The 57008-nt window shown below is 59.5% G+C and carries 55 protein-coding genes and 1 pseudogene (2 of these 56 cut by a window edge); 49 read left to right on the top strand and 7 right to left on the bottom strand.

The window, feature by feature from the left end; translation table 11 throughout:
- The 19 genes from B5M42_RS01260 to B5M42_RS01350 all read left to right on the top strand — a co-directional run.
- On the top strand, positions 1–94 hold the end of the coding sequence (locus B5M42_RS01260) for a hypothetical protein (RefSeq protein ID WP_134750478.1). The gene continues 122 nt to the left of window position 1, outside the view; the window shows 94 of its 216 coding nt (coding positions 123–216); the start codon falls outside the window, past its left edge; it ends in the stop codon at positions 92–94.
- Positions 95–261: 167 nt separating this feature from the next.
- Entirely contained in the window at positions 262–2550 is a 2289-nt protein-coding gene (locus tag B5M42_RS01265; protein ID WP_134750830.1) for a DEAD/DEAH box helicase, read from the top strand.
- Positions 2547–4187 (top strand): ribonuclease H-like domain-containing protein, encoded by a 1641-nt coding sequence (locus B5M42_RS01270; RefSeq protein WP_167689555.1) that lies wholly within the window; start codon positions 2547–2549, stop codon positions 4185–4187. The genes B5M42_RS01265 and B5M42_RS01270 overlap by 4 nt, the downstream gene beginning before the upstream one ends.
- Before the next feature lie 409 nt (positions 4188–4596).
- Positions 4597–5406, top strand: coding sequence for an Fpg/Nei family DNA glycosylase (locus tag B5M42_RS01275; protein WP_134749058.1), 810 nt, complete (start codon positions 4597–4599; stop codon positions 5404–5406).
- A gap of 13 nt (positions 5407–5419) precedes the next feature.
- Positions 5420–6277 carry a deoxyribonuclease IV gene (locus B5M42_RS01280; RefSeq protein WP_134749056.1) on the top strand — a complete coding sequence of 286 codons (858 nt, stop codon included), beginning with the start codon at positions 5420–5422 and terminating at the stop codon, positions 6275–6277.
- A 144-nt stretch (positions 6278–6421) separates the two neighbouring features.
- A complete protein-coding gene (locus B5M42_RS01285) occupies positions 6422–6757 on the top strand; it encodes a cyclic-phosphate processing receiver domain-containing protein (RefSeq protein ID WP_134749054.1) in 336 nt (111 codons plus the stop codon).
- Between the two features lie 37 nt (positions 6758–6794).
- Positions 6795–7565, top strand: a complete 771-nt coding sequence (locus tag B5M42_RS01290) for an ABC transporter ATP-binding protein (RefSeq protein ID WP_230632557.1) — start codon at positions 6795–6797, stop codon at positions 7563–7565.
- 23 nt (positions 7566–7588) lie between these two features.
- A complete protein-coding gene (locus B5M42_RS01295) occupies positions 7589–8620 on the top strand; it encodes an SAM-dependent methyltransferase (RefSeq protein WP_134749050.1) in 1032 nt (343 codons plus the stop codon).
- Positions 8621–8885: 265 nt separating this feature from the next.
- Entirely contained in the window at positions 8886–10025 is a 1140-nt protein-coding gene (locus tag B5M42_RS01300) for an AAA family ATPase (protein WP_134749048.1), read from the top strand.
- Positions 10026–10040: 15 nt separating this feature from the next.
- Complete coding sequence (locus tag B5M42_RS01305; protein WP_134749046.1) at positions 10041–10271, top strand: Flp1 family type IVb pilin; 231 nt, start codon at positions 10041–10043, stop codon at positions 10269–10271.
- A gap of 58 nt (positions 10272–10329) precedes the next feature.
- On the top strand, positions 10330–11271 hold the full coding sequence (locus tag B5M42_RS01310) for a hypothetical protein (protein ID WP_134749044.1): 942 nt from the start codon (positions 10330–10332) through the stop codon (positions 11269–11271).
- A 20-nt stretch (positions 11272–11291) separates the two neighbouring features.
- Positions 11292–13283, top strand: coding sequence for a hypothetical protein (locus B5M42_RS01315; RefSeq protein ID WP_134749042.1), 1992 nt, complete (start codon positions 11292–11294; stop codon positions 13281–13283).
- A gap of 45 nt (positions 13284–13328) precedes the next feature.
- Positions 13329–13937, top strand: a complete 609-nt coding sequence (locus tag B5M42_RS01320; RefSeq protein WP_134749040.1) for a TadE/TadG family type IV pilus assembly protein — start codon at positions 13329–13331, stop codon at positions 13935–13937.
- Between the two features lie 13 nt (positions 13938–13950).
- Complete coding sequence (locus B5M42_RS01325; RefSeq protein WP_134749038.1) at positions 13951–14463, top strand: A24 family peptidase; 513 nt, start codon at positions 13951–13953, stop codon at positions 14461–14463.
- A 146-nt stretch (positions 14464–14609) separates the two neighbouring features.
- The gene (locus B5M42_RS01330; RefSeq protein ID WP_134749036.1) at positions 14610–16172 is read left to right on the top strand and encodes an ABC-F family ATP-binding cassette domain-containing protein; all 1563 of its coding nucleotides are present in this window, start codon (positions 14610–14612) and stop codon (positions 16170–16172) included.
- 15 nt (positions 16173–16187) lie between these two features.
- Entirely contained in the window at positions 16188–16478 is a 291-nt protein-coding gene (locus B5M42_RS01335; protein WP_134749033.1) for a Dabb family protein, read from the top strand.
- Between the two features lie 122 nt (positions 16479–16600).
- Complete coding sequence (locus B5M42_RS01340) at positions 16601–17644, top strand: M42 family metallopeptidase (protein WP_134749107.1); 1044 nt, start codon at positions 16601–16603, stop codon at positions 17642–17644.
- Positions 17645–17686: 42 nt separating this feature from the next.
- The gene (locus tag B5M42_RS01345; protein ID WP_134749032.1) at positions 17687–19639 is read left to right on the top strand and encodes an ABC transporter ATP-binding protein; all 1953 of its coding nucleotides are present in this window, start codon (positions 17687–17689) and stop codon (positions 19637–19639) included.
- A gap of 45 nt (positions 19640–19684) precedes the next feature.
- The gene (locus B5M42_RS01350; RefSeq protein ID WP_134749030.1) at positions 19685–21298 is read left to right on the top strand and encodes an ABC-F family ATP-binding cassette domain-containing protein; all 1614 of its coding nucleotides are present in this window, start codon (positions 19685–19687) and stop codon (positions 21296–21298) included.
- A gap of 72 nt (positions 21299–21370) precedes the next feature.
- On the opposite strand, the gene B5M42_RS01355 is transcribed toward B5M42_RS01350, so the two are convergent.
- Entirely contained in the window at positions 21371–21580 is a 210-nt protein-coding gene (locus tag B5M42_RS01355; protein WP_167689553.1) for a hypothetical protein, read from the bottom strand.
- 76 nt (positions 21581–21656) lie between these two features.
- Between B5M42_RS01355 and B5M42_RS01360 the strand changes: the two genes are divergently transcribed.
- Genes B5M42_RS01360 through kapB form a run of 3 tightly spaced genes read left to right on the top strand, consistent with a single transcriptional unit; the run spans position 21657 to position 22930 of the window.
- Complete coding sequence (locus B5M42_RS01360; RefSeq protein ID WP_134749026.1) at positions 21657–22187, top strand: hypothetical protein; 531 nt, start codon at positions 21657–21659, stop codon at positions 22185–22187.
- 1 nt (position 22188) lies between these two features.
- Positions 22189–22521, top strand: coding sequence for a thioredoxin family protein (locus tag B5M42_RS01365; protein WP_134749024.1), 333 nt, complete (start codon positions 22189–22191; stop codon positions 22519–22521).
- A 16-nt stretch (positions 22522–22537) separates the two neighbouring features.
- Complete coding sequence (gene kapB, locus B5M42_RS01370; protein WP_134749022.1) at positions 22538–22930, top strand: sporulation phosphorelay system protein KapB; 393 nt, start codon at positions 22538–22540, stop codon at positions 22928–22930.
- 3 nt (positions 22931–22933) lie between these two features.
- Here the strand turns inward: kapB and B5M42_RS01375 are convergent, their stop codons facing one another.
- On the bottom strand, positions 22934–23155 hold the full coding sequence (locus B5M42_RS01375) for a hypothetical protein (protein WP_230632559.1): 222 nt from the start codon (positions 23153–23155) through the stop codon (positions 22934–22936).
- A 205-nt stretch (positions 23156–23360) separates the two neighbouring features.
- On the opposite strand from B5M42_RS01375, the gene B5M42_RS01380 reads away from it, so the two are divergent.
- The 17 genes and pseudogenes from B5M42_RS01380 (at position 23361) to B5M42_RS01460 (ending at position 37488) form a co-directional block, all read left to right on the top strand.
- Positions 23361–24434 carry a Gfo/Idh/MocA family protein gene (locus B5M42_RS01380; RefSeq protein ID WP_134749020.1) on the top strand — a complete coding sequence of 358 codons (1074 nt, stop codon included), beginning with the start codon at positions 23361–23363 and terminating at the stop codon, positions 24432–24434.
- A gap of 19 nt (positions 24435–24453) precedes the next feature.
- Positions 24454–25098 carry a trimeric intracellular cation channel family protein gene (locus B5M42_RS01385; RefSeq protein ID WP_230632561.1) on the top strand — a complete coding sequence of 215 codons (645 nt, stop codon included), beginning with the start codon at positions 24454–24456 and terminating at the stop codon, positions 25096–25098.
- Between the two features lie 30 nt (positions 25099–25128).
- On the top strand, positions 25129–25617 hold the full coding sequence (locus B5M42_RS01390) for a hypothetical protein (RefSeq protein ID WP_134749016.1): 489 nt from the start codon (positions 25129–25131) through the stop codon (positions 25615–25617).
- 377 nt (positions 25618–25994) lie between these two features.
- Positions 25995–26153, top strand: a complete 159-nt coding sequence (locus B5M42_RS01395) for a hypothetical protein (protein WP_167689551.1) — start codon at positions 25995–25997, stop codon at positions 26151–26153.
- Between the two features lie 37 nt (positions 26154–26190).
- Positions 26191–26907: a YhcN/YlaJ family sporulation lipoprotein gene (locus B5M42_RS01400; RefSeq protein ID WP_167689549.1), complete on the top strand. Its 717-nt coding sequence runs from the start codon at positions 26191–26193 to the stop codon at positions 26905–26907.
- A gap of 79 nt (positions 26908–26986) precedes the next feature.
- Entirely contained in the window at positions 26987–27319 is a 333-nt protein-coding gene (locus B5M42_RS01405) for a hypothetical protein (protein ID WP_134749012.1), read from the top strand.
- A 134-nt stretch (positions 27320–27453) separates the two neighbouring features.
- Positions 27454–27648: a hypothetical protein gene (locus B5M42_RS01410; RefSeq protein ID WP_134749010.1), complete on the top strand. Its 195-nt coding sequence runs from the start codon at positions 27454–27456 to the stop codon at positions 27646–27648.
- Entirely contained in the window at positions 27641–27847 is a 207-nt protein-coding gene (locus B5M42_RS01415) for a hypothetical protein (RefSeq protein WP_134749008.1), read from the top strand. The genes B5M42_RS01410 and B5M42_RS01415 overlap by 8 nt, the downstream gene beginning before the upstream one ends.
- A 103-nt stretch (positions 27848–27950) precedes the next feature.
- Positions 27951–28823, top strand: a complete 873-nt coding sequence (locus B5M42_RS01420; RefSeq protein ID WP_134749006.1) for an ATP-binding protein — start codon at positions 27951–27953, stop codon at positions 28821–28823.
- 2 nt (positions 28824–28825) lie between these two features.
- Positions 28826–30790, top strand: a complete 1965-nt coding sequence (locus B5M42_RS01425) for a nitric oxide reductase activation protein NorD (protein WP_134749004.1) — start codon at positions 28826–28828, stop codon at positions 30788–30790.
- A gap of 65 nt (positions 30791–30855) precedes the next feature.
- A complete protein-coding gene (gene purT, locus B5M42_RS01430) occupies positions 30856–32034 on the top strand; it encodes a formate-dependent phosphoribosylglycinamide formyltransferase (protein ID WP_134749002.1) in 1179 nt (392 codons plus the stop codon).
- Positions 32035–32057: 23 nt separating this feature from the next.
- Complete coding sequence (locus tag B5M42_RS01435) at positions 32058–32540, top strand: acyl-CoA thioesterase (RefSeq protein ID WP_134749000.1); 483 nt, start codon at positions 32058–32060, stop codon at positions 32538–32540.
- Positions 32541–32606: 66 nt separating this feature from the next.
- Positions 32607–33403 (top strand): annotated as a pseudogene (locus B5M42_RS01440) (TIGR00266 family protein).
- Between the two features lie 396 nt (positions 33404–33799).
- Positions 33800–34858 carry a sulfate/molybdate ABC transporter ATP-binding protein gene (locus B5M42_RS01445; protein WP_134748998.1) on the top strand — a complete coding sequence of 353 codons (1059 nt, stop codon included), beginning with the start codon at positions 33800–33802 and terminating at the stop codon, positions 34856–34858.
- Positions 34859–35165: 307 nt separating this feature from the next.
- A complete protein-coding gene (locus B5M42_RS01450) occupies positions 35166–35996 on the top strand; it encodes an alpha/beta hydrolase family protein (protein WP_134748996.1) in 831 nt (276 codons plus the stop codon).
- Positions 35997–36054: 58 nt separating this feature from the next.
- A complete protein-coding gene (locus tag B5M42_RS01455; RefSeq protein ID WP_134748994.1) occupies positions 36055–36258 on the top strand; it encodes a YezD family protein in 204 nt (67 codons plus the stop codon).
- A 276-nt stretch (positions 36259–36534) separates the two neighbouring features.
- A complete protein-coding gene (locus B5M42_RS01460) occupies positions 36535–37488 on the top strand; it encodes an alpha/beta hydrolase (RefSeq protein ID WP_134748992.1) in 954 nt (317 codons plus the stop codon).
- Between the two features lie 214 nt (positions 37489–37702).
- On the opposite strand, the gene B5M42_RS01465 is transcribed toward B5M42_RS01460, so the two are convergent.
- Positions 37703–38704 (bottom strand): electron transfer flavoprotein subunit alpha/FixB family protein, encoded by a 1002-nt coding sequence (locus tag B5M42_RS01465; RefSeq protein ID WP_134748990.1) that lies wholly within the window; start codon positions 38702–38704, stop codon positions 37703–37705.
- 281 nt (positions 38705–38985) lie between these two features.
- Positions 38986–39759, bottom strand: coding sequence for an electron transfer flavoprotein subunit beta/FixA family protein (locus B5M42_RS01470; protein WP_134748988.1), 774 nt, complete (start codon positions 39757–39759; stop codon positions 38986–38988).
- A gap of 237 nt (positions 39760–39996) precedes the next feature.
- Between B5M42_RS01470 and B5M42_RS01475 the strand changes: the two genes are divergently transcribed.
- From B5M42_RS01475 to B5M42_RS01505, 7 genes are all read left to right on the top strand, one after another.
- The gene (locus B5M42_RS01475; protein ID WP_134748986.1) at positions 39997–42066 is read left to right on the top strand and encodes a (Fe-S)-binding protein; all 2070 of its coding nucleotides are present in this window, start codon (positions 39997–39999) and stop codon (positions 42064–42066) included.
- Between the two features lie 9 nt (positions 42067–42075).
- The gene (locus tag B5M42_RS01480) at positions 42076–44664 is read left to right on the top strand and encodes a 3-hydroxyacyl-CoA dehydrogenase/enoyl-CoA hydratase family protein (protein ID WP_230632563.1); all 2589 of its coding nucleotides are present in this window, start codon (positions 42076–42078) and stop codon (positions 44662–44664) included.
- A 12-nt stretch (positions 44665–44676) separates the two neighbouring features.
- The gene (locus B5M42_RS01485; protein WP_134748984.1) at positions 44677–45909 is read left to right on the top strand and encodes an acetyl-CoA C-acyltransferase; all 1233 of its coding nucleotides are present in this window, start codon (positions 44677–44679) and stop codon (positions 45907–45909) included.
- Positions 45906–47684 (top strand): acyl-CoA dehydrogenase family protein, encoded by a 1779-nt coding sequence (locus tag B5M42_RS01490; protein ID WP_134748982.1) that lies wholly within the window; start codon positions 45906–45908, stop codon positions 47682–47684. Before B5M42_RS01485 ends, B5M42_RS01490 begins: the two co-directional genes overlap by 4 nt.
- A gap of 34 nt (positions 47685–47718) precedes the next feature.
- Entirely contained in the window at positions 47719–49407 is a 1689-nt protein-coding gene (locus B5M42_RS01495) for a long-chain-fatty-acid--CoA ligase (protein WP_134748980.1), read from the top strand.
- Positions 49408–49444: 37 nt separating this feature from the next.
- Positions 49445–50020: a PaaI family thioesterase gene (locus B5M42_RS01500; RefSeq protein ID WP_329959234.1), complete on the top strand. Its 576-nt coding sequence runs from the start codon at positions 49445–49447 to the stop codon at positions 50018–50020.
- Between the two features lie 214 nt (positions 50021–50234).
- The gene (locus B5M42_RS01505; protein WP_134748978.1) at positions 50235–50780 is read left to right on the top strand and encodes a chromate transporter; all 546 of its coding nucleotides are present in this window, start codon (positions 50235–50237) and stop codon (positions 50778–50780) included.
- Positions 50781–50849: 69 nt separating this feature from the next.
- Here the strand turns inward: B5M42_RS01505 and B5M42_RS01510 are convergent, their stop codons facing one another.
- Positions 50850–51725 carry a metallophosphoesterase gene (locus B5M42_RS01510; RefSeq protein ID WP_134748976.1) on the bottom strand — a complete coding sequence of 292 codons (876 nt, stop codon included), beginning with the start codon at positions 51723–51725 and terminating at the stop codon, positions 50850–50852.
- A gap of 163 nt (positions 51726–51888) precedes the next feature.
- Between B5M42_RS01510 and B5M42_RS01515 the strand changes: the two genes are divergently transcribed.
- Together B5M42_RS01515 and ytxJ are read left to right on the top strand one after the other, a co-directional pair.
- Positions 51889–53226, top strand: coding sequence for a 5'-deoxyadenosine deaminase (locus B5M42_RS01515; RefSeq protein WP_134748974.1), 1338 nt, complete (start codon positions 51889–51891; stop codon positions 53224–53226).
- Positions 53227–53317: 91 nt separating this feature from the next.
- Positions 53318–53659, top strand: coding sequence for a bacillithiol system redox-active protein YtxJ (ytxJ, locus tag B5M42_RS01520; protein ID WP_134748972.1), 342 nt, complete (start codon positions 53318–53320; stop codon positions 53657–53659).
- 56 nt (positions 53660–53715) lie between these two features.
- Here ytxJ and B5M42_RS01525 read toward each other — a convergent pair whose 3' ends face one another.
- A complete protein-coding gene (locus B5M42_RS01525) occupies positions 53716–55785 on the bottom strand; it encodes a putative bifunctional diguanylate cyclase/phosphodiesterase (protein WP_134748970.1) in 2070 nt (689 codons plus the stop codon).
- Positions 55786–55892: 107 nt separating this feature from the next.
- The gene (locus tag B5M42_RS01530; RefSeq protein WP_134748968.1) at positions 55893–56621 is read right to left on the bottom strand and encodes a YqjF family protein; all 729 of its coding nucleotides are present in this window, start codon (positions 56619–56621) and stop codon (positions 55893–55895) included.
- Positions 56622–56751: 130 nt separating this feature from the next.
- Here B5M42_RS01530 and B5M42_RS01535 point away from each other — a divergent pair, with 130 nt between their 5' ends.
- Positions 56752–57008 carry the beginning of a DMT family transporter gene (locus B5M42_RS01535; RefSeq protein ID WP_209280640.1) on the top strand. Its footprint extends 688 nt past the window's final position, so only the first 257 of its 945 coding nucleotides appear in the window; it begins with the start codon at positions 56752–56754; its stop codon lies beyond the right edge, outside the window.

Here is a 57008-nt window from a genome sequence, read left to right on the forward strand (position 1 = left end):
TGCCGATCTTGCACTTGATGTGCCGGCTTCGGTCGTCAGCGGTGAGCTTGACGGCATCCGTTACGATTACGACGATTCCTCCGATTTGCTGTAACGCCATTGTCAAAGTCTTTGGCCTATGCTTCCAGCCCGTGTGCGCGCAAGCGCGTATTGCGGAAAGGCATCGGCGGCGCAGTTCGCGAACTGCGTCTTTTTTTCGTTGCCGGGCGAACGTATATTCTGTACAATAAGAAGAAAGTACGCATGAAGGAGCGTCGAACGATGAACCCGTTAACCGGCAAACTGTCTTCGATGTCTGAAATGATCGAGTGGATTCGCCGTACGCCGGAAATCATGTCTCAGGTTACCTACTGGCACACCATCCCGCCGCGCGAAGCCAAGCTGGCTGCTTTTCCCGCCGGCCTGCACGAAAGCATTCGCGAAGCGCTGGCAAGCAAGGGGATTACCCGTTTATATACGCATCAGGCCCGATCCTTGGAGGAAGCGGTGAGCGGACGCCATGTGGTGACCGTCACGCCAACGGCATCCGGCAAAACGCTTTGCTATAACCTGCCCGTGCTGCAAAAGGTGCTGGAGCAGGACAGCGCCCGGGCGTTGTACCTGTTTCCGACAAAGGCGCTCGCGCAGGATCAGGTCGCCGAGCTGCATCAAGTGGTTGAAGCGATGGGGGCCGATATCAAATCTCATACCTATGATGGCGATACGCCGCCGGCTGTCCGTCAAGCGATCCGCAACGCCGGCCACATCGTGGTGACCAATCCCGATATGCTGCATTCGGCGATTTTGCCGCACCATACGAAATGGGTCAAGCTGTTTGAAAATCTGGCCTACATTGTCATCGACGAGGTTCATTCGTATCGCGGCGTGTTCGGCAGCCATGTGGCCAACGTGATTCGGCGTCTGAAGCGGATTTGCCGGTTTTACGGCTCCAATCCGCAATTTATTTGCGCGTCGGCGACGATCGATAACCCCAAGGAGCACGCGGAACGGCTGATCGGCGAGCAGGTGTCGTTGGTCGACGAGAACGGAGCGCCGTCGGGGGAGAAGCATTTTGTGTTTTACAATCCTCCCGTCGTTAACCGGCAGCTGGGCATTCGCCGCAGCTCCGTGCTGGAAACGCGCAAGCTGGCGGCCGCGCTGCTCAAGAACGGTATCCAAACGATTGTGTTCGCACGCAGCCGGGTTCGCGTGGAAATTTTGCTTACCTATTTGCAGGAGCTGGTGCGCAACGAGCTGGGCAGCAAATCGATTCGCGGCTATCGGGGCGGTTATTTGCCCAAGCTGCGCCGGGAAATTGAACGGGGCTTGCGCAGCGGGGAAATCCGCGGTGTCGTCAGCACGAACGCGCTGGAGCTGGGCATCGATATCGGCCAGCTGCAGGCCTGTGTATTGAATGGCTATCCCGGCACAATCGCCAGCACGTGGCAGCAGTCGGGGCGGGCCGGACGACGCCAGGAAAGCTCGCTGACGATTCTCGTCGCCAGCAGCAACCCGCTGGATCAATATTTGATCCAGAATCCGCGTTATTTTTTCGAGCGGCCGCCCGAGCAGGCGTTGATTCATCCGGATAATCTGATTATTCTTGTCGATCATGTGAAATGCGCGGCCTATGAGCTGCCCTTTGAGATGGACGAGAAGTTCGGCGAAGAGCCGCTGCGCGATATTTTGGAGTTTTTGACCGAGGAGCGCGTGCTGCATCAGGTTCAGGACCGTTGGTATTGGATGGAGCAGTCGTTCCCGGCCCACAACATCAGCTTGCGTTCGGCAGCGCAGGAAAACTTCGTTATTATCGATCTGACCAGCGGCAGCCGGGTCATTGGCGAATGCGACCGATTCAGCGCGCCGACGCTGATTCACGAGGAAGCGATATACATTCATGAAGGCGTGCAATTTCAGGTCGAGAAGCTCGATTATGAGGAAAAAAAGGCTTACGTCCGGCAGGTTGACGTTGATTATTTCACCGACGCCAGCATGGCCGTGCAGCTCAAGGTGCTGCATGTGCACCGCGAGGAGATGCTTGGCGGCTTGCAGCGTCAGTTGGGCGAGGTGACGGTGAACGCGCAACCGACGATTTTCAAAAAAATTCGCTTGCGCACGCACGAAAATATCGGCTCCGGACCGATTCATTTGCCGGAGGAGGAGCTGCACACAAGCTCGTATTGGTTCACGCTCAACGAGGAGATGACCGCGGGGCGTTCGGCCAACGATTTGCAGTTTGCGCTGCTCGGGCTTGCCAACGTGCTTGTGCGCATCGCGCCGCTGCATTTGATGTGCGATCCGTTTGATATCCGGGTCGTGCCGCAGGTGCGGGCGGTGCATAACAAGCAGCCGACGATCTTCTTCTACGACCGATACCCGGGCGGCGTAGGCTTGAGCGAGCGGCTGTATGACGTGCACGGCGCGCTGTTGCGCGAAGCGCGCGAGCTGATTGCCGGGTGCAGCTGCCTGAGCGGCTGCCCGGCGTGTGTAGGGCCGATCGAAGAGGTCGGGCTGCTCGGCAAGCAGCTCGCCACGGAGCTGCTCGGCCAACTCGAAGGCGGTGCGCGATGAGCCGCCTTCGGGAACGGCTTGTCCGCTTCCACAAATCGGAGGAAGCGGACAAGCCGCAACTTGCGCCGCCGCCGGACGACGGCGGCGAGTGGGCGCGCGTCGGCGCCGAGCTGTATACGAGCCCGTGGGGCTCGTTCGTGCGTCGGCGACGCGCGTATGGGCCGGACAGCCGGCACGGCCGGCATCGGCTGCGCGAGCTGGCCGATGTGGCGGCGGAGCTGTCCGCATTTGGCAGCGATGACGCGCCGGCGGTGCGCGCGGAATCGCTGTTGTTTTTCGACACCGAGACGACGGGGCTCGGTGTCGGGGCCGGCAACGTCCCCTTCATGGTGGGGATCGGCTATGTCGAGCTCGACACGTTTGTCGTCGAGCAGCTGCTGATGCGTAATCCGGCTGAAGAAGTCGCCATGCTGCGTTATTTGCAGGCGTTGATGGGCCGGTTTACGCATATGGTTTCCTACAATGGCCGAACGTTCGATTGGCCGATTGTGCAAAGCCGGTTCGTGCTGAACCGGCTGGAGCTGGACGACAGCGAGCTGGAGCAGCTTGACTTTTTGTATCCGTCGCGCAGCTTGTGGCGGTATGTGCTGCCTTCCTGCAGGCTCAGCAGCGTGGAGGAAGGGCGGCTCGGCTTTGAACGGCTGAACGACGTGCCGGGTTCGATGGCGCCTGCGCTCTATTTTCAATATTTGGCCGATAAGGACCCTGCTGTACTGGAGGGCGTATTCATCCATAACGAACACGATATTGTATCGATGGCTGCGCTGGCGATTCATTTGGGCAAATGGCTGGGCGGTCATTTTACGGGCAGCGGCGGAGAGGAACAGGTCTCCAATGAACTGGGCGGCATGGGCGCAGACGAGCTGTACCGCACGGGCGCTTGGCTGGACAAAATGGGGCGGTCCGAGCTGTCGCGGTACGTTCTGGATTACTTGTACAGCCGCTTGGGAGCAAATACAGATTCCCCAGCCGGTTGTGAAGAAGGTTTGATGCCAGTCTGCGAGACAGATGATCAAGCGGCGATTCACGCCAAAACGCTGCTGCTGCTCGCTGGATTCTACAAAAAGGCGGGAGCATACGAGCGGGCTGCTGCCCTATGGCAGCGGTATGTGCAAACGGGCGGCGGCGGACTTGGGATTGCGCTTGAGCCCTACATTGAGCTGTCCATGCATTATGAGCATCGCGAGAAACAGCTTCGCCTTGCGCTTCATTACGCGGACGAGGCTTGGCAGCGGCTGCAACGCCGCCGCACCTTGCAGCGGGGCGATCGGTCGAAGCTGGCGGAGGAAGAAGCGGCGCTACGCAAACGGCTGGAGCGGCTGAGGAAAAAGCTCGACAAGCTCGCTGTACGCAGCGGCAAACCGGCACGCAGACCGGCAGTCGGCGCCAGCAATGGGCAAATGCTTGACATATCCAATGGCGGTCCAGCGATTGACGATCGGCAAGGTGCGCCGCAGGGAACGCCGCTGCCAGCAAATCCGGCTGGGAAGCGGTCTAATCAAGCTGCCGATCCGCTTTGCGGCGACAACACCGCAGGAATCACCGTGCCGGACGAGCAGGCCGGGGGCGCGTCGCCAGCTCGAACGGCCAAACCGCGCCGCAGCAAGCCCGTTTACGCGATGGACAGCTTGATCTGAACCGCTGCCTGTTCGCTTGACAGCTCTACGACGCGGGCGGGTTACAGATGCGTCCTCGCTCTACGTCGCAGCAAGCTCGTTTACGCGATGGACAGCTTGATCTGAACCGCTGCCTGTTCGCTTGACAGCTCTACGACGCGGGGTGGGTTACAGATTCGTCCTTGCTCTACGTCGCAGCAAGCCTCGTTTGCACATTTGGACGCTGTTTGTTTCTTGGCATGCTGCACGATGCTGCTCGCTTTGCTTCGAACAACGGTAGTCACTCCTGAAACGCGATACCGGAACCACAAGACAGCAGTCAAACCCGTTCGCTGCCGCAGGGGTCGCTGCGACAGCCGCTTGGCCGGCTGTTGGTTTACATGTACGGGGAAGTGGACATACAAGGTAAAAACGGCAAGGAGTGTCCCGTATGCCCGAGCTTCCCGAGATGGAAACCTATCTTCACCAACTGGCGCCGCGGATCGGCGGCCGCACGATCAGCGACGTACTGATTACGCGTGAGAAGTCAATCAACGTCACGCCGGAGCAGTTTGCCCAAGCCGTCGCTGGCGCGCGGATCACAGCGCTGGAGCGGCGGGCCAAGCATTTACTGTTCCACCTTGACAGCGGTCCGGTGCTGCTGTTGCATTTGATGCTCGGCGGTTCGATATTTTACGGCACTGAAGCGCAGAAGCCGCAGCGGACCACACAGGTCGTGTTGCGTTTTGGCGAAACCGCCTTGTATTTTATCGGACTGCGGCTCGGCTATTTACATCTGCATACCCCGGAGGAAGCGGAGCGGCTGCTGGCCAAGCTTGGCCCTGAGCCATTGTCGCCGCAATTCACGTTTGAACGGTTCCAGTCCGTGCTGGCGGGCCGCAAAGCCAATTTGAAAGCGTCGCTCGTTGATCAAACGTTTCTGTCGGGCATCGGGAACTGCTATTCCGACGAAATTTGTTTTGCCGCAGCGCTGCTGCCGGCCCGTCGTTTGCCCGATCTTCATCCGGAGGAGACAAGCCGCTTGTACGCCTCCATTGGCACCGTATTGCGCGAAGCGACGCGCTGCGGCGGCTACATGGACATGCCGCTTTATGCGGGTGATACGCTGACCGGAGGCTTCGATCCGCTATGCCGCGTCTATGATCGTGAGGGTGAGCCGTGCCCGCGCTGCGGAGCCCCGATTGTCAAAGACGAGATCTCTTCGAAAAAAAGCTTTTATTGTTCGGCTTGTCAGCACTAGGGGGCCGATGACGATGTTTATCGGAGCCCATGTCAGCACAAAAGCGGGGTATTTGGGCGCAGCCAAAGCGGCACTGCAGGCCGGCGCCAGCGCTTTTCAATATTTTCCGATGAATCCGCGCGCCCTGCGGACGAAATCGCTTAACGAACGCGATGCGGCAGCATGCGCTGCTTTTTGCCGCGAACACGGATTGCTGTCGATCGGACATGCCCCGTATGCGCTTAATCCTGCCGCCGACGCGGAACAACGCGAGCTGATGCGGACTGTACTGATCAGCGCCCTGACGATTGCCGAAGCGTGCGGCTCGGTCGGGTTGGTGGTGCATTTTGGCAAATATCTTGGAAAAGACCCGTTACAAGGTTATAAAAATATAATACAATTGATCAATCAGGCGCTAGGCGGCTGGCAGGGCCGCTGTTTGCTGCTGTTGGAAAATCAAGCCGGCGAACGCGGCCATCTCGGCACGGCTATGGAGGAGTTCGTTCAGGTTCGCAAGCTGTGCGAGGAGCCGGAGCGCATCGGCTTTTGCTTTGATACGTGTCATGCGTTTGCCAGCGGGCTGTGGAGCGGCAACTGGCCAGAGCTTGCGGAACGCGGCGGGGCGCTTGGTTATTTTCAGCATGTCCACGCCGTTCATTTGAACGACTCGTTGTACGGGGCCGGTTCGCGTCGCGATCGCCATGCCGGAATCGGGACGGGTGAAGTGGGCGAGCGCGCATTTGCCGAGCTGCTGCATTCCGTTTATTTTCGCAGCATCCCGATTGTGATGGAAACAGCGCCGGGGACGGACGGCACGCATCGCGCGGAAATCGCGCGGGTCAAGGCGTTGGCAGAAGGCGTGGTGTTAACCTCCAAGCAGCCGGAACGTTAAGCGCAAGCTGTGGTTTGAACCGGCCCCCTAGGGGGAGTGCCGTCTGTATAACAGAGGTTAGGCCATACGTACCGCTGGTTGAGCGGAACGCCGCGTCGCGGCCGACGGCAAAGGCCAGATTAATCGGAGAGGGGCGCGGAGCCAATGATTCATGTTTTTTTGGACGATTTGCGTCCGTGTCCGCGCGGCTTTGTGTGGGCCAAAAACGTTGGGGAATGCCAACTGCTGCTGGCCGAATGCGAGGTCGACGTGCTATCGCTGGATCATGATTTGGGCGACCCGGCGGAATCCGGCATGGACGTTGTGCGCTGGCTGATCGCCGAGCGGCGGTTCCCGAAGCGGCTCTATTTGCATTCGTCAAGCAGGGAAGCGCGTATGCGCATGTACCAGATGCTGTATGCAGCCAAGCCCGAGACCATGCAGCTTCAGGCGACGCCTGTGCCCGAAGAGCTGCTGCGGGAGCTGGCCCGGGCCGAATAGCCGCAGGCTTTTTGCAGGAAAAAAGGAGAGGTGCAGCGTGATTCATTTATCGGATATTCATTTTATTCGCGGCGACCGGCATATTTTGCAGGATGTCGAGCTACATATTCAGGAAGGCGAGCATTGGGTGCTGCTTGGACGCAACGGCTCGGGCAAAACGACGCTGCTGGAGCTGATGAACGGCTATGAGTTCCCGTCCAGCGGCAAGGTGGAGGTGCTCGGTAACCGATACGGTCAATGCGATGTGCGCGAAGTGCGCAAGCGCATCGGTTATATCAGCCAATCGCTGATGGAAAAGCTGAATTTGTCCGATCCGGTGTGGGAGGTTGTGGCGACGGGCGAATACGCTTTTTTGCGTTTTTATCAGGAAATTCCGCAGGCGGTCAAAGACAAGGCGCTGAACATGCTGAATCAGGTGCGCATCGGCCACTTGGCCGGGCAGCCGCTGGGCACGTTGTCGCAAGGCGAACGCAAAAAGGTGATGCTGGCCCGCTCGCTGATGATGGCGCCGGCTATTTTGATTTTGGACGAGCCTGCGGCCGGTCTTGATTTGTACGAGCGCGAGCGCTTTTTGCAGGACGTTAACAATTTGAGCAAGCAACAAATGACCGTGGTGTATGTGACCCATCATTTGGAGGAAATTATCCCGTTATTTACGCACGTGGCGATTATCGAGCAAGGCCGGATTATTGCTGCCGGTCCCAAGGCCGAGGTGCTCACAACCGCGCATCTGCGCCAGGCTTTTGAAGTCGAGGTGCAATTGGAATGGTTTCAGGACCGTCCGTGGATGAAAGTGGTTCAATCTTGATTGGTGGAGAAAAGGAAGCAGCGATGATGACAAAAGCAACCTGTATCGGGACGGCGAATCGCGGATTTGCCCAATATGCGCAAGAGGAAATCCGGCGGCTGGTGCCTTCGGCGCGTTTTGTCGCGCTGGTGCCGACTGAAATATTTTTGTGTGAAGCGGAAGGGACGACAGAGGAGCTGCTGGGGGCAATCGGCCGGCAGGAACCGATGTTTTTGCGCCATGTGCAGCCGGTGGACCGGGTATGGGAGCTGACGCGCACGGACGACGACTTGCACGCGCTTCAACGCTGGTTGGCAGAAAGCAGAACGTTTGGTCAGGGCGAGCGTGTAGCCGTGCAAATGCGCAAGGACGAAAAAGCCAATGTGCCTTATACGCCGTTTGCTGTGAAGTCGGCGCTCGATGAAACGCTCAAGACGGTATACGGAGCCGAGCCGGTTGTTCAGCAAGCGCAGCGGATCGTGTCCGTATTTGCTTGCGGAGACAAGCTGTATGCGGGCCTTTCCACGCCTGCGGCGAACTTGTCCGACTGGTCGGGCGGCGCGATCCGCTTCCATAAGGAAGACGATCAAATATCGCGGGCCAAATTCAAGCTGCTGGAAGCCGAGCAGCGGTTTGCGCTCGATTTTGGCCGTTTCCGCCATGCGCTTGACGTCGGCGCAGCACCGGGCGGCTGGACTTCTTTTTTGCTGGAAAAAGGAATGAAGGTCACGGCCATTGATCCGGCTGCGATGCATCCGAGTCTGGTGCGCCACCCGCAGCTGACGATTCACCGCAAAAATGCTGCCGAGGTCAAGCTTAAAAGCGGCGAGTTCGATCTGCTTGTCTGTGACATGAGCTGGAGTCCGCGCCAGATGGGCCGGCTCGTGCTCGATTTGCTGGATGCGCTCAAGCCTGGCGGCACCGCGATCATCACGGTCAAGCTGATGCACAAAAAACCGTTTCAGACCGTGCGCGAGCTGCTGGAAACGTTTGAGAATCGGCTGCAACTGGTGCAGGCCAAGCAGCTTTTTCACAATCGTGAAGAACTGACCTTGTATTTGCAGAAGCTGTGGTAGAGGATCAACGGCCGAGAAAATAGTAAAAAAAGGTTGAATTTCCATTTTATTATGTTATACTTGAGGTAATTCAATCAAACAAGCGGAAGCACCGCTGAATCGGAACTGCATGTTCCGGCTCGGCGCGTGCTTTTTTTGTTTGCCAAGGAGGGAGATATGAAGCAGGAACAACGGACGCTGATCGCAACCGCAGCGGCGCTGCTGGCAGGTGTATGGCTTGCCGCCGCATTGTTAGTGGAATTTTATCACCAATAAGGAGGCTTGTATGGGCAAAATAGAGCTGCTGCTGCTCGACGAGGACGAGCTGTATGGAGAAAGATTGGCCCTGTGCGCGGAACGCCCTGAGTTCGCTGCCCGCGTGCGGGTGCGCCTCTTTACACGAATGGAACAGGTCGAGCTGTGGTTGGCCGGAGCGGGGAACCGCGGTCAAATAATGCTGGCGGTTTCCGACGAATTTTATCATTTGGCACGCAAGGTATGCGCCGATGTCCGTGCAGCGGTAATTAGCGAATCGTTTGCCGGCTGCGGTAGCGATGAGGGCTTGCTTGTGCTGTACAAGTTCAGGCCGTTGCATGAAATCGTCGGTGAGCTGCTTGCGTATTTTGAACAGGCTCCGGGAAAGGCCGTCGCCGTTCCTGTGCATCGGAGTCAAATATTGACGGTGTATTCAGCAGTCGGAGGCAGCGGGAAAACGACCACGGCGCTGCATGTGGCGCAATGGCTGGCTTTTCGCGGGCAGCGCGTGTTTTATCTCGGCTTCGAGCCTTCAGCTGCGATTGACCGTCAGCTGCACGGCGAACAGCCGTCCCGTTATACGGAGCTGATGCAGCTGGCTGCGCAAATGCCGCCAGGTCAATTAGCGGTACAACTGGAGCGCATGAAGTCGCATGCACCGCTGCTGGGCATCGACTTTATAGCGCCGTCGGCCGCTGTGAAAAGCTCGTTCGACGTCGGCGGGCAGGAGGTACGCTGCTTGTTGGAAGCGCTGCTCGCTTTGAACAGCTATGAATGCATCATCGTGGATACGGACAGCTCGCTGCACCCGCGCGTGCGGACGGCATTAGACATGAGCGACGCCGTCTGGTGGCTTGTGCTTGACGATTTCAGCTGTCTGCACAAAACCGGAACCTACCGCAAGCTGCTGCCGCCACTAAAAAATGTGCGTTTTGTCGTCAATCAGTTTATGGGCGAATGCTTTAACGAATTTGAGCGGCACGATGTGCCGATTAGCGGTATATTGCCCTATATGCCGCAGTGGAAAAACGCGGAGCCAACCGAAGCGAATTTCGCGGACAGTCCGTTTGCCCAGCGGGTTCACCAATTGTACGCAGCGATGATGTTCGAAGCGCTGGACAAATATGAAGGGCAGGGCGAATCGGTTCGACTTGGCCATGCAAAGGGATAGAAGGGAGCAAAGCCTATGGCGAAATATGCGACAGCCGTGCGTTTTTTTAAAGAAGAAGACGGTTTGGGAACGCTGGAAATGCTGTTGATTATTGCAGTGCTGGTAGCGATTGCGATTGTTTTTCGTAAATGGATTTTAGCGTGGTTTCAAAAGCTGCTTGGCGACGCCAACAGCGATCTGCAAAACAACGGCAGCGTGCCCGTGTGTGTGCCGGGACCGACCGTGAGCTGTGAACCGGCTCATTAAGACAGCTTGCCGTTTTTTCTGTAGCAAGGACGGACGTATCCTGCTGGAAACGGGACTTATGATGCCGATCTTATTGCTGCTGACGCTTGCCGTGGTGTTTGGCGGCTTGGGGATCTACAAGCAATGGGAGGCGGGAGCGTTGGCGCAAACTGCTGCCGAACGGCTGGCCTATGCGTGGAATAGCAGCGCTAAAGACCTGCTTGCCGGTCGTTTCGATCCGGCTGTGAGCGATGGCTTGTACTGGCGCTGGACAGATGATCTGGCAGATGATCCGTTCGGTCGCTCTCTGGGGACGGCACTAACTCTGCAGATGGAGCTGCCGGCAGCCACGCTGCCCACGCCTATGGCCTTGCCAGCGGCAAAGCTGGCTAGAGCAGCAATGCTCGTCGCACCTGCGGGCATGGCGGGGAACGTGCTATATCGAAACGCCGGCTTGCAGCAGCGGACCGTTGTCGTGAGCTTGCACACACGGTTTCCGCTCTCGAAAAACATCGATCAGCTTGTAGGACGCAATGATCTGTCCGGGCAAGGTACAGCGCATGTGGTGGACCCGGTAGAGCTGATCCGCTTGATCGATATGAACCGCACTTATGTTCCTCAGCTGCCGGCATCGCTGACGCTGGAGGCGGCCAAGCGTCTTTGGGTGGAGCCTGGCAAATCTTTGGCCGACGAAACGCCTTTCATTCGTTCTGAGGCGCAAGCCGCCGCTTATTTGCGAAAGCTCGTTGCGGGCGAGCAGCGTGTGCTGACCGTTTCCGGCGATCAACGCCGCGTTGCTGATGCGTTTGACGCGCAAGCGGGAATCGCGCACATGGCTTTTTACACCTTTAGCGAAAAGCAGCTGCGCAGCGTGCAGCTGGTCAAAGACGCATCGCTCCTGCAAAGCGGCCAAGCAATCAATGGAATCGTCTGGCATTTTTTTCATCCCGTTCAGCTTCCCTCCGCTGCGCTTCGCCGGGATTTGGCAGCAGTCGGCATCGCCGTCGTGATTCATCCATAACCGTTAAAAGGGGTGATGCGTTGAAATTGTTGCGCGCTCAGCATGGAACGATAACTGTCTATATGCTGATCTTGATCATCCCGCTATTGATGATAGCCGGTCTGTTGATCGACTTGGCGAGAATCAGGCTGGCAACAAATGAAAGTGAAACCGCGCTCAAGGCCGGCTTGCGTTCGGTGATGGCCGGATATGACCGCAGCTTGCAAACCTTCGGGCTCTGGGGGATGACCGCCAGCGCAAATTCGGCGCAGCAAGAGCTAAGCGCAATCATGTCCGCCAACCTGTCCGGGAGCGTGCAAGGCGGTCTGCCTTTGATCGACACTTCGCTGGAGAACGGCCGCGCCCGCCTAACGCCGGTATACTCGCTGGCGAGTCAGCTTATCTTGCGCCGGCAGCTGCTGGAAGCGGTGAAGTGGCAAGCGCCGCTGTCGTTTGAGCGCTATGTGGGCAGTGCGCTGCGGCCGGTTGAAGCTTCGGCTCCGCTGGCTGACGGGGTCAAGCTAGGGCGCGCCATCAAGGCGCTGGACAAGCTGCTTGATCAGCGGAACGCAGCAGGGGACGAAGCATGGGCAAGTCTGGAGGCGCTCTATAAGCTGTGGCAAGACGATGTTGCTGCGCTGCAGCAGCAGTCGGCACTGCTTCAACAAGCCGCTGATGAGCCGGAGGAGCGTGAAGCGCTGTACGTGCTGCATGCCCGGGCGCGAAGCCTGCTGTCGCAAAGCTCCGGACGTCAGCAGGAGCAATTGCGAGCAGCTGCCGAGCTGACGATGCGCGCACAGCTGGCAAACGAGCGCCTGCAGACTGCGCTTGCGGATGCCCGCAAGCAGTTGCTTCCTTCCTTGCTGCCGGTGGAAGGAGTGCTGGATGCCGTCCCGCTTTACGGAGCCTTTGATTTACGTGAGGCTGAAGATGCGCTCGCATCGCTTGTCACCAGGCTTGCAGCGGTTGGCACTTACTGGGACGGGCTATCCCCGGACCGGCTTGAGCAGGCCGGACAACGATTGGCTGCACTAACGATGGAAGGAACGCGCTGGCATGAAGTCAATTCCCAGGCTGATCGTGCGCGCCAGCAGCTGCTCAAGGCTGCCGATGCCCGCCGGCGGCAAGTAAAAGCAAGCATCCAAGCCGATTTCATGCAAGTCGATTCACTTGCGGAACCGCCCGGCTGTGCCGCTGGGAAGGACGGCTTTAATGACGCGTACCGTCATCTGCAGATGAGCGGTCCGGCAGAGGAGCAAGGACTCTATCAAAAATACCGCAGCTTGAACGGGCAAGATTCAGACATCGGCGGTCTTGCCGCCTTTGAATGGAATCAGCCGGAAGCGTTTAGTCTCGGTGCGCTGCAATTGCTGGATTCGCTGCTGGCTGCAGCGGCAGAGGAGCTACGCGATGATATCTGGATTCATGAATATGTGCTGACGGTATTTAGCAGCCGTACCGCAAAGAGCGATTTTTCGAACCGCCGTTTGGTTGGACAGGAAGCGGAGTATGTGCTGTACGGGTTTTCCGGCTGCGGAGCAAATCTGTCTGCTGCGTATGTCGAAATGTTTTCGCTGCGTCTGGCCGTGCGTACCGTCGAGGCTTTGCTGCAGCCGGACCCGGCCGATCTGCAGCTCGGTTCGCCGATGCTGGTGTTGCTCGCTGCAAGCGCAGAAGGCGCGAAGCAAGCCGCAGCCGATATGAAGCTGCTTATTGATGGACAAGCTGTTCCTTTTTTCGAAAACAAGCCATTCCATGTAATCCAACTGAGCTATAACGATTACTTGCGGATTTTTTTACTCGTGCATAGCAGCCAAACAAAAACGTTGGCACGCATTCAAGCGCTGCTGGAGCTGAATACAGGGCTGGATCTGCGGCAAGCATCCGCCTGCTTCGAGAGCACAGCGCAAAGCAGCATCCGCCTATGGTTTGTACCTGCTTTCGCGCAACTGCCGTTTGGCTCCCGGCTGCTGGGCTGCGAGCTTCGCAATCAGAGGTGCGTCATTTCCAGCACAGCCATTTGGTCGTATTGATATCGCAAGCTTGATCGCCAGATAAAGAGAGGAGGCGTCTGCAGGATGCTGCGATTTTGCGCCCGAAGGGACGGCGGTATTGTATTGGAGGCTGCGCTGCTGCTGCCGCTTGCGCTCGCGTTCTTGCTGGCGATGATCGAGCTGATTCATGTGAGCCGGACTGAGCTGGCGCTGCGTTCCGCTACAAACGAGGCGGTTAAATCGCTTGCCGCTCAGTTGCATCCGCTGGCGCTGCTGCACCAAGCCCAAGCGCAGCAGAACCCTGCTCCATCAGTTGCCGAAGCCCAGCGCCGTATAAGAGAAGCCAGAGCGTTGGCACTGCAGCCTGGTGTTTTTGCCGCCGGCTATGAAGCCTATGTGTCGGACGAACTGCTTGATCTGTGGCGCATAGAGCTGGCTCAGCAGGACAGCGATCAGCTTTTGCCGCAAAATCTGACTGATTTGACCACATTGGTGTATGCATACTGCAATCCTAGGCTAATCCGCGCCAGCCAGTTTCATGTCATCGGCTATCAACTGCCGGATTTATCGGAAAACAAAGCCCCGTACCTGATGATTGAAGCGGAGGTGCAATTCGATTTGCGAATTCCATTTTTTAGCCGCACGTGGATGCTTAAAAAAAGAGCGATGGAACGCGCCTGGACGGGTGTGTAGAGAGGAGGAGGGTTTGGTTATTTTGTTTGCGGCCGTTGTTATCGTAGCTTTTATTACCGATGTGCGTAAAATGATCATTCCGAATGAATTGACGGCATTTGCTGCTTTGTCCGGCGTTTCCTGGCACTTGATCAGCGAAGGGTGGCCGGGACTTTGGTTTGCGGGAATGGGGCTGGCAACCGGCTTCGCGCTGCTGGTGGGCTTGTATGCGGCCGGCGCTTTGGGCGCGGGCGACGTAAAGCTGTTTGCCGGTATCGGGGCAATGATGGGCACCGTATTTGTATTCCAGTGTGTACTTTATTCCTTGTTGCTTGCCGGCTTGATCGGGCTGCTGATTGCGCTGTTTCGGAAAATGACGCTGCAGCTTGCTTGTACAATGACCTATTGGGCAATTTCGTTTTGCTTGCGCGAAAACAGGCTGCGGTTGCGCGATTTCAGGCAAATGAGCAGCATTCGCTTCCCGTTCATGTACGCCGTGCTGCCCGGCGCTGCGGTCGCTTTATGGTATCACCCGCTGCCCGTGTAAGCGATGGCATCCGCAGTCCGGCGGTCTGGCCTGATTTTTATCCAGCAGCGTCATTTTTTTATTTCCCGTCCGCTGGCGCAAGTGGTATAATAAGACGTCGCGAAAAGGCGATTAACTTCGTAGAGACGGGAGTTTGGATTGACGATATGAGTCTGTTGACAGTCGAAGACGTCAGCCATAGTTTTGGCGGGCGGGTATTGTTTAAAAATGTTTCGTTTCGTTTGCTGGCCGGTGAGCGTGTCGGTCTTGTAGGCGCTAACGGTGTAGGCAAATCTACGCTAATGAATATATTGACCGGACAGGTGCTCAAGGATGATGGGAAAGTCGAATGGACGCCGCGCGTTCACTACGGCTATCTCGACCAGCACTCCAAGCTGACGCCGGGCAAGACGGTGCGCGACGTGCTGCGCGACGCATTTTTGCCGCTGTATGAGCAAGAGCAGGAAATGCTCGCGATTACGGAAAAAATGAGCGAGGCTTCCCCCGAGGAGCTGGAGCTTTTGCTGGAACAGATGGGAGAAATTCAGGAGCGTCTGGATGCGAGCGGCTTTTATTTGCTCGATGTCAAGGTTGAGGAGATGGCCAATGGTCTGGGCCTGAACGCGATCGGTCTGGAGCGCGATGTCGCGACGCTGAGCGGCGGTCAGCGCACCAAGGTGCTACTGGCCAAGCTGCTGCTGGAAAAGCCGACCGTGCTGCTGCTGGACGAGCCGACGAACTATCTGGATGTTGAGCACATCGAATGGTTGAAAAACTATTTGCAGGAATATCCGTTTGCCTTCATGCTCATTTCCCATGATACGGAGTTCATGAACCAGGTGGTCAATGTCATTTACCATCTGGAATTTTCCAAGCTGACCCGGTATACGGCGAATTATGAGAAATTTTTGCAGATGGCTGAAATCAACAAAAACCAGCATATCGATGCTTATGAAAAGCAGCAGGAATATATCAAGCAGCAGGAGGATTTCATCCAGCGCAACAAAGCGCGGTATTCGACCTCAGGACGGGCGAAAAGCCGCCAGAAGCAGCTGGAGCGCATCGATCGGATCGATCGTCCGGAGACAGCGGCCAAGCCGACGTTTGTGTTCAAGGAATCGCGAGCTAGCGGACGGATTGTTTTTGAAGCGGAAAAAATGGAAATCGGCTATGACCGGCCGCTGCTGCCGCAGATGAGCGTTTCCATTGAACGCGGCGAGAAAATTGCCATTGTCGGCTGCAACGGCGTGGGCAAATCGACGCTGCTCAAAACGATTTTGGGCAAAATCCAGCCTTACAGCGGCAAAACGTACCGCGGCGACTTTTTGTTCCCCGCTTATTTTGAGCAGGAGGTCAAAGCCGGCAATATTACGCCGATTGACGACGTATGGAACGAATATTCGCATATGAACCAGCATGAGGTACGCGCGGCGCTGGCCCGCTGCGGCTTGACCAACGAGCATATTACACGGCCGCTGAGCATGCTGAGCGGCGGCGAGCAAGCGAAGGTGCGGCTGTGCAAGCTGCTGATGCGGGAAAGCAACTGGCTGCTGTTTGACGAGCCGACGAACCATTTGGACGTTGTCGCCAAAGAAGAGCTGCAGCGCGCCTTGAAGGAGTACAAGGGCACCGTGCTGCTCGTATGTCACGAGCCGGATTTTTATGAGGGCTGGGTGACCAAGGTATGGGATGTCGAGTCCTGGTCGACGAATCAGAAGGTACGGCAATAGAAGGAGGAACGGGTTTTGCTGACACATATTGTGTTGTTCAAGCTCAAGGACCGCAGTCCAGAAGCGATTGAGGTTACGCGCAAGGTGCTTGCCGATATGGAGGGCAAGATTGAGGTGCTGCGGCATATCGAGGTTGGAACGGATGTGCTGCATGCCGCACGTTCCTACGATATCGCGCTGATTACGAAGTTCGACTCGCTGGAGGATTTGCATGTTTATGATACGCATCCGGTGCACGAGCAGGTTAAAGCGCATATGAAAACGGTGCTGGACGGGAGTTCCGTTTGCGTCGATTTTGAAAGTTAATCGTTTGAAAAACGTATGAAAACAGTGTAGTATCCTTATTTAAGAGGCTGCACTGTTTTTGCCTGTTCAGGCGGATTCCCGCATGGGGACGCCTTGCGGGCTGAAGGGAGGGGCCGTTTTTGATGATCGCGATCGATCAGGCTTACGTGATGGAAATGCTCGATTTGCTGCTGCGGACGCCAAGCCCGACCGGCTATACGCACGAGATCATGCGCAAGCTGGAGGAGCAGCTCGCACAGCTCGGGTATGTCATGGCGTATACGAACAAGGGCTGCGGCGTTGTCACGATTCCCGGCGCGGACGCCAGCCGGGTTGTCGGCATTTCCGCGCATGTCGATACGCTGGGCGCGATGGTTCGTTCGATCAAAGCCGACGGCCGGCTGCGAATGACGCCTCTCGGCGGCTATATGATGGGCTCTGTGGAAAACGAATATTGCCGTATCCATACGCGCGATGGTGGCGAATACGAAGGGACGATTTTGCCGACGCATCCGTCTGTGCACGTGTACGACGATGCGCGCGAGCAAAAGCGCGAAGAAGCGAACATGGAGGTGCGCATCGACGAGTCTGTACGCTCCAAAGCGGATGCCGAGGCGCTGGGCATCCGCGTCGGCGATTTCATATCGTTTGATCCACGCGTCCGCTTGCTGCCGAACGGCTATGTCAAATCGCGACATCTGGACGATAAAGCCGCTGTCGCCGCTGTGCTTGGACTGCTTGCAGGGCTACGCGAAGCGCAGGCCGAGCCCATTTGTACGGTCAAGCTGTTTTTCTCGACGTATGAAGAGGTGGGGCATGGCTCGGCATATATCCCGGAGGACATTCAAGAGCTGCTGGCCGTCGACATGGGCGCGCTCGGCGACGATTTGAGCGGCAATGAGGAAGGCGTCTCGATCTGCGCCAAGGACTCCTCCGGACCTTACGATTACGGCATGACTTCGCAGCTGATCCGACTGGCCGAGCGCGAGGGCATCCGCTACGCCGTCGACATTTATCCGCGATACGGCTCGGACGCATCGGCCGCATTGCGCGGCGGACGCGATATTCGCGCAGCGCTGCTTGGGCCAGGCGTTCATGCTTCACACGGCATGGAGCGCACGCATATTGACGCCGTCATGGGAACCGCGCGCCTGCTGGCCGCTTATATTACGCATGCGGAGGAATGAAAAAACGGCCTGCACAAGAGGCGGCCGGGAGGATAACGGCATATGAATATTTTAAGCGTACAAAACATTTCCAAAAGCTACGGCGACAAGGTTTTGTTCGACGATATTTCGTTCACGCTGAACGAAAAGGAGCGTATCGGGCTGATCGGCGTAAACGGCACCGGCAAATCGACCCTGCTGCAGCTGCTGGCAGGGCTGGAGACCCCGGATCGAGGCAAGCTGGTGCACGCGAACCATTTCCGCGTGGAATATTTGCCGCAAAACCCGGAGTTCGAACCGGACTCTACGGTGCTGGAGCAAGTATTCCACGGCAGCTCGCCGCTCATGCAGGCGCTGCGCGACCATGAGCGGGCGCTGGCCGAGCTGGAGGCGGAGCCGTCCAGCTCGGAGAAGCAGGCGCGGCTGTTCAAGGTCCAGCAGCGCATGGACAGTCTCGGCGCGTGGGAAGCCGGCACCGTCGCCAAAACGGTGCTCACGCGGCTCGGCATCGCCGAGTTCGACAAGCCCGTCGGCCAGCTGTCCGGCGGGCAGCGCAAGCGCGTCGCGATGGCGCGCGTGCTAATCCAGCCCGCGGATCTGCTTATCCTCGACGAGCCGACGAACCACATCGACAATGAAACCGCGATGTGGCTGGAGGAATTCCTCAGCAAGTGGAAGGGCGCCTTGCTGCTGGTCACGCACGACCGCTATTTCCTGGAGCGCGTGACAAACCGCATGCTGGAGCTGGACCGCGGCAAGCTGTACAGCTATGAAGGCAACTACGAAGCGTTTCTGGAGAAGAAAGCCGAGCGCATGGAATCGGAAGCGGCCAGCGAAGACAAGCGGCAAAACCTGTTGCGGCGCGAGCTGGCTTGGCTGCGACGCGGAGCCAAGGCGCGCACGACCAAGCAAAAAGCGCGAGTGCAGCGCGCCGAGGAGCTGCGCGACCGCAAGCTCGACGGCCCGGCCGACAAGCTCGACATGGCGCTGGCGGGCAGCCGGCTCGGTAAAAAGGTGCTGGAGCTGGAGCATGTCAGCAAAAGCTACGGCGACCGCGCGCTGATCCGCGATTTCAGCTACATCGTCATGCCAGGCGACCGGCTGGGCATTATCGGTCCGAACGGCAGCGGCAAATCGACGCTGCTGAACCTGCTCGCCGGGCGTCTTCAGCCCGACAGCGGCACCATCGAAACCGGCCAAACGGTCAAGCTGGCCTATTATACCCAGGAAAACGTCGAGATGGACGGCAAAATGCGCGTGATCGAATACATCAAGGAAGTCGCGGAGCAAATCCGCACCGCTGACGGCGAGCTGATTTCCGCTGCGCAAATGCTGGAACGGTTCCTGTTCTCGCCAGCATTGCAATGGACGCCGATCGAACGGCTGTCCGGCGGCGAACGGCGGCGTCTTTACCTCTTGCGCACGCTGATGGGCGAACCGAACGTGCTGCTGCTTGACGAGCCGACCAACGATCTCGACCTGCAAACGCTGACGATTCTCGAAGACTATCTGGAATATTTTCCGGGCGCCGTCATTACCGTATCCCACGACCGCTACTTTCTTGACCGTACGGCCGAGCATTTGTTTGCGTTTGAAGGCAGCGGGGCGCTGACGCCGTATTTCGGCAACTACTCCGACTATCTGGAGGAGAAGCGTCAGCAGGAGGAAGCGGAGCAGCAGCGCAAGGCTGCGTTGAAGCCAGCGGTATCCGCAGCTCAGCAGCAAGCGGCCGGAGGAAGCGGCTCAAGCCAGTCCCAAAGCCAGCCGTCCGCGCGTCCCAAAAAGCTCACCTTCAAGGAGCAGAAAGAATGGGACGAAATCGAAGGCCGCATCGGCGCGCTGGAGGAACGAATAGCCGGGCTCAAGGCGCAGATCGAAAGCGCGGGCAGCGATTTTGACAAGGTGCGGACTTTGTATGAAGAGGAGCAAGCGACGCAAGCCGAGCTCGACGGGGCCGTGGAGCGGTGGTCGTATTTATCCGAATTGGTAGAAGAGATTGAAAGAAGTAAATTATGATATAATAGGTAACAGACTACTTACAAAGGCAGGTATTTTCCCTCTATGATTACCGTATCCAATGTGACGCTTCGCTACGGCAAACGTGCGCTTTTCGAAGACGTCAACATCAAATTCACGCCGGGCAACTGCTACGGCCTGATCGGCGCCAACGGCGCCGGCAAATCGACGTTTCTGAAAATTTTGGCCGGCGAAATCGAGCCGAACAAAGGCGATGTCAGCATTCCGCCTACTGAGCGTATGGCCGTGCTCAAACAGAACCATTTTGAATTCGACGACTTCGAAGTGCTCAAAACCGTCATCATGGGGCATGCCCGCTTGTACAAAATTATGGAGGAGAAGGACGCGCTATACGCCAAAGCCGATTTCTCCGAAGAAGACGGCATGAGAGCAGCCGAACTGGAGGGCGATTTCCAGGAGCTGGACGGCTGGCAGGCCGAATCCGACGCAGCCGAGCTTTTGATTGGTCTTGGCATTCCGACCTCGCTGCACGACACCAAGATGAGAGATCTCGACGGCAACGAAAAGGTCCGTGTGCTGCTTGCGCAAGCCTTGTTCGGCAACCCGAACATTCTGCTGCTTGACGAGCCAACCAACCATTTGAATTTGGAATCGATCCGCTGGTTGGAGCATTTTCTGTCGCGCTTTGAAGGCACCGTCATCGTCGTATCCCATGACCGGCACTTCCTGAACCAAGTGTGTACGCACATCGCCGACATCGACTTCGGCAAAATTCAGTTGTACGTCGGCAACTACGACTTCTGGTACGAATCGAGCCAACTGGCGCTCAAGCTGACACGCGACGCGAACAAAAAAACCGAAGAAAAGCGCAAGGAGCTGGAAGCGTTTATTGCCCGTTTTAGCGCCAACGCCTCGAAATCGAAGCAAGCCACCTCGCGGAAAAAGCAGCTTGAAAAGCTTACGCTGGAGGACATCCGTCCGTCGAACCGTAAATATCCGTTTATTCATTTCAAACCGGAGCGCGAAGCCGGCAAGCAGCTGCTTGCAGTTGAAGGACTGTCCAAGTCCGTTGAAGGCGTGCAGGTGCTAAACAATCTGACGTTCACGGTCAACAAAGGCGACAAAATCGCTTTCGTCGGTCCGGACGGCTTGGCAAAAACGACGCTGTTCAAAATCGTCATGGGCGAGCTGGAAGCCGACCAAGGCTCGTATTCGTGGGGCGTAACGACCACGCAGGCCTATTTTCCAAAGGATAGCCAGGAATATTTCGACGTGGATCTTAACCTTGTCGACTGGCTGCGCCAATATTCCAAGGATCAGGATGAATCGTTCCTGCGCGGCTTCCTTGGCCGCATGTTGTTCTCCGGCGAAGAAGCGCTGAAAAAAGCAAATGTGCTCTCCGGGGGCGAAAAGGTGCGCTGTATGTTCTCCAAAATGATGCTCACCGGCGCTAACGTGCTGATTCTCGACGAGCCGACGAACCATCTCGACCTCGAATCGATCACGGCGCTGAACAACGGACTGGTTGATTTTGACGGTACGATTTTGTTCGTCTCGCACGACCATCAGTTCATTCAAACGATTGCCAATCGGGTCATGGAAATTACGCCAAACGGCCTCATCGACAAAATGATGACGTACGACGAATATCTGGACAGCGAAGATGTAAAAAGACAACGCGAGCAGCTATACGTATAAGCGGCTGCACGCATGCAAAAGGCGCCCGGGATCGCAATATCGTCCGCTGGGCGCCTTTGGTTTGCTTAAAATTTAGCTTCCGCCTGTCCGGCGGCGCTGATTGTTGACTTTCTTGGTCATTTGGCTTTTCATCGACTGGTTGCCGCCGCCGCCGTGCTTAAGATTCGCTTTTTGTGCGGCTTGCTCGGCTTGCTTCTGCGCCAGCTTTTGCTTGATCGCATCGGCCAGGCTGACCTTCTTAGGCCCTTGCTCTTCAGGTTGATCAACAGGCTTGTCTGACAATCGGAACACCTTCTTTACGTAATATGATTATAGTATAATCGAATCGAAGCAAAGAGGAAAGAAGGGGACGACCCGAATGTTCGATCCGACGATTTATGATAATATGAAGGTCGTGCTGGAGGGCGCTGTGTACGATCTGGACATGGAGGGCGCCATCCTTGTGACACAGCGCTGCGACCGGATCGACCTGAGCTCGATGTCGCGCCATTACGCGATTGAATTTGCTTGCGGGCCGGAGCAGCCAAGCCGCGCACGCATCGAACTGTACGCGCATCTGAACGATTTGGCTGCGGAGATTATGGAACATCCGGGTGCCGCGCCGGGCTGCACGATGGAGGTGCGGTTTACGACGCCGGTGCGCGAGCCGCAGCGCGAATGTCCGGACATCGCCCGCAGGCTGCAGCTCATTTGGGGCAACCGCCCGTCGATCGAGCAGCGGCTTTCGTTTGCATACGCCGAAGCGCAAGCGTTGACGCCGGCATCGTATGTGAACGATATCCGCTTGCAGTTTGGCCGCAAGGTCGATGAAAGCCACATCGGCGATTTGCCGGAGCTGCTCGATTGCGCGGCGCAAAGCCTGCTGATGCTCGACAGGCGGGAGGGCTGACATGCGCGAATGGACGCAACGCGAGCTGCTGGAGCGCACGGAGCAGACGGAACATGACGGCAGCAGCTTTGCCGTATTTATTTATACGCCGCTGTGCGGCACCTGCAAGGTGGCCGAGCGTATGCTGCAGGTGATCGAAGCGATGCGGCCGAACTTGCCGCTGTTCAAAGGCAACATCAATTTCATGCCCGAGCTGGCCGCGACGTGGCAAATTCGCAGCGTGCCTTGCATTGCAGCCGTACGCGGCGGAAATCCCCAGGCGCTGATCTACAGCGTGCAATCGGTGGACGCATTGGATTTGCGGCTGTCGGAATTTTTAAAAATAAAGGAATAAAGGAGTGGACGCGGACATGAATCAATGGCAGGCGGGAGAGCTGGTAACGGCAGCCTACAAAACAGGAGTGTACATCGGTGAGATTGTGGAGATGACCAGTCCGATGAAAGCGGCGGTCAAGGTGCTTGCGGTGGCCGAGCATCCGACGCAAGGCGATTTGCATCAGCCAATGGACGGAGCTGTGTCGTTTTTTCATCAGCGACGGGCGCTAAGTCATCAGGAAATCGCATTGATGCCGGTCGGCTCGATCAAATCGTACAGCGGTACGGTGCCGGACTATCGGGAATCATTGAAAAGAGCGCTTGCCGCGCAAATCGCGGAGCTGTCGAATATGCAGAGATGGTCTGAGCGCTCTCTTCAAGAGCTGGAGCAGCTAAGCAAGGAGTACTTCCCGAGCGAATCGCCATAGGCTTCAGGAAACTTCCAGATACAGCTTGGTGCCGTCGTGGTATTTAAAAATGGCGACGTCGCCGATAATTTCGATCAGCGTAATCATTTTGAGCTTTTTGCGAAATTCGAAATTCAGTTCTTGTTCGCGCAGCTTGGCGTGCAGCATTTGCAGGTGAGACGATTTTTGCGAGTAGTTGAGCACGGGGATTATTTTATCCTTGAATTTAATGGTTATCATTTGCATGACCCATCCCTCCTTCAACTTGATTCTCTTATATAGTAACCGCAAAATGTTAGATTTGATTGACTGATCTATTAAGAAAGTGTCAGGAAATTTCGCTTTTTGTCGTAAAAGGAGGAAGCAAAGACGGTTGCGGCCTATGAAGTCGAAGCATATAATAAGAGAGGTTGAAAGCTACTACTTATTTTCGATGGGGGTTTTCCTAATTATGACTTCGCAAAAGCCAATCAGAATCGGCATTATCGGTGCCGGCAATATCGGAAATGTACATATGGAAGTTTTGAAGCAGGTCAAGGAAGCCGAGGTCACAGCCGTCACGGACGTGTATTTGCCGCTGGCCGAGCAACGAGCGAAGGAACATGGAATCGCCCGCGTGTATGAAGATGCGCACAAGCTGATCGCTGATTCCGAGCTGGACGCCGTCGTCGTTGCGGTTTCCAACGAATGGCACGCGCCGCTTGCTGTTGAAGCGCTGGAGGCCGGTAAGCACGTCATGCTGGAAAAACCGATGGCGATCAATCTCGAATCCGCCAAGCAAATCGTCGAAGCCGAACGCAAGGCCGGCAAGGTGCTGATGATTCCGCACCAGTTGCGCTGGGAGGCGCTGAGCCTGCTGATCAAGCAGCAGGTGGAGAAGGGCGCGCTTGGCAATATTTATCACGCCAAAGCGAGCTGGGTCCGCCGCAAGGGCATCCCGGGCTGGGGCACCTGGTTTACGCAGATGGATAAGTCGGGCGGCGGACCGCTGATCGATCTCGGCGTGCATATGCTCGACTTGTCCCTCTATCTGATGGGCAACGCCAAACCGATTTCGGTGTACGGAGCTACTTACGCCGAGTTCGGGCCACGCCGCAAGGGCATCGGCACGTGGGGAACGCCCAACTGGACGGGCAAATATGATGTCGAGGATTTGGCGACGGCCATGATCAAGCTGGACAACGGCGCGACGCTGTCGCTCGACGTCAGCTGGGCTGCTCTGGTCGATACGGACAACGAGCCTTGCGTGCAGCTGCTCGGCTCCGAAGGCGGCGCGATGATCCGCGGCGGCAAGGGCAAGCTGTTTGCCGAGCTGTTCGACCAGCCGGCCGACATCAACCTGTCGGTGCCGGATAACGATGAAGGCTCGCGCGTGCGGATGGCGAAGCATTTTATTTCCTGCATTCAAAACGGCACGCAGCCGCTGACCTCGGTCATGACCGGCTATACGAACAATCTGATTCTGGATGCGATCTATCGTTCGTCGCGCACCGGCAACGAAGTCAAGCTCGACTGGGACATCTAAGAGACGGGGGCAGCAGCAAGTGGACTGGGAGCTGTTAAGCATTATCGGAACCATCGCATTTGCCGTGAGCGGCGCGATCGTCGCGATGGAAGAGGAATACGATATTCTCGGTGTCTATGTGCTCGGGCTGGTCACGGCGTTTGGCGGCGGCGTCATCCGCAACCTGCTGATCGGCAAGCCGGTGACGACGCTTTGGGAGCAAGGCATCTATTTTCAGATTGCGTTGTTTGCGATGACGCTGGCGTTCATTTTGCCGGTGCGCTGGCTGAGGCTATGGAAGACGTGGGAAGCGTTTTTCGACGCGATTGGCTTGGCGGCGTTTTCGATTCAAGGCGCCGTATACGCCACCAATATGGGCCATCCGCTGAGCGCAGTCATCGTCGCTGCCGTGCTCACAGGCATTGGCGGGGGCATGGTGCGCGATGTGCTGGCCGGGCGCAAGCCGCTTGTGCTCAAGGACGAGATTTATGCCGTATGGGGCATGCTCGCCGGCGCGGTGGTCGGTTTGGGCTGGTCGCAGGGCACGTGGGAGCTGCTCGTGCTGTTTAGCCTGATTGTGTTCCTGCGTATGCTGTCCGTCGTCAACAAATGGAAGCTGCCGCGGCGTTCCTTGCGCCACGCCGTAAACCCGCCGGACCGGGAGCGCCGCTCCCGGGAATCCTGAGCGATAACGATAATCCGTGAGGTGATTCGCATGAGTGAAGAAGCGGTTTCGTTTAAGCAACAGCGCAAAATCGCCTGGGAAACGCTGCAACAGCGCATCGCGTCCGTCAAGGAGCTTGCAGATGGCGAGCTGGAGCGCTATGAGGTGTCCAAGGATACGGCAACCGGCGAGCATTTTCTGCATTATTCGTATCTCCATCGCGATCTGAGCGCTGGCGGCGAGCCTGAAGTGTTTCACCAGCTGTTGCCTCTGGAAACAGACGACGTGCTGGGGCTGGTGTTCGGCGAGCAGCCGTATACGTATCCGCAGCATTGGCGAGAGCCTTTTTTGCGCAACGGCCCCGAGGGCTTTTACATTTGGTTTGACCCCTCAGGTGAGCTGGAAGCCGAGCGCGACCAGGCCATCGCCCGGGAGCTGATGGACAAGCTGCGGCAGTTTCGCGAAGCCGGCAGCCTGAATGCCGAAGAAGTCGGCAAGCTGATGGACGAGTTGGACCGGATGCGCCGCAACGAGCCTTGATGAAGCGATAAAACAAGCAAAGCAACCTGTGTGCCATTGGGGCCGCAGGTTTTTTTGGCGTTCCGCACCGCGCGCGACCCCGATAAGCAGGTGGCCGGCCGGACAGCGGCTGTCAATCCGTGCTTGGGAATGTTGAGCAGAGCCTTGTTTGGCGCTTTGTTAGTAGGACGGAGGGTTCAAAAGCACCGGCAGGCATCTTGCGTTCTGAAAACACACCGTGAAGCAAGCTGTCCGGGCTGTAGGGCAACCTCGACCAGCAGCCCCGACACTTCCGTCAGCCCCCGCAATCCTTGCGTAGGGGGCTGTTCGGCTTGCAAAAAAACAGCCGTTTTGGAGCATAGTAAAGCTGAGCCCAAGAAGGAAGGAGCTTGCATGCTATGTATACGGTAGCCGATTTGCAGCAGCGTCAGGATCTGCTCAACGACATCCGGCAATTGGAGCGCCAGCTGCAGCAGGAGCTGGGACAGCCGGTTGCGCTGATTGCTTATGCGAACGAACCAACTGCGGCAGATGAACCGGCGGACGAAGGCCGCTAGAAAGAGGATTGCTGCTACAGAAAGGAGGACATTCCCGATGAATGAGATCAAAAAAACATGGAGCGTACGGCTCGGATGCCTGCTGGTCGCAGCGGCGATGGTCGGATTGACGGCTTGCTCGCAGGCGTCGCCCAAGCAGTCTCAAGGCATGCAGCCGAATATGTCCGATTGGGATGTGGACAGCCGCAACAATGAGAACGCAACGCTGGGAGCAAAGTCGCTGGCTCCGACGGCAACGCCGCCGCAGTCCAGCACAACGATTGACAGCACCGCGGCGCACCGCAATCACGGGCTGACGATGAGCCGCGCGCTCGCCGACAGCATTAAGCAAAGCGCGCATACGGGCTCGACGGCTGTCGCCGTTAGCGACGGAGGCATTTATGTCGCTGTTGACGCGGGCGGGATGCAGGCGATGTCGGCCGAATCGCGCTCGCTGGCGCAAACGAACGATCCGATGATGGGCGCAGGCCTGTTTGGCAGTGGGGCCGGGGCGCAGATGGACTGGACGTCCAGCAAGCCGCTGAACAAAGAGACGACGGCAGCCATCCAGCAAGCCGTGCATGCGGCTTACCCCGCAGCGAATGTGTTTATTTCGACCAATCCGCATTTTGTCAGCCGGATGTTGTATTATGACGCCCGCCAGCATCAAGGCGCAAGCTCCGACTTGTTTATGAACGAATTCAACACGATGGTGCGTTATGTGTTCCCGGGCTACGGCAACGGACAAAACCGGCTGCTGCCTCCGGCAAAATAATAAGCATAGAACAAAAGCCGTTAGGCATAATAAGCTTCGGCGCCCGGAGCGCCACTAACTTTGAGGAGGACACCACCCGATGTATCAAGTTACGCAGCAAATCAAAGAATGCCAGCAAATCATTTCTCAGCTGATTCAGCAAACCCAACAAGCCAATTCGATGTATCAGCAGCTGCTTCAGCAAGAGCAGCAAAATACGCAGCAGCTGGAGCAAATTGCTCAGCGCGAGCATGTAGCGGCGCAAATCATTCAACAAACGCTGCAAGGGCATAACCTGGCGCTGCAAAAAATGGAGCAATGTCTGCAAATCACCGCGCAGTTGGAGCAAATCGTTCAATCGCAATCGATGATGATCAGCCAGCAAAGCCAAGCATTCGCCAATCCGGCGATGAATCCGTACCAGCGCCACTAGGCATCCATTTGCACCCTCGGGCGTTGTGTCCGGGGGTGCTCGCGTATTTGCCCGGCCCTGCGCGGCTGGGGCCGCGAAGATAGAGCGAAGCACGCCGACTGCGCTGCGAACATGAATCAAGGAGGAGGGCAACGATGATCAAGCAATATTTTGCCGAAATCAAGCTGGAGGAAAACGATGATTTGAGCGAGGTGCTCGGCGATCTGGTGGACGAAGCGGAAAACCAGTACCGGACGCCGTATGTCGAGGTGGCGCAGGTGATTCCGCGCAAAAGTGATGTGTATACGGTCATTTTGAATCTCGATTTTCCGGAGCGCGGCGATGAGTAGCCGCTTCAAGGTCCGGGCTTATTGCAGCGCGCGCGGCTGCGATTACATACATAAAGAGGATGTGGTGCAAGCGATCGATTACGCTTCTTCCTACAGCGTAGCGCAAATGCTCAATGCCGCGGGACGGGTGGCGGCCTGTCCGGCGTGCGGCGCGGCCATGCAGTTCTATTCTCATGCGGTGATCGACGAATTCGGCTGAAGCCGACGGCCGGGGGCTCACGGGTGCAAGGCGCTTGACTTCACAGGCGTCGTGGCCGATAGTAGAGAGGAATGAGCTGCCAGGGAAGGGAAGAACGATTGCCATGCACAGCTTGAAGCTGCCAGAAGAAATCCGCAAAGCGCTGGAGGACAAAGAAGCCCGCGCGCCGCGCCGCGATCCGGGCCAGCCGCTGCCGGCCTATGAAGCGCCCGACGATGCGATTGTGACCGATGCGGTCATCGCCTTATTTTTAGGAAAAAACGTATTGCTTAAAGGCCCGACAGGATCGGGTAAAACGAAGCTGGCCGAATATTTGGCGAGCTTGTTTGCGCAGCCGCTGCACGTGGTCAACTGCTCGGTCGATCTCGATGCCGAAGCGCTGCTTGGCTTCAAGACACTGACCCGCAATGATCAGGGCGAGGCGCTGATTGAATTTGTGCCGGGACCGTTCGTGCGGGCGATGACGAAAGGCGAATTTCTGTATATCGACGAGGTCAACATGGCCAAGCCGGAGACGCTGCCGATCATTAACGGGGTGCTGGATCACCGCCGTTCGCTGACCAATCCGTTTACGGGCGAAACGGTGGAGGCCGGCGCGGATTTCCGCGTCATCGCCGCGATTAACGAAGGCTACATCGGCACGACGCCGCTGAACGAAGCGCTGAAAAACCGCTTTGTGACGATTGAAGTGCCATATTTGCAGGGCGAAGCGCTGCTGACGCTGCTGCGCCGCCAGTCCGGGCTGCGCGACGAACGGCTGCTGCAGCGGTTCGTGCAGCTGTCGGCCGATCTGCTGGCGCTGATCGAAATGGGCCAGCTGCCGGATGAAGCCGGTTCGATCCGGGCGCTGCTGGATGCCTGCGATTTGGCCGTGCACATCCCGCCGCAGCGCGCCGTGGCGCGGGCGATTGCCGGCAAGCTGGAGGACGAGCGGGAGAAAAGCGCGGTGCAGCATGCGGCGGAGACGCTGTTCTAGCGATGTTCGTCGGCAAAGTGAATCTGCTGCAGGATACCAAGGACGCGCTTTTGCATATGCAGCTGGAGGATTTGGCCAAGCTGCTGAGCCGACGCCGCGACATCCGGGTGGAAACCGGCTTTCACGCCCTGTATGACGAAGCGGCCGGCGTGTTAACCGTCAGCCAGTTCTGGCGCGATCTACCCCCTGGCGTACGCGCTGCCGGATGGAAAAGCGACGTTTATTTGCGCGCGTTCGGCAGCGCGTGGTTTTCCGATGCAGCGGCGATCGCGACGTTTATGGCAGAAAGCGAAAGCGGGCCGCTGCCCGTGCTGGCCCGCCAGCTGTTTGCGCTCGGCGAGGACATGCGGCTTACGCGCATCTGCCGCGAGCAGCGGCCGGGGATGGCGCGCGTGTTCGCTCAGCGCCACGAGGCTTATGCCGCCTATTACCGGCATCCGCTGCGCGGCTATATCCGTAAACGCGAATACGCCGAGGCGCTGCTGCTGCTCGTTTACGGCTGGTTTACCGGCAGCGCGGCGCTGACGGTCGATGCGGCAGCCGCGGCCGACGCCAGCGCAGCGGAGCTGGAGGCGCTTGGCGAGCTGCGGGCGCTCTTGCAGCCGCTGCCCGCGCTGCTGGAGCGCCTCGAAGCGGCGGCGTCGACCGGCGAAGCCGCCGCGCTGTGCCGCGAGCTGACGGCAGCGCTCGCGTACCGGCTCGGCCGCGATGCCGCCGCCCCGCTGTTCGCGACGTCGCCGGGCTCCGGCACGGCGGCGCCGCTTCCGGCGGGCTATCGCGGCCCGCTGCCGCCGGCGAGGCCCTTGGCCGACGCCGGCGGTAGCGACAAGGCGGCCGGCCCGGCTGGCCGCCTGGAGGGCGAGCGGCTCCCGATGTGGAGCCGCGAAAGCGCCGACCGCAGCCCCGGGCCGCTGCGGTTCGAGCTGGAACGCGGCCGGCCGGCAGACGCGTTCGGGGGCGCGCCGCGCGCGGGCGATGCCACGGACGCCGCGCGGGCGCTGACGCCGGCGCAGGGCCGCTCGCGCCGCGCCGGACAAAGCGGCGCCGCTGCGGAGCGCCGCTATCGCGGCGACCTGCCGGGCCCGCAGCCGGGCGTCGCCGCCAGCCCGAACGCCGCGCGGCTCACCGCGGCGTGGCTCGCGCCCGTGAAGCCGTCGCCGGAGGAGACGGCGGCTTACGGGCGGATGCGCGAGCGCGTGCTGCCCTTCACGCGCCAGTTGCAGCGAGCGATTCGCCGCTCGCTGGAGCAGCGGCGGGTCGCGCCGCGCGCCGACCGCCCGTTCGGGCGGCTCGACAAGCGCTTGACCCGCATCGTCACCGAAGAGGTGCCGCGCCTCTTCAGCAAAAAGCTCAGCCCGACGCCCCGGCTCGACGCAGCGCTGACGCTGCTCGTCGACTGCTCGGCGTCGATGCAGGACAAAATGGAGGCGACGAAGCTCGGTTTGACGCTGTTTCACGAAGCGCTCAGGAGCCTCGCTATCGCCCATGAAATCGTCGGCTTCTGGGAAGACGCCGACCGCGTCACCGCGCAGGAAGCGCCAAGCTGCTTCCGGATCGCCGTCGACTTCGCCCGCTCGCTGCTGCCGGGCCGCGGCGCGGCGATTATGCAGCTGGCGCCGCAGCAGGACAATCGCGATGGCTTTGCGATCCGCCTGATGACGGCGCGCCTGCTCCAGCGGCCCGAGCGTCAGCGTGTGCTGCTGGTGTTCTCCGACGGCGAGCCCTCGGCAGCCGACTATCACGAAAGTGGGATCGTCGATACGCATGCCGCAGTCAGTGAGGCCCGCCGCCGCGGCATCGACGTCGTCAGCGTGTTTCTCGGCAGCGGCGGCGAGGTGCACGAAACCGAACGCGCGGCGATGCAAAGCATCTACGGGCGCGGCAGCGTCGTCGTCCCGGAGCTGGCGGAGCTGCCCGGCCGGCTCGCGCCGATTTTGCGCAAGCTGCTGCTCAAATCTATCTTTTGACGGCAAAATCCTTTACAATAGAGCAGTGAAATGCTGGAAGCGACTTACACAGGAGGAGACAGAACATGTACGGAGCACCCTTATCCCCGAAAGCCCGCAAGCTGCTCTTGCTTGGCTCGGGCGAGCTCGGCAAGGAAGTTGTGATCGAGGCGCAACGGCTGGGGATCGAAACGATTGCCGTGGACCGCTATGCCGGCGCGCCGGCGATGCAGGTAGCTCACCGCAGCCACGTCATCGACATGCTGGACGGGGAACGTCTGCGCCGCTTGATCGAAGAGGAAAAGCCGGACCTGATCGTGCCGGAAATCGAAGCGATCGCTACCGAGACGCTCGTCGAGCTGGAACAGGAAGGCTTTCGCGTCATTCCGACCGCGACGGCGTCGCGCCTGACGATGGACCGCGAGGGCATCCGCCGGCTTGCCGCCGAGACGTTGGGCCTGCCGACGGCGCGTTATGCGTTTGCCGACAGTCTGGACGAGCTGCGGGAGGCTGTGGCCGCTATCGGCACGCCGTGCGTGATCAAGCCGATCATGAGCTCTTCCGGCAAAGGACAAAGCGTCTGCCGCACGCCGGAGGGCGTGGAGGCATCGTGGAACTACGCAATGGAAGGCGGCCGCGCCAAAAAAGCGCGCGTCATCGTTGAGGAGTTCATCCATTTTGATTCGGAAATTACGCTGCTGACGGTTCGCTCGGTGTCCGGCACCAGCTACTGCCAGCCGATCGGCCACATCCAGAAGGACGGCGACTATATCGAATCGTGGCAGCCGCACGGCATGAGCGAGGCGCAAATCGCCGAAGCGCAGCATATTGCCGGCACGATTACCGAAGCGCTCGGCGGGTACGGGATTTACGGCGTCGAGTTGTTTTTGACGGCCAAGGGCGTGGTTTTCAGCGAAGTGTCGCCGCGTCCGCACGATACGGGCATGGTGACGATGGCGACGCAGGATTTATCCGAGTTCGCGCTGCATGCGCGGGCGATTCTCGGCCTGCCGATCCCCGACATTCGCCTTTTGACGCCGGGGGCCAGCTATACGCTGAAGGCTGACCGCGAGCACGCCGATTACGCGATTGGCGGACTGGAGCAAGCGTTGTCCGTGCCCCACACACAGGTGCGGATTTTCGGCAAGCCGAACACGCTCGCCGGTCGCCGAATGGCGGTGGCGCTGTCCAGCGCCGGAACGGTGGAAGAAGCGCGCGCACGCGCCAAACAAGCAGCCGAAGCGCTGCAGCTGCATTATTTTTAAGATACAGCCGGGAGGAATACGCCTTGCAAGATAAGCCAGCACGACTGTCCAGAACTGTGTTAACCGAAATTATTTTCCCTTCTGATACCAACTACCACGAAACTGTGTTCGGCGGGCGCGTTATGCATTTTATCGACAAGGTGGCGACGATTGCCAGCATGCGCCATTCGCGCAGAGCTGTGGTGACGGCTTCGAGCGACAGCCTTGATTTTCTGGCTCCGGTCCGTTTGGGCGAAGCGATTCAGCTGGAGGCGTTTGTCACCTGGTCGCATCGCAGCTCTATGGAGGTTTATGTTAAGGTGGAGTCCGAGAATTTGTTCACCGGCGAAAAAAAACTGACGGCAACGTCGTATTTGACGTTTGTCGCCCTGGACGAGAAGGGCCAACCATGCCCGGTGCCTGCAGTGCTGCCGGAAACGGACGAGGAGAAACGACTGTTCGAAACGGCTCAAGCCCGCTATGAGGCGCGCAAGCTGCGCAAAGCCGAGCGTCAGACGCTGTACTAGGTCCACGGTCATCTCCAAACGACGGGCCGATCCAACGGCGCAAGCCGATAAAGGAGGGATTCGCAAATGAACGCACACGAAATCGACTATGCCATTTACGGTAACGAAATGCAGTATGTCGAAATTGAGCTGGATCCGGGCGAAAGCGTGGTGGCGGAAGCCGGCAGCTTGATGATGATGGAAATGAATATCCAGATGGAGACGATTTTCGGCGACGGCAGCAGCGGCAATCAGGGCGGCTTTATGGGCAAGCTGCTCGGCGCGGCAAACGGCTGTTGACGGGAGAAAGCCTGTTTATGACCGTGTTTACGAACCGCAGCTACAACGGCAAGGAACGCGTGACTTTCGCTGCGCCGTATCCCGGCAAAATTTTACCGATGGACCTGCAAATGCTTGGCGGCAAGCTGATTTGTCAAAAGGATTCATTCCTCTGCGCAGCCAAGGGCGTTTCCATCGGCATCGAATTCCAGCGCAAGCTGGGGGTCGGTTTTTTCGGCGGGGAAGGCTTTATCATGCAAAAAATTGAAGGCGACGGATTGGCCTTCGTTCATGCCGGCGGCGCGATCTGCGAGAAGGTGCTGCGCCCTGGCGAGACGCTGCGCATCGATACCGGCTGTCTGGTGGCGATGACGCAAGACGTACAGTACGATATCGAAATGGTCAAAGGCGTCAAAACGGCGCTTTTTGGCGGCGAAGGCCTGTTCTTCGCTACGCTGCGCGGTCCGGGGCGCGTCTGGATTCAATCGCTGCCGTTCAGCCGTTTGGCCGACCGGATCGTCTCGGCTTCGCGAGCGGGCGGGCGTAAAGAGGAAGGCAGCATTCTCGGCGGTCTCGGCAATCTGCTCGACGGCGACAACCGTTAGACGCAGAGGCCGGGCAGGCAACACCTTCGATGATTTGACAGCCGCCGTACGGCCGGAACAGCGCTCCGGGAGTCGCGCGCGGTGCGGACAGCAACAGCCGGTTTTCCGTGTAAACGGGGGGCCGGCTTTTTTTATGAAATCGACCGGATACAGCTTGTGAACAATCGGGCTATTTTCATGCGAATTTTGGCAAAAAGAGCATTGACAGCTGTGCGGAAGCGATGCTAAGATACGTTTATCAATAATTCTTAGTATTCATATCGGAATTATTTATAAATCGACCGGACCGCCGGAGACACTTGTGGATGCGATTGCGCCATCTGCAGGTCAAGCCGCCAACCAAGCTGCGCCCGGCGTCAATAACCAAGAGCATGCGGAAAGCGGGGAATGAGGAGTATGCACATCTCAGTGCGAAATTTACGGAAAAATTTTGGCCCGTATCAAGCCTCCAAGGATGTCAGCTTTGACATCGGGAAGGGGAAGCTGATCGGCTTTCTCGGGCCCAGCGGCGGCGGCAAAACGACGATTTTGCGGATGCTGGCCGGTCTGGAGCAGCCGGATTCCGGCGATATTTATTTTAACGGGGAACGCGTGAACGATTTGAGCCCGCAAAAGCGTCATATCGGCTTCGTGTTTCAGAACTATGCGTTGTTCAAGCATATGAACGTGTTTGACAACGTCGCCTTCGGGCTGGAGGTGCAGAAGGAGCGCAAGGAAGCGATCCGGCAGCGCGTCGCCGAGCTGCTTGAGCTGACGGGCCTGGCCGGTTTGGAAAACCGCCTGCCGCACCAGCTGTCCGGCGGCCAGCGCCAGCGCGTGGCGTTTGCCCGGGCACTGGCGCCGAATCCGCAGCTGCTGCTGCTTGACGAGCCGTTCGCGGCGATTGACGCCAAGGTGCGCAAGGAGCTGCGCGGCTGGCTGCGCGACATGATCGGTCGCGTCGGCATCACGACGATTTTCGTAACGCACGATCAGGACGAGGCGGTTGAGGTTGCCGATGAAATCATGATTATCAATCAGGGCCGTCTGGAACAAAAAGGCTCGCCGCTGGACATTTACCAGCATCCGCAAACTTCGTTTGTGGCCGGATTTATCGGCGAATCGAATCTGCTCGATAACATCGCCGGGCTGCGCGGCTTTGAAGCGGCGGCTGCCGATGTACAAGCGATTTTGCGGCCGGAATTCGTCGATATCGGCTTTGAGCGGGAGCTCTCGCATCCTTCCGCGGCCCAGCCGGGCGTCGTACGCAACGTATTTTTTCGCGGCACAAGCTGGCAGGTGGAAGCCGAAACCGCAGGACGCCGCGTGTTTGGCTACCGCTCACTGGAGCAAGAGCCGCTGAAGCCGGGCGACGAAATTCGAGTGCTGATTCACCGCATCTACACCTTTAACGACAGCGGCACGGCCATGCTGGAGAACGCGCTGAAATTCGATCCGCTGCCCGTGCACATCTAAAAGTCCGGTGAACAAGTGGCCGGAGAGTCGATAGGGAGTTGGGACAGCGTCAGCGGTCGCCTTTGTCGACGAATTTTCACCCCAAACGGGGTCATTCCATCGAACAATCCGGCTACAACAGCGAGTGGAAACCGCTATCGACCGGAGAACACTGGTTTTCACCGGACTTCTAACAGCGTAGTGAAGAAAAAGCTGCCGACGGGCTGCAACCACGAGTGAAAGCTCATACCGCCCGCAGGCGACTTCATTTTCACCGTGCTTCTAAATCCGACCGCGGAGCAAGCTTATGCAGAAAGGAACCTGCCCTATGGAACATACCATCACGATTCAGAGCGACAGCGCCGAGCTGGCCGCCACGCTGCACTATCCCCCCGTCGAGGTCGGCAAGCCGGACCGCGACTGCCAGCGCTGGCCGCTCGTTATCATCTGTCACGGCTTTATTGGCAGCCGCATTGGCGTGGACCGGCTGTTCGTCAAAGCGGCGCGCGCCCTGGCCGGGCAGGGCTTTCTCGTGCTTCGCTTCGATTACGGCGGCTGCGGGGAAAGCACTGGCGAATACGGAGCCGGAGGACTTGACTCATTGATTGAGCAGACGCGTCGCGTTATCGATTACGCGCTGACGATCGATTGCGTCGATCTGTCGCGAGTGACGCTGCTCGGTCACAGCCTCGGCGGCGCAACCGCTGTGCTGACGGCTGCCCGTGATTCTCGCGTCAAATCGCTCGTGCTGTGGTCGGCTGTCGCTTACCCGCACAGCGACATCGTGCGCATTGTCGGCAAAAGCGAATATGAGCGCCTTCCCGTCGGCGGCACGATCGATCACAGCGGCTACGAGTTGAGCAGCCGGTTTTTCGATTCGCTGGCCCGTCATCAGCCGCTCGACCAGTTGCGCAAATTCAAAGGCGATGTGCTGGTCCTGCACGGCACGGCGGACAGCATCATTCCGGTCGATTACGCGCCGCTGTACCAGACCATGTTCTGGCAGCGCCGCGAGGGCGGCTGCGATCTGGAACTGATTTTTCAAGCCGATCATACGTATTCCAACCATACACATACGACTTCGCTGATCGGCAAAACCGCCGATTGGCTGCAAGCACTCGAAAGACGGAAACGGGACTGGAACGACTGGACGATTTGACAAGCCGCCTGCCCGTTGGCGCAGCTTGATCCTAATAGGCGAAAGAGAGGAAAGCTTTATGGCAAAACCGTTGGAACTGGATGAAATGTGGATCGACCGGATCAAGCAAATGGTGAACGGGCTGGAATACGGCTCCGTGCAAATCGTGGTGCATGACGGGAAAATCGCGCAAATCGACCGCACGGAGCGCAAGCGGTTCGAAGCGGCGCAGCCGCAGCTGCAAGCGGTCAAGCCGGCGAAAAAAGCCGGCGGCAAAGCCTAGCGCGCCCAACCGGGCAAGCTCTGAACGGAGAGCAGCTTTCTAAGCGCAACGTCGGCCGTTGCAAATTCGATGTGTACCGCCTTGTCGGCAACGCGTGATTCCGCGGCAAAAAGCCGGTCGGGAAGAGGCGGAACGACCCGCCGCCACAGAAAATGGCTACGGCGGGCCAGCTGCGAGTGAAGCTTTCTTTCCTGCTCTCCAGGGAAGAAAGCTTTTTTCTTGAGACGGATTCGGCGTATACTGAAAGAAAGCCAATCAGAAAACGGAGGACGCTGCATGCAGGAACGCCACCATCGAATCAGGAATGCACAAGAAAATGAAATTTTTGTTTATAGCTGGCAGCCGGACCCAGACATAAAGGTGCAAGGCGTGGTGCAAATCATTCACGGACTGGCTGAAGCCGCCGAACGTTATGCGCGGCTGGCCGCTGAGCTGACGGCGCGCGGCTACGCCGTATATGCCTGCGATTTGCCGGGACACGGGCGTACGGCAGGTGCGGTAGAGCGCGTCGGAATCCTGGGGCCGGACGGATTCGCGCAAATGACCGATACGGTAGCGCTGCTGATGGAACAGCTGGCTCGTCGGGAGCATCCGCAGCAGCCGCTTTACGTGCTTGGTCACAGCATGGGCTCGTTTATCGCCCAGCAGCTGATGTACCGTTACCCGGCCCTTGCCGACGGCGTCGTGTTGTCCGGCACGAATGGCAAGCAGGGCCCACAGCTGTTCGCCGGCATCTGGATCGCTGCAGCCGAAGCGAAGCTGCGCGGTGGCAAGCATCGCAGCAAGCTGCTGAACACCTTGACCTTCGGGGGCTATAACCGGCCCTTTCGACCGAATCGCACAGCGTTTGACTGGTTAAGCCGGGACGCTGCCGAAGTCGATGCGTACATCCGCAATCCGTATTGCGGCGCGGTTTTTTGCGCGTTGTTTTTCCGGGATTTTCTGCGTGGACTCGCCGAAATTCATCGTCCGTCCAACATGGCGCGCATCCCCAAGCAGCTTCCGCTCTATGTCTTTGGCGGGGATCGCGATCCGGTTGGCGGCATGGGCCGCGGAGTGCAGCAACTGCTCGGCATGTACGCCCGGCTTGGACTGACTGAGGTCAGCAGCAAGCTGTACCCGCAGGGGCGGCATGAAATGCTGAATGAAACGAATCGCGCCGAGGTGACGGCCGATTTGCTAAGCTGGCTGGATGCGCAGACAGCGAAGCGGCAAGCAGAGTGCGTTTAGCCAAGCAGCGTTCATTGCGGTAATCGCAGAAGCGGCACAGGGAAGGGACGGACTGACTTGGACCGATGCCGAACGCGTGACACTTAAAGATGAGATGGAAAAGGCGTTCCCTGGAAGTTCAGGAGAACGCCTTTTGCTGTTTCGGAGACTAGCGCCTTTTGCAAATCAAGCCAGCGCACGCGGGTTGATGCCGTTGCCGTTCCGCGCCTGTCCGTCAGGCTCCGGCTTGGCGTCCGGCCAGCAGCGCTTCCGTCAGCAGCGGCACAACCTCGAACAAGTCGCCAACGATGCCGTAATCGGCGACTTGAAAAATCGCCGCCTCCGGGTCCTTGTTAATCGCCACGATGACCTTGGAGCCGCTCATCCCGGCGAGATGCTGAATGGCGCCGCTGATGCCGCACGCGATATACAGCACCGGGGTGACGACCTTGCCCGTCTGCCCGATCTGCAGCGCGTAGTCGCAGTAACCGGCGTCGCAGGCCCCGCGCGACGCCCCCACAGCGCCGCCGAGCGCCGCCGCCAGCTCTTCGAGCGGGCGGAAGCCTTCGGCGCTGCGCACGCCCCGGCCGCCGGAAACGACGATTTGGGCTTCGGCCAAATCGATAGCCCCGGCGGCCCGCCGCACCACTTCCCTGACGACGGCACGCAGGGAAGGCGGCTCGAAGGCGACGTCGATCACGTCGCCCGAAGCGGCGGCGGCGTCAGCGGGAGCCGCCGCCAGATTGCCCGGACGCAAGGTGACGATCCACAGATCGTCGGCGTCCGTAAACGCTTTGACCTCGTACGCTTTCCCGGCGTACAGCGGTCTTGTAAACAGCGCGCGCCAATCCTCGCGGGCCAGCGCGGTGACGTCGGACAGCAGCCCGAGCCCCAGCTGTCCGGCGAGCAGCGGCGCGATATCGCGGCCCGCCGCCGTATGGCCGAGCAGCAGCGCTTGCGCCTGCGGCTGCACGACCTCGAGCACGGCGCGCAGCGCCGCGGTCTGCGCCTCCGGGCTGTAGACAGCGAGCCGTTCGTGCTCGACCACGTACACCCGCTCGGCGCCGGCCTCGGCCAGCTCGCCCGCATGCTTGCGGGAGCCGGCCGGTCCGAGCAGCGCCGCCGCGACGACATCGCCTTCCGCTGCGCATAATCGCGCCGCCGCAAGCGCCTCCAGCGTCACCTGACGAAGCTTCCCGCCCCGCAGCTCGGCGGCTACCAACCACGTTTTGCTCATCGCCATCCCTCCATATTCTCAAATGATCCGGTTTCATCGGCGGGATGGCGGGAGCGCGACATGCATGCCTTCGCGGTCCCGCCATCTCGCCGCTCCAATCTCCTGTACGACACCGGGCCAACAAGCCGAATGATCGTACTGCCATCCTCTTCGCAGCGGGAGTTAACCGCCCAAGCAAGCGGCCCCGCTGCATCAACCACAATCAACCGCCACCAAGCATAAGGCGTTGCGCCGGATCTGCGCACTAATCTGCTGTATCGGCGGTCTTCCGGCAGCGCCAGCTATTGCAGCAGCGTCCGCGTGCGCGCATCGCTGCGCAGCGCCAGCGCCAGCGCCGCGGCTTGGGCCGCAGCGTCGCCCTCCAGCCGCTGTCCGGCCGCGCGAGGCGGCGGCGCAAACAGCGCTAGGCGCGCGGTCTTGGGCGGAGGCGGCGTCAAGCCTAGCTCATCCGCACCCAGTCGCTGCAGCGGCTTTTTTTTCGCCTTCATAATGCCCGGCAGCGACGGATAACGCGGCTCGTTCAAGCCCTGCTGCGCTGTAATCAGCGCCGGCAGGGGCAGCTCGAAGCGCTCGTGATCGCCTTCGGCGTCGCGCACGGCCAATGCGACCCCGTCCTTAACATCGAGCTGCGTGACCGCTGCCGCATGCGGAATATCGAGCAGCGCAGCCAGCCGCACTGCGACCTGGCCTGCGCCGTTATCGACGGAGAAAAAGCCGCCGAGCACCAGGTCATACGATCGCTGCCGCAAATAGGCAGCCAGCGCCAGCGATATGCCGTACTCATCGCCGCCAAACGGCTCACCGTCAATGAGCGCCGCTTCGTCCGCGCCAAGCGCCAGCGCTGTGCGCAACGCATCGACAACGCGCTCTGGACCGACCGACAGCGCCGTCACGCGGCCGCCGAAGCGGTCGCGCAGCCGCAGCGCTTCTTCGATGGCGTATTCATCGTACGGATTGATGATCCATTTGGCCTGCTCCTCGTTAATCGCGCCGTTGTTCAGCGCAATTTTCTCCTCTGTGTCAAATGTTTGCTTGATCAGCACAAAAATGTCCATAGGATAAGCCCCCTTCGGAATATACATGAACAACAACGGCGCTTCCTTACCGGAGCGAATGATCAATCTATGTATATGGCGCAGTCGGCGAATTCATTGCAAGTGCCGTTGAAAGCGCATGCGTTCGGCTGATTGTCGCCGCACAGCCTGCTTTTGCGGCGCTTTGAAAGAGCACGCCGCACAGGCATACAGCGGCGGTACAGATGCGGCGAGTCGCCGAAGAAGGGGGGATGCGTCATGAGCGCCGCTTTGATGCAATTCGTACTGTTTTTGCTGGTCACCGGGTATGCCGTGTTCCTGTTCGCGCGGATCGTGCAGCGCCGTTTCGCCAATGTGCGGCTCGGACGTCCGGTTGAACGAAAACGGAAAGCCGCACAGGGCTGGCGTACTCTGCTGGTGGAGGGGCTGGGGCAATCCCGGCTGCTCCACGATCCGAAAAGCGGTGTGATGCACATCGTACTGCTGTACGGCTTCCTGATTGTGCAGCTCGGTGCGCTCGATCTGCTGGCCAAGGGCTTAACCGGGCGAGGGCTGCCGCTGCCCGGCTATGAGGTCTTCGGTCTGATCCAGGAGCTGACGGCGGTGCTGATCATCGCAGCCGCCGCTTACGCCGGCTACCGCAGATACATCGAAAAGCTGGCGCGGCTCAAGCGCGGCTGGAAGCCAAGCATCGTGCTGTTTTTTATCGTGCTGCTGATGCTGTCGGTCCTGTTTGCACTGGCATTTGCGCGGCTGGAGGAGGTGCGTCCGGCGTCGGGGCTGGCTCCGGTTTCGTCGCTGCTGGCAGCGGCATTGGGCGACTGGCCGCAGGCCGCGGCGCACACCGGCTTTGAAATCGCCTGGTGGGCGCATTTGCTTGTGCTGCTGTCGTTTTTGGTGTATGTGCCGCAGTCGAAGCATTTTCACATTCTTACAGCGCCGATCAATTTGTGGCTCGGACGCACAGATCCGCCGGGCAAGCTGAGCAAGCTGGACCTGGAGACGGAAGAAGTGGAAAGCTTCGGCGCGGCGCGGATCGAGCATTTTACGCAAAAACAGCTGTTGGACCTGTACGCTTGCGTGGAGTGCGGCCGCTGCACGAGCGTGTGTCCCGCCAATGCGACCGGCAAGCTGCTGTCGCCGATGCATCTGATCATCAAGCTGCGTGATCATTTGACCGCGGTCGGCGAGGAGCAGGCGGCACGGCGTCCGTCAGCCCAAGCTTGGGTGGTGGAGGACGGAGATCGTCCGGAGGTGTCAGTGAAGGGAGCCGAACCCGAAGAACGGCCACCGCTGGCTGGCGGCATAATCAGCGAAGAGGAGCTATGGGCCTGCACGACGTGCCGCAACTGCGAAGAAATGTGTCCGGTCGGCAACGAGCATGTCGACAAAATCGTCGATTTGCGCCGTTATTTGGTACTGACCGAAGGCTCCATGCCAGCCGAAGCGCAGCGCGCGCTGCAAAACATCGAGCGGCAGGGCAATCCGTGGGGCTTGAGCCGGTCGGCGCGCGCCGATTGGCAGCTTGAGCTTGAGCCTTACGGCGAGCTGCGCGTGCCGACGGTGCGGGAAAATCCCGATTTTGACGTGCTGCTGTTCGTCGGCTCGATGGGCTCCTATGACCGGCGCAGCCGTAAGATTACCTTGGCCCTCGTCCGCTTGCTGCGCGAAGCCGGCGTCAATTTCGCCACTCTCGGCAATGAGGAAAAAAATTCCGGTGATACCGCCCGCCGCATGGGCAACGAGTTTTTGTTCCAGCAGCTCTGCGCCGACAATATCGCCATGTTCGAGCGCTACGGCGTCCGCACAATTGTTACGGCGTGCCCGCACACGCTGCATACGATGCGCAACGAATATCCCGACTTCGGGCTGACCGCCGAGGTGCTGCATCACAGCGAGCTGCTGGCCCGGCTCGTCGCCGAAGGCAAGCTGCGTCCGCAGCATCCGCTTGACGAGCGGATCGTCTATCACGATTCGTGTTATTTGGGCCGCTACAACGGAATGTACGACCCGCCGCGGGCGATATTGCAGGCGATTCCCGGCGTTCGGCAGGTCGAACAGCCCCGCTCGCGCGAGCACAGCATGTGCTGTGGGGCCGGGGGCGGTCTGATGTGGATGGAGGAGCGGAGCGGCGTGCGGGTGAATGAAGCGCGTACGGCGCAGCTGCTGACCGCCGAGCCGACGCTGATCGGCTCCGCCTGTCCGTATTGCCTGACGATGCTGGAAGACGGCACGCGGCAAGCCGGCGGGGATACCGCCATACCCGTGCGCGATATCGCCGAGCTGCTGGCGCTGTCCGTATGGGGTCCCGACAAGACAGGAGGTTGAGGAGAAGCGATGAAAAACATTCGCACCGCCGCCGTCATCGGCTCCGGAGTGATGGGCTCCGGCATAGCCGCCCATTTGGCGAATGCAGGCGTAACGTGCCTGCTGCTTGATCTTGTGCCTGCTGCGCTGACGTCGGCAGAGGAGGCGGCCGGGCTGACGCTTGCCGATCCCGCCGTCCGCAGCCGGCTGGCCCGGCAAGCGATTGCCGGGTTGGCCAAGGCGAAGCCAGCGCCGCTGTACAGCGACGCCTTCACCGAGCGCATCGTGCCGGGCAACGTCGAAGACGACTGGCACAAGCTGAGCGGCGCCGACTGGATCATTGAAGCGATCGTGGAAAGCCTGCCAGTCAAACGCGAGCTGCTGGCCCGCATCGAGCAGGTGCGCGCGCCGGACGCCGTCGTGTCTTCCAACACGTCGGGCGTCTCGATCACCGCGATGGCCGAGGGGCGCAGCGCCGAGTTCGCTGCAGCTTTTCTCGGCACGCATTTTTTCAATCCGCCGCGTTATATGAAGCTGCTGGAAATTATTCCCGGACCGCAGACATCACCTGAGCTTGTGCGCGATATGGCCGCATTTGCTGCGGAACGGCTGGGCAAGGGCGTCGTCGTTGCCCGCGATACGCCGAATTTTATCGCCAACCGCATCGGCACGTTCGGCTTGCTGGCAACGCTGCGCGAGATGGAAGCCAGCGGCTGCAGCATCGAGGAGATCGACGCCGTAACCGGACCTGCGCTCGGCCGCCCGAAAAGCGCGACCTTCCGCACGCTTGATCTCGTCGGGCTCGACACGATGGTTCGCGTCGCCGACAACGTGTACAGCCAGACGAAGGACCCGGCCGAGCGGGCGGTGTTTGCGCCGTCGCCGCTGCTGGCGCGGCTCGTCGAGCGGGGCTGGCTGGGAGAAAAAAGCGGCCAGGGCTTTTATCGCAAGACGCAGACTCGGGACGGTACGGTCATCGAAGCGTTGGATAGTGCGACGCTGACGTATGCTCCGGCGCGCAAGGTGACGTCGCCGTCGCTGGAAGCAGCGCGTCAGGCGAAGGGCGCGGCTGCCAGGCTGCGTGCGCTGCTGGCCGATCGCGACCGCTATGCCGAGCTGGCATGGCGGCTGCTCAAGCCGCTGCTGCTGTATGCCGCCGCCACGCTGGAGGAGATCGCCGATTCGATTGTCGAGGTGGATCGGGCGATGAGATGGGGCTTCAACTGGGAGCTGGGACCGTTCGAGCTTTGGGATGCCATCGGCTTGCGCCGAACCGTCGAACGCATGGAAAGCGAAGGCGATACGGTGCCTCAATGGGTGAAATCGTGGCTTGACGGCGGCCGGGAGAGCTTGTATGAACGGCGCGACGGCGCTTTGTACGCGGCAGTGGAGGGCCGGCAGCAGCGGCTGGAGGAGGATCCCGAGCTGATTTCGCTGGCGGCGCTGAAGGAGCAGGGCCGGGTGATTCGCAGCAATGGCGGAGCCAGCTTGATCGATTTGGGCGACGATGTGGCGTGTCTGGAGTTTCATTCGCCGAATAACGCGATTGGCGCCGATATTCTCGCGATGGTGCAGGCGAGCGTCGACGAGGTGCGCCGCAGCTATCGCGGACTGGTGCTTGCTAATGAAGGGCGGCATTTTTGCGTCGGCGCGAACCTCATGCTGCTGTTGATGGAGGCCCAGGACGGCGAGTGGGAGGAAGTCGATGCCATCATCCGTTTGTTTCAGACGGCGACGACGGCGCTCAAGGGGCTGGAAAAGCCGGTCGTTGCCGCTCCGCACGGCATGACGCTGGGCGGCGGCGTAGAGATGTGCCTGCCGGCTGACCAGCTCGTCTGCTCGGCGGAGACGTATTTGGGGCTCGTCGAGGCTGGCGTCGGCTTGATTCCCGCGGGCGGCGGCTGCAAGGAGCTGGCGCTGCGGGCCAGCCTCAGGCTGCCGGAGCCGGACAGCGACCTGCAGCCGCTGATCAACGCGGCGTTTGAGACGATCGGCATGGCCAAAGTGTCGACGAGCGCGTTTGACGCGGCCCGGCTTGGCCTGCTGCAGCCGCACGACGCCGTCGTGCTGCGCCATGAGCGGCGTTTCGGCGCTGCCAAGCAAGCGGTGCTGCGGCTGGAGCAAGCCGCCGGGCTGGCGACGGTCGGGGCCGGCTTGCCGGCCGCAGCCGGGCGCTGGCCGGACGCGGCGCAGACGGGACCCAGGACGCGTGCGGCACAGCCTGGCGATGCTGCGGACGCTGATTCGGCAGGCGGAACCGGCGGGACGCCAAGGGGGGAGGCCACGGGTGCAGGCAGCGGGACGAAAGCCGCAAGCGCGTCGTCCACAAGCCTGCCGCAAGGCGCGCTGGTGCGCGTCGTTGGCGCGCCGGGCAAAGCCGTGCTCCAGCTCGGCGCGAACACGCTGCTGCACGGCGGCTACATCAGCGCGCACGATCATAAAATCGCCGGCAAGCTGGCGCACGTGCTCGCCGGCGGCGACGCGCCCGCCGGGACGCTGGTCAGCGAGCAATATTTGCTCGATCTGGAGCGCGAGGCGTTTCTCAGTCTGTGCGGCGAGCCGCTGACCCAGCAGCGCATGCTCCATATGCTGACCAAGGGCAAGCCGCTGCGCAATTAAGGAGGGATCGTTGTGGAAGACGCTGTCATTGTCTCAATTACGCGTACAGCCGTCGGCAAGTCGCGCAAGGGAGCGCTGGCCGATACGCGCGCCGAGGATCTCGGGCGCACGGTGCTGGAGGAAGCGCTGCGCCGGGCGCCGGGACTCGCCCCGGCCGAGATCGACGATGTGATTATCGGCTGCGCGATGCCCGAGGGCGAGCAGGGTTTGAACTTCGCCCGCACGATGGCGCTGTATGCGGGCTTGCCCGTGACCGTGCCGGCGATCACGGTCAATCGTTTTTGCGCCTCCGGGCTGCAGGCGATCGCGTTTGCGGCGGAGCGCATCGCGCTGGGGCAGGCGGAGGCGATTGTCGCCGGAGGCGTCGAGAGCATGAGCCACGTGCCGATGGCCGGCTTCAAGCTCTCACCGCATCCGCAGCTGGTGCAGACCATGCCCGAGCTGTACATGGGCATGGGCCACACCGCCGAAGCGGTCGCCCGGCGCTTCGGCATTACGCGCGAAGACCAGGACGCCTTCGCGCTGGCCAGCCACCGCAAGGCCGCCGAAGCCTTGCGCGCGAACCGCTTCCGCGACGAAATCGTGCCGGTGGCTGCCGTGCGTCGCGGTGTGGATGCCAGCGGCCGTCCCTGGGCCCGGCCGCTGCAGTTCGATACGGACGAAGGCGTGCGTCCGGACACAACGCTTGCGGGCCTGGCCCGGCTCAAGCCCGCGTTCAGCCTCGGCGGCACGGTCACAGCCGGCAACGCCTCGCAAATGTCGGACGGCGCCGCCGCCGCCGTCGTGATGAGCCGCCGCAAGGCCGAGGCGCTCGGGCTGCAGCCGCTGGCAGCGCTGCGCGCCTTTGCGCTGGCCGGCGTCGAGCCCGAGCTGATGGGCGTCGGCCCGGTGCAGGCGATTCCGCGCGCGCTGCGCCTGGCCGGCTTGAATCGCGATCAGGTCGATCTGTACGAAATCAACGAAGCGTTTGCTTCGCAATGCGTCCACGTGATCCGCGAGCTGGAGCTTGACGAAGCGCGCGTCAATGTCAACGGCGGAGCGATTGCGCTTGGCCACCCGCTCGGCTGCACCGGCGCGAAGCTGACAGCCAGCTTGATTTATGAGCTGCGGAGGCGGGGCGGCGGCATTGGCGTGGTCTCGATGTGCGTCGGGGGCGGCATGGGCGCAGCCGGCGTATTCGAGGTATTTCCCGCTGCAAGCGACGATCAGCCGCAACACCGTATAGCTGAGGAGGAGAGACCATGAACGCAGGAAAAATCGTCGGAGGCAGCTTTGTGTTCGCCGACATGGAACCGGGGGCCGTCACCACGCCCGAGGATTTGACGGCCGAGCAGCGGCTGATGGCCGAAACGACGCGCCAGTTTGTCGACGCCGAGGTGCTGCCGCACGATGAACGTCTGGAGGGGCTTGACTACGAACTGACAGTCAGCTTGATGCGCAAAGCCGGCGAGCTCGGCTTGCTTGGCGCCGATGTCCCCGACGCTTACGGTGGGCTGGGCCTTGACAAGATCAGTTCGACGCTGATCAGCGAGACGTTGGCTTCCGCGTCTTCGTTTGCACTGTCGGTCGGCGCGCATGTCGGCATCGGCACGCTGCCGATTGTGTTTTTCGGCAATGTGGAGCAAAAGGAACGTTACCTGCCCGAGCTGGCGGCCGGCACGAAAATCGCCGCGTATTGTCTGACGGAGCCGTCCTCCGGCTCGGACGCGCTCGGCGCGAAAACGACGGCCCGACTCAGCGAGGACGGCAGTCACTACATTTTGAACGGCTCCAAGCTGTATATAACGAATGCCGGCTTCGCCGACCTGTTTATCGTGTACGCCAAAATCAACGGCGCGGATTTCAGCGCTTTTATCGTCGAACGCGATACGCCGGGCTTTACCTTTGGACCCGAGGAGAAAAAAATGGGCATCAAGGGCTCATCGACGCGTCCGTTGTTTTTCGATGACGCTCCCGTTCCCGCAGACCGGCTGCTCGGGCAAATCGGCAAAGGCCATCTGATTGCTTTCAATATTCTGAACATCGGCCGCTTCAAGCTGGCGGCGGGCTGTCTTGGGGCCGCCAAGGAAGCGATTGCGCTCTCGGCCCGTTTTGCCAATCAGCGCAAGCAGTTCGGCACGCGGATTGCCCGGTTTCCGCTCGTGGCCGCCAAGCTGGCCGATATGCAGATTCGCACCTTTGTGCTGGAGAGCATGGTGTACCGCACCGCCGGCTTGATGGACGACGCGCTAAGCGGCATCGACTACACGGCTCCCGACGCCGGCCAGCAGGCGGCCCGGGCGATTGGCGAATACGCGATTGAATGCTCGATCAATAAGGTATTTGCTTCCGAGGCGCTGGACCGGATTGCCGACGAAGGCGTGCAAATACACGGCGGCTGCGGCTACATTCAGGAATACCGCATCGAGCGGATCTATCGCGATTCGCGGATCAACCGGATTTTTGAAGGCACGAATGAAATCAATCGGCTGCTGATCCCCGGCACGCTGCTGAAAAAAGCGCTCAAGGGCGAGCTTCCGCTGCTGCAGAAGGCTCAGGAGCTGCAAGCCGAGCTGCTCGCGCTCGTACCGGCGGCTGCCGGCCCCGAAGGCACACTGGCTCAAGAAAAGCAGCTGCTCGCTGCCGGAAAAAAGCTGTTCCTGCTCGTTGGCGGCTTGGCTGTGCAGCGGCATGGAGCGGCGCTGGAGCGGCAGCAGGAGGTGCTGGCGGCCCTTGCCGACATGATGATCGAGCTGTATGCCTGCGAAAGCGCTCTGCAGCGCACGCTCAAGCGGCTGGAACGCTTCGGCGAGGAGAAGGCGCGCTTTTTTGCCGAAATGACGACGGTTTACATCCATGAAGCGTTTGAGCGCATGGAGAGCAGCGCCAGACAAACGCTGGCTGCGCTCGAGCAGGGAGATGCGCTGCGCACGCAGCTGGCGGTCGTCCGCAAGCTGACCCGGCGCACGCCGGCCGATACGGTGGCGCTCAAGCGTCTGGTCGCAGCACACGTCAGCGAAAGCGAAGCGTACACCGTGTAGGAAGAAGACGATCGGGACGGGAGGGACGGTTCCTATGGAGGAAACCGGGAAAATCTGGCTGCGCCACTACCCGCAGGAGGTCGCCTCGACGTACAACTATCCCAAGCACAATCTGGCCCGGCTGCTGATCGATGCCGCAGAAAAATTTCCGCGCAGGCCCGCACTGTATTTTATGGGCAAAAAAATCACGTATGCAGCGCTGCTCGAACTCGCATACCGCTTCGCCTCCGGCCTTGCTTCACTGGGCGTCGCGCGAGGCGAGCGGGTCGCGATCATGCTGCCGAACTGTCCGTCCGCCGTCATCGCGCATTTCGGCGCTTTGCTGGCTGGCGCCATCGTCGTGCAGACGAATCCGCTGTACAAGGAACGGGAGCTGCTGCATCAGCTGCGCGATTCCGGGGCCGTAGCGCTGGTGACGCTCGATCAGCTATATGCACGAGTGGAGGGCATTCGCAGGCAAACGGCGCTGCGGCATGTGCTCGTTGCCGGGATTGCCGACGATTTGCCCTTCCCCAAAAGCGCGCTGTACCGGCTCAAGCTGCGCAAGGATGGTGAAAAGCCTCCGCTGATCCCCGACAATGATCCCGGCATAGTCTCCCTGCGCAAGTGGCTGCGGGCCGCCGCCCCGACGCCGGCATGCGCCGAAGTCGACGCCGAGCGGGATATCGCGCTGCTGCAATATACGGGCGGCACAACGGGGACAGCCAAGGGCGTCATGCTGACGCATTACAATTTGCTGGCCAATACGTATCAAAATTTAAGCTGGTTTTACCGCAGCCGCGAAGGCCGGGAAACATATCTCGGGGTTCTGCCGATTTTTCATGTGTTTGGCTTGACCGTGCTGCTGCACCAGTCGGTGCTTTCGGGCGCCATGCTGATTTTGCTGCCGCGCTTTGAAACGGAGCCGGTGCTGCAAACGATTGCCCGGCTGCAGCCGACGATTTTTCCCGGCGCGCCGACCATGTACATTGCGCTGATCCATCATCCGCGCGTCAAGCAATATCCGCTTGCCTCCATCGAGGTGTGCGTCAGCGGTTCGGCTCCGCTGCCCCAAGAGGTGCAGGAGCGCTTTGAGGCGCTGACCGACGGGCGGCTGATCGAGGGCTACGGGCTGACGGAGGCGTCGCCGGTGACGCATGTCAACCCGATCTGGGGCCGGCGCAAAATCGGCACGATTGGCATCCCGACGCCCGACACCGACGCGCGCATCGTCGATATCGAGACGGGCGAAACGCTGCCGCCCGGGCAAATCGGCGAGCTGCTGGTCAAAGGACCGCAGGTCATGCTCGGCTATTGGCAGCGGCCGGAGGAAACCGCCGCCGTGCTCAAGGACGGCTGGCTGCATACCGGCGACATGGCCAGTATGGACGAAGACGGCTATTTTACGATTGTCGACCGCAGAAAGGATCTCATTATCGCCGGCGGCTTTAACATTTATCCGCGCGAGGTCGAGGAGGTGCTGTTTGAGCATCCGGCTGTGCAGGAAGCCGCTGTCGCCGGTGTGCCGGACGCTTATCGGGGCGAAACGGTGAAAGCCTTTATTGTCGTAAAGCCCGGCATGAGCTTGACGGAGCAGGACGTTATCGACTGGTGCCGGGAGCGTCTGGCTGCCTACAAGGTGCCGCGCCTGGTGGCGTTTCGTTCCTCGCTGCCCAAGACGATGATCGGTAAAGTGCTGCGGCGCAAGCTGTTGGAAGACGAGTCTTCCGTGGAGCCGTCCTGATGCTGCTTGCAGGGCAGCGCTGCCGGAGCTTTTGCGTTTGGCAAGCCGCGCTCGGACGGCGCTCGGCGGCACATGGCACATGGCACTTGGCACTTGGTCAGGCGAATGCGCTGCGCACTGCGCGCTCAGCAGCGCGCAGTTTTTGCAGGTGCGAGCCATGTGCCGCTTCGCCGCAGAGGGAAAGGAGGCAGGCATGGAGGAGGATCGGGAGCAAGCCAGGCAGGCGCAGCTGCAGCAGCTGGTACAGGCCGCAAAAGGAACCTTCTGGGACTATTTGGGCTGCGAGCTGATTCGGCTGGAGGATCGGCGCGTTGTCGTCGGGCTTACGGCGGGACGGCATCATTTGAACCTGATCGGGCTCGTCAACGGCGGCGTATTATCGTCGCTGCTTGATAACGCAATGGGCATTATTGTGATGCTGGCTCGGCCCGGAGAAAAGGTCGTTACGACCAACCTGAACGTCCAGTTCGTGGCGCCGCTTTATGAAGGGCCGCTCATCGTTACGGCAGAGCTGCTGCACCAATCGCGGAAAATGATGACGACGCTCGGCCGGGTGACTGACGGCGAAGGTCGGCTAGGAACGCTCGGAAGCGGCTCGTTCCGGGTGATTTGATCCAGGTACACATGTTCCTGGATCATCTGACACACAGCAAGCCCGCAGCTTTAGGACGACGCAGGTCCCGGCTGGCGGGCTTGGTGTGCGTTCGTCCCCGCCGCCTTCGGCCAGCGCTTGGCTCGGCGAAACGCCGCTTGGAGCGCGCGCCGCCGTATGTTACAATTTTCGTCAGATTCATAACCAAGCAGCGACAAGGAAGAGGGAAACTACGATGTGGGCAAAGCTGTGGGAATTGTTTGTCGGCTTCGGCCGCTCAACCATGCTCGGCTATGGCGGCGGGCCGTCGATTATTCCGCTGTACGAGCACGAAGCGGTGGGCAAGTTTGCATGGATGAACAAGGAGGAATTCGGACAAGCGCTGGCGTTTGGCAACGCGCTTCCCGGGCCGATTGCGACCAAGCTGGCCGCTTATATCGGCTTTAAGGTGGCCGGCTGGCCGGGAGCGCTTGTCGCAATCGTTGCCGTTGTGCTGCCGACGGCGCTGCTGATGGTGCTGCTCGTCGGTTTGATGAGCAAATTGTCGGGCAATCCGGTCATCAAGGGCATGATTCGCGGCGTGCAGCCGGTGATTTTTGTCATGCTGGCGCTGCTCGCTTACGATTTCGTCAAATATGCCGTGCAGCCCGTCGACGGGCCCGTGAAATTTTTGCCGTTTTTGATTGCGGCCGGCTATTTTGTGATGGTGCAGTATTTCGGCATCAGCTCGGTGTGGGGCATCGCTGGGGGGCTGGTCATCGGCGCGTTGTTTATGCGTTGAAGCTCGCTGCGGATTGCCTTCCGCCGTCAACGATTGACCGGCAAACGCCGAAAGCCTGACCGGAAGCGGTCAGGCTTGTTTGCTATCCAGCGTCAGCACAGTTATTTCCGGTCGGCACAGGAAACGAAACGGCAGCAGCGTCATGCCCAGTCCGCGCGTCGTGTAGACGAGCAGTTGCGAATTCGCTGCCGTATGCAGGCCGCTGACGTATTTGTCGCCGTAAGGCGGCGTTTCAACCGCGCCGAGCAGGGGCAAGCGGATCTGGCCGCCGTGGCTGTGGCCGGATAATTGCAAAGCAATTTCCGGTCGGGCCGCAGCCTCGTCGGCAAAGTTAGCGCAATGCGACAGCAGCAGCGTGCACAGCTGCGGATCGGCGCCGTCCAGCGCCCGCTGCAGATCGGGGTAGCCGGTCCACATATCGGCGACGCCGGCCACTACGAGCGTATCCGCACCGAGGCGGACGAGCGCATGCGCATTGTCGAGTACGGTAAAGCCGCCCGCTTGCAAAATGCGCTTGGTGTCTTCGAGCCCGGCATACGTATCGTGATTGCCCAACACAGCCCACTTGCCCAGCGGCGCCTCCAAAGCGGCCAGATCAGCCGCAGTTGCCTGCGGGTCCTCGCTAATCCAGGAATCAAACAAATCGCCGGTAAAAACGAGCATATCCGGCTGCAGGCGCTGCACGCGCCCAGCAATCGCCTGCAGCTCGCGCAGCGTCATATGGAAGCCAAGGTGGATGTCGCTGATATGGACGATCCGTTTGCCGGCAAACGCCTGCGGCAGCCCGCGCAGCTGCACGCGTTGCTCGATCGTTTCGATCCAGCGCGGCTCGACGTACGCGGCATAGCTGCCCGCAGCGCCGCCCGATGCCAGAAACGAACCGCCCCAGAGCGCGGCGCGCTTCAAAAATGAACGCCGGCTTAACGATTGTAAAGGTGAAAACACGATGACAACGCTCCTTGCCTGAATGAGTGTTCAGGTGATTTTTTCCATTATACCAGCCGCAAAACACGTTTGGCGAATGCCGGCAAACGCTTGGTTATGAATGTCCGCGGTTCCGGCGTATACTAGAGGAAACAGGTTTGGCAGGAAATGGGGGGGACGAGTTATGGGTGGATTGTATATTCGCGGCGCGCAAATCGTGACCATGAACGACAGGGAGGACATCCTGTTCGGCGATGTCCGGATCGAGAACGACCGGATCGTGCATGTCGGAACGCCGGTTGCTCCGCAGCCGGACGACCGGATCATCGAAGCGGCGGGCAAGGTGCTGATTCCCGGTCTCATTCAAACGCACATTCATTTGTGTCAGACGCTGTTTCGCGGACAAGCGGACGATCTGGAGCTGCTCGATTGGCTCAGCAAGCGGATTTGGCCGCTGGAGGCGGCGCATGACGAGGAGTCCGTCTACTATTCGGCGCTGCTGGGGTTGGGCGAGCTGATCCGCAGCGGTACGACGGCGATTGTCGACATGGAAACCGTACACCATACGGATTACGCCTTTCAGGCGATGGCGCAAAGCGGTATCCGGGCCATTTCCGGCAAGGTGATGATGGATTTTGGAACCGAGGTGCCGCTGGCACTGCGTGAACAGACGCAAGACTCCGTGGACGAAAGCGTCCGGCTGCTGGAAAAATGGCACGGCTATGCCAACGGACGGCTGCAGTATGCGTTTTGCCCGCGATTTGTCATCTCCTGCACAGAGGAGCTGCTGCTCCAGGTGCGCGAGCGCTCGCGCCATTACGGCGTCAAGGTGCATACGCACGCCTCGGAAAACCGCAAGGAAATCGAAATCGTCGAAGCGCAGCGCGGCAAACGCAATATCGCCTATCTGGCGCATTTGGGGCTGACGAGCCCGGATTTGATTTTGGCCCATTGCATCTGGCTGGATGAAGAGGAAAAAGAGATTTTGCGCCGCGACCGCGTCAAAGTCAGTCATTGTCCCGGCTCCAATCTGAAGCTGGCTTCGGGCATCGCCGCCATTCCCGAGCTGCTGACACGCGATATTGCGCTGAGCCTTGGCGCTGACGGCGCGCCTTGCAACAACAATCTTGATATGTTCCACGAGATGCGGCTGGCTTCGCACATCCAGAAGGTGCAGCATGGACCGCGGACGATGGAAGCGAAAACCGTGTTCCGCATGGCCACGCGCGGAGGAGCGGAGGTGATGGGGCTGGAACGGGATATCGGCAGCATCGAACCGGGCAAAAAAGCCGATCTGGTGTTGCTCGATTTAAACGATTACCACACGTATCCGTCCGCGCAGGTCGATATTTACGGCCGGCTCGTTTATTCCGCGACGCGCGCCGATGTCGTCATGACGATCATCGACGGACGCGTCGTGATGGAGAACGGCGTAGTGCTGACGCTGGATAAAGCGACTGTGCTGCGCGAAGCGAACCGCTCGATCGAGCGGCTGCTGCGACGCTTGCCCGATATTTGCTGATGTGAGAATGCGTAAGGGGAAAGTCAGGTTGCATAATGCTTGTGGTTTATTTATAATAGTTCTAAATTAGAGCAGAAAAGGAAGGTGCGTTATGTCCCAGTGGAGAGAGCTTACGTCGCTCGAAGAGTGGCAGCAGGTGCTGGAGCGTTCGTCCGAGAAGCCGGCTGTCGTGCTCAAGCACAGCACAACCTGTCCGGTCAGCGCCAATGCGCTGGAGGAATATGAGGAGTATTTGGCCGGTAAGCCGAATGAAGCGCTCGATTACTATATGGTCAAGGTGATTGAAACCCGGCCGGTGTCGAACCAGATCGCCGAGGATTTGGGCATCAAACACGCATCGCCGCAAATTTTGTATTTCAAAAATAAAGAAGCGGTCTGGAATACGTCGCATTGGTCGGTAACGTCCAAGCACATTTCGGCCGTACTCGACTGACCGCAGCAAAAAGCCTCCGTTTCCCGAAGCCAATCGGGCGGAGGCTTTTTTATGTATCAACGCAGCCCTTTTTCCAGCATCGGCACAAACATGTGCGGCGGCACCGGCCTGCTGAACAGGTAGCCCTGCATTTCATGACAGCCGAGCTTGGGCAGCTCGTCTTTTTGCAGCTCGGTTTCCACGCCTTCGACAATGACGCCTAGATTCAGATTGTGCGCAAGCTTGACAATCGAAGCGACGATGGCCGATTCGGAACGGTTCGTTATGTTCGTGATGAACGAGCGGTCGATTTTCAGCCGATGAATCGGGAACTTGCTCAAATAGCTGAGCGAAGAGAAGCCGGTACCGAAATCGTCAATGGAAATTTGCACACCCAGCGCAACCAGCTCATGCAGCTTGGCAACAACCAGCTCAGCGTTATGCATCGCAACGCTTTCGGTAATTTCCAGCTCCAGAGACGCCGCGTTCAATTGCGTCCGCTCCAACACCTCGCGCACCGTACCCACGAGCGCATCCTGGCGCAACTGGATTTGCGACAGGTTGACCGCGACGCGCAAACCGGCGTAGCCGTTGTCGTGCCATTCGCGACACTGGCGGCAGGCCGCTTCCAGCACGCGTTCGCCGATGGCGACAATCAATCCGGTTTCTTCGGCAATCGAGATGAAATCGCCGGGATAGAGCAAGCCGCGCGTCGGGTGCTGCCAGCGGACAAGCGCCTCCATGCCGGTAATCGTATTCGTATTGACGTCGATTTGCGGCTGGTAATGGACGACAAATTCGTCATGCTCCAGCGCTTTGTGCAGCTCGCGTTCTGTCTGCTGGCGGCGCAGCGCCTCTTCGTTCATGCTGGCCGCATAGGAGCGAATATGGTTTTTGCCCTGCTCCTTGACCTTGTACAGCGCAATATCGGCACGACGGATCAGGTCCTCGGCGTTCACGCCGTCTTCGGGGTAGAAGGCCATGCCGATGCTGGCCGACAGATAATGCTCGTTGCCCTGGATAATAAAGGGCTTGCGCAGCTCCAGCAGGATGCGGTCGGCAATCGGGGAGGCGTCTTCGCGCTGCTTGATCTGCGGCAAGCACACGATGAATTCGTCGCCGCCCATGCGCGCAACGGTGTCCAGCTCGCGAATGCTAGCTTTCAGCCGCTGCGCGACCTGCTTGAGCACGGAATCGCCAACAGCGTGGCCTAACGTGTCGTTGATGATTTTGAACCCGTCCATGTCCATGAACAACACGGCAATTTGCGTGTGAGTCCGGTCGGCCTCGTTCATTTGCTCCGATACCTGGCGCTCGAACATGCGGCGGTTCGGCAGATCGGTCAAGGCGTCGTAATAGGCCATGTATTGAATCAAATCTTCCGCTTGCTTGCGGTGGGTAATATTTTTGGCTATGCAAAAGACGCCGCTGATTTCGCCGTCCGTAGAAATCGGCACGAGGATGATTTGCAGCTCGACGCGCGCGCCGTTTTTGTGAATGATCGCGGCTTCAAAATTTTGCGGCCGGCCGCGCATCGTGCGCTCCAGCTTCTGGATCATCAGATCGAGGTGCTCCGGCACGCATAGCGATGCCAGCGATCTGCTGCGCAGTTCGTGCTCGGCATAGCCGCATATTTTTTGCGTTGCGGGATTGGCCCCTGTCAGCTGCCCGGCCAGATCAATGGAAATGATGCCGTCGGGATTGTTCTCGAACAGCGATTTAAACTGCTGCTCGCTTTCCCGCAGCCGGCGCTCGGCCAAGCGGCGCTCGCTCAGATCGCGAATAATAACGGCATAGGCCGCAATGAGCCCGTCAGGCTGGCGAATCGGCCGCACCGACGCCCTTGTCGGCACTGTCGAGCCGTCCTTGCGCAATTGCAGCTCGTCAAGCTCGGCGGTCTCCCAGCCGCTGTCAAGCAGCGTCTGACCGTATGCAGTCAGCCGGGCTTCGGCAATCACCGGCAGCAGGCGGCCGTACAGCTCCGGACCGGACCAGCCGAACAACAGGGCAAACGATTGGTTGATATATTGGACACGATGCTCAAGGTCGCAGACAACGAAGGCCAGACCCGATTGCTGGGCGAACGCCTCGACCATCTCTTTGCTGAAATGCAATTCTTGTTCCAATTGTACGATGCGGTCTGACAATGGGGTAACCTCCGATTCGAATAACTCGTTAACCACTATTATATATGAAAACGTTGGCAAAGGGCAGCATTTTGCCGCATAGCGCCGATTTATTTTGTCATTTCCGGCTATTTGCAGCGTTCCAGCGGCCAGATGCGCACCGGGAGTCTGCGGGCAAAATGGAGCAGCGGAGCTTCGCCGCCCAGCGTAAAGCCCGAGGCTTCGGCAATCGTGCTGCTGTGAATCGCCGCTTGCGCTACCTGCAGCGGCCACGGCTCATGGTCGATTTCGCCGCGATAGATGCGTCCGCCGGCGTCAACGGCGTACAGGCAATAGCGCTCGGTCAGCCAATACGCCAGCGTGCCGGGCTCGGCGTGGAAGATGTCCGACACCGGCCTGTATTCGGCGGCAAAATGGGCCTTGGCGGCGCGCCGGTCGCGGCGTTCGCACACGTAGCCGACGCCGCCGTCGTCCAGCGGCTCCGCGCTCATCGCCGCGTAGACGTAAGGCAGATGGAACCACGCGCGAGCTGCTTCCACAGCCAGCCGGCTCTGCGCGTCGAGCGTAAAAAAATAGACGCCCGGCTTGCCGTCCCGCGTCACGTATGTGCGCAAGTTCAGCTCAGGGAACGCCGAGAGGCCCGGCAGAGGAGGGATGCCGCGCGCCGTAACCCCGCTCATGCGAAACGGCACGACGGCGAGCCACGCTTGTCCTTCAAAGAGATCAAGCTCAAGCTCTGCCGGAATTCTCGACGCCAGTGCGGCTGGCGCTAGCGGCCAATGCGCAAACAGCAAATCCTCCCAGACCTGCTTCATGACCCACGGACGTGAGGGAACGGGCCAGGGACGCGTCATCATGGATACCTCCTTCGATTGCGGTGAGATCGCCGCATGTTTTTTTGAAAAAAATAGGCTTGGCAAACCTGTTCAGCCTTCGTTATACTAAGACGTTAGCATACCAATTTGAACTATTTCGGGAGAGATTCGCGTGAGCGCACAAGATAAGCCGCAGCTTTGGATTCCCTATCTGGTCGTCATCGGCATGATCGCTATTTCGTTCTCCGCGATTTTCGTGCGCTGGTCGGAGGCCCCGGCCTCCATCATCGCCATGTACCGCTTACTGCTGACCAATGTATGCATGCTGCCGTTCATTTGGCGGTTTATACCGGAGATGCGCAGCTTGCGTCTGCTTGACAGCTTCAAGCTTGCCGCTTCGGGGGCGGGACTAGGTCTGCACTTCATGTT

The sequence above is a fragment of the Paenibacillus athensensis genome, assembly GCF_004514475.2.
In the GTDB taxonomy this organism is placed as follows: Bacteria; Bacillota; Bacilli; order Paenibacillales; family NBRC-103111; genus Paenibacillus_AL; species Paenibacillus_AL athensensis.

Bases quoted from the DNA above. Each gene is read 5' to 3' on its own strand.
- B5M42_RS01265 (WP_134750830.1), top strand. From the start codon at position 262: ATGAACCCGTTAACCGGCAAACTGTCTTCGATGTCTGAAATGATCGAG.
- B5M42_RS01270 (WP_167689555.1), top strand. From the start codon at position 2,547: ATGAGCCGCCTTCGGGAACGGCTTGTCCGCTTCCACAAATCGGAGGAA.
- B5M42_RS01275 (WP_134749058.1), top strand. From the start codon at position 4,597: ATGCCCGAGCTTCCCGAGATGGAAACCTATCTTCACCAACTGGCGCCG.
- B5M42_RS01280 (WP_134749056.1), top strand. From the start codon at position 5,420: ATGTTTATCGGAGCCCATGTCAGCACAAAAGCGGGGTATTTGGGCGCA.
- B5M42_RS01285 (WP_134749054.1), top strand. From the start codon at position 6,422: ATGATTCATGTTTTTTTGGACGATTTGCGTCCGTGTCCGCGCGGCTTT.
- B5M42_RS01295 (WP_134749050.1), top strand. From the start codon at position 7,589: ATGATGACAAAAGCAACCTGTATCGGGACGGCGAATCGCGGATTTGCC.
- B5M42_RS01300 (WP_134749048.1), top strand. From the start codon at position 8,886: ATGGGCAAAATAGAGCTGCTGCTGCTCGACGAGGACGAGCTGTATGGA.
- B5M42_RS01305 (WP_134749046.1), top strand. From the start codon at position 10,041: ATGGCGAAATATGCGACAGCCGTGCGTTTTTTTAAAGAAGAAGACGGT.
- B5M42_RS01310 (WP_134749044.1), top strand. From the start codon at position 10,330: ATGATGCCGATCTTATTGCTGCTGACGCTTGCCGTGGTGTTTGGCGGC.
- B5M42_RS01320 (WP_134749040.1), top strand. From the start codon at position 13,329: ATGCTGCGATTTTGCGCCCGAAGGGACGGCGGTATTGTATTGGAGGCT.
- B5M42_RS01330 (WP_134749036.1), top strand. From the start codon at position 14,610: ATGAGTCTGTTGACAGTCGAAGACGTCAGCCATAGTTTTGGCGGGCGG.
- B5M42_RS01340 (WP_134749107.1), top strand. From the start codon at position 16,601: ATGATCGCGATCGATCAGGCTTACGTGATGGAAATGCTCGATTTGCTG.
- B5M42_RS01345 (WP_134749032.1), top strand. From the start codon at position 17,687: ATGAATATTTTAAGCGTACAAAACATTTCCAAAAGCTACGGCGACAAG.
- B5M42_RS01350 (WP_134749030.1), top strand. From the start codon at position 19,685: ATGATTACCGTATCCAATGTGACGCTTCGCTACGGCAAACGTGCGCTT.
- B5M42_RS01360 (WP_134749026.1), top strand. From the start codon at position 21,657: ATGTTCGATCCGACGATTTATGATAATATGAAGGTCGTGCTGGAGGGC.
- B5M42_RS01365 (WP_134749024.1), top strand. From the start codon at position 22,189: ATGCGCGAATGGACGCAACGCGAGCTGCTGGAGCGCACGGAGCAGACG.
- kapB (WP_134749022.1), top strand. From the start codon at position 22,538: ATGAATCAATGGCAGGCGGGAGAGCTGGTAACGGCAGCCTACAAAACA.
- B5M42_RS01375 (WP_230632559.1), bottom strand. From the start codon at position 23,155: ATGCAAATGATAACCATTAAATTCAAGGATAAAATAATCCCCGTGCTC.
- B5M42_RS01380 (WP_134749020.1), top strand. From the start codon at position 23,361: ATGACTTCGCAAAAGCCAATCAGAATCGGCATTATCGGTGCCGGCAAT.
- B5M42_RS01390 (WP_134749016.1), top strand. From the start codon at position 25,129: ATGAGTGAAGAAGCGGTTTCGTTTAAGCAACAGCGCAAAATCGCCTGG.
- B5M42_RS01395 (WP_167689551.1), top strand. From the start codon at position 25,995: ATGTATACGGTAGCCGATTTGCAGCAGCGTCAGGATCTGCTCAACGAC.
- B5M42_RS01400 (WP_167689549.1), top strand. From the start codon at position 26,191: ATGAATGAGATCAAAAAAACATGGAGCGTACGGCTCGGATGCCTGCTG.
- B5M42_RS01405 (WP_134749012.1), top strand. From the start codon at position 26,987: ATGTATCAAGTTACGCAGCAAATCAAAGAATGCCAGCAAATCATTTCT.
- B5M42_RS01410 (WP_134749010.1), top strand. From the start codon at position 27,454: ATGATCAAGCAATATTTTGCCGAAATCAAGCTGGAGGAAAACGATGAT.
- B5M42_RS01415 (WP_134749008.1), top strand. From the start codon at position 27,641: ATGAGTAGCCGCTTCAAGGTCCGGGCTTATTGCAGCGCGCGCGGCTGC.
- B5M42_RS01420 (WP_134749006.1), top strand. From the start codon at position 27,951: ATGCACAGCTTGAAGCTGCCAGAAGAAATCCGCAAAGCGCTGGAGGAC.
- B5M42_RS01425 (WP_134749004.1), top strand. From the start codon at position 28,826: ATGTTCGTCGGCAAAGTGAATCTGCTGCAGGATACCAAGGACGCGCTT.
- purT (WP_134749002.1), top strand. From the start codon at position 30,856: ATGTACGGAGCACCCTTATCCCCGAAAGCCCGCAAGCTGCTCTTGCTT.
- B5M42_RS01445 (WP_134748998.1), top strand. From the start codon at position 33,800: ATGCACATCTCAGTGCGAAATTTACGGAAAAATTTTGGCCCGTATCAA.
- B5M42_RS01450 (WP_134748996.1), top strand. From the start codon at position 35,166: ATGGAACATACCATCACGATTCAGAGCGACAGCGCCGAGCTGGCCGCC.
- B5M42_RS01455 (WP_134748994.1), top strand. From the start codon at position 36,055: ATGGCAAAACCGTTGGAACTGGATGAAATGTGGATCGACCGGATCAAG.
- B5M42_RS01460 (WP_134748992.1), top strand. From the start codon at position 36,535: ATGCAGGAACGCCACCATCGAATCAGGAATGCACAAGAAAATGAAATT.
- B5M42_RS01465 (WP_134748990.1), bottom strand. From the start codon at position 38,704: ATGAGCAAAACGTGGTTGGTAGCCGCCGAGCTGCGGGGCGGGAAGCTT.
- B5M42_RS01470 (WP_134748988.1), bottom strand. From the start codon at position 39,759: ATGGACATTTTTGTGCTGATCAAGCAAACATTTGACACAGAGGAGAAA.
- B5M42_RS01475 (WP_134748986.1), top strand. From the start codon at position 39,997: ATGAGCGCCGCTTTGATGCAATTCGTACTGTTTTTGCTGGTCACCGGG.
- B5M42_RS01480 (WP_230632563.1), top strand. From the start codon at position 42,076: ATGAAAAACATTCGCACCGCCGCCGTCATCGGCTCCGGAGTGATGGGC.
- B5M42_RS01490 (WP_134748982.1), top strand. From the start codon at position 45,906: ATGAACGCAGGAAAAATCGTCGGAGGCAGCTTTGTGTTCGCCGACATG.
- B5M42_RS01495 (WP_134748980.1), top strand. From the start codon at position 47,719: ATGGAGGAAACCGGGAAAATCTGGCTGCGCCACTACCCGCAGGAGGTC.
- B5M42_RS01505 (WP_134748978.1), top strand. From the start codon at position 50,235: ATGTGGGCAAAGCTGTGGGAATTGTTTGTCGGCTTCGGCCGCTCAACC.
- B5M42_RS01515 (WP_134748974.1), top strand. From the start codon at position 51,889: ATGGGTGGATTGTATATTCGCGGCGCGCAAATCGTGACCATGAACGAC.
- ytxJ (WP_134748972.1), top strand. From the start codon at position 53,318: ATGTCCCAGTGGAGAGAGCTTACGTCGCTCGAAGAGTGGCAGCAGGTG.
- B5M42_RS01530 (WP_134748968.1), bottom strand. From the start codon at position 56,621: ATGATGACGCGTCCCTGGCCCGTTCCCTCACGTCCGTGGGTCATGAAG.